The organism is Actinomadura physcomitrii, from assembly GCF_008923205.2.
Taxonomy (GTDB): domain Bacteria; phylum Actinomycetota; class Actinomycetes; order Streptosporangiales; family Streptosporangiaceae; genus Spirillospora; species Spirillospora physcomitrii.
In genome coordinates this window covers 1-40757 of the sequence record NZ_WBMS02000065.1, presented here as the reverse complement: position 1 = coordinate 40757, position 40757 = coordinate 1, and the positions used below count along the sequence as shown (strand labels likewise).

The 40757-nt window shown below is 72.9% G+C and carries 29 protein-coding genes and 1 pseudogene; 17 read left to right on the top strand and 13 right to left on the bottom strand.

All coding sequences use genetic code 11. From position 1 onward, the window contains the following. Window positions 1-164: 164 nt before the first annotated feature. The 4 genes from F8568_RS43975 to F8568_RS51370 form a co-directional block, all read right to left on the bottom strand. On the bottom strand, window positions 165-1112 hold the full coding sequence (locus F8568_RS43975; RefSeq protein WP_236010086.1) for a DUF6177 family protein: 948 nt from the start codon (window positions 1110-1112) through the stop codon (window positions 165-167). Then, entirely contained in the window at window positions 1109-1399 is a 291-nt protein-coding gene (locus F8568_RS43970) for a hypothetical protein (protein ID WP_151600092.1), read from the bottom strand. The genes F8568_RS43975 and F8568_RS43970 overlap by 4 nt, the downstream gene beginning before the upstream one ends. Window positions 1400-1407: 8 nt before the next feature. Beyond that, window positions 1408-2430: a MinD/ParA family ATP-binding protein gene (locus F8568_RS43965; protein ID WP_151600091.1), complete on the bottom strand. Its 1023-nt coding sequence runs from the start codon at window positions 2428-2430 to the stop codon at window positions 1408-1410. 1793 nt (window positions 2431-4223) lie between these two features. After that, window positions 4224-6659: an AAA family ATPase gene (locus tag F8568_RS51370; RefSeq protein ID WP_407924522.1), complete on the bottom strand. Its 2436-nt coding sequence runs from the start codon at window positions 6657-6659 to the stop codon at window positions 4224-4226. A gap of 1285 nt (window positions 6660-7944) precedes the next feature. Between F8568_RS51370 and F8568_RS43950 the strand changes: the two genes are divergently transcribed. Continuing rightward, window positions 7945-11316, top strand: coding sequence for a pyruvate carboxylase (locus F8568_RS43950; protein WP_151600090.1), 3372 nt, complete (start codon window positions 7945-7947; stop codon window positions 11314-11316). Here F8568_RS43950 and F8568_RS43945 read toward each other — a convergent pair. Next, window positions 11306-11929, bottom strand: a complete 624-nt coding sequence (locus tag F8568_RS43945; RefSeq protein WP_151600089.1) for a TetR/AcrR family transcriptional regulator — start codon at window positions 11927-11929, stop codon at window positions 11306-11308. The two genes, F8568_RS43950 and F8568_RS43945, sit on opposite strands and share 11 nt — an antisense overlap. Window positions 11930-12137: 208 nt before the next feature. On the opposite strand from F8568_RS43945, the pseudogene F8568_RS43940 reads away from it, so the two are divergent. Beyond that, window positions 12138-13088: pseudogene (locus tag F8568_RS43940) on the top strand (RNA polymerase sigma factor); the annotation flags it as partial. A gap of 118 nt (window positions 13089-13206) precedes the next feature. Here F8568_RS43940 and F8568_RS43935 read toward each other — a convergent pair. Beyond that, entirely contained in the window at window positions 13207-14163 is a 957-nt protein-coding gene (locus F8568_RS43935) for a threonine/serine dehydratase (protein WP_151600088.1), read from the bottom strand. A gap of 202 nt (window positions 14164-14365) precedes the next feature. Between F8568_RS43935 and F8568_RS43930 the strand changes: the two genes are divergently transcribed. Then, window positions 14366-14947 (top strand): TetR/AcrR family transcriptional regulator, encoded by a 582-nt coding sequence (locus tag F8568_RS43930; RefSeq protein ID WP_151600087.1) that lies wholly within the window; start codon window positions 14366-14368, stop codon window positions 14945-14947. Window positions 14948-14965: 18 nt separating this feature from the next. Here the strand turns inward: F8568_RS43930 and F8568_RS43925 are convergent, their stop codons facing one another. From F8568_RS43925 to F8568_RS43915, 3 genes are all read right to left on the bottom strand, one after another. After that, window positions 14966-16210, bottom strand: coding sequence for an RNA polymerase sigma factor (locus tag F8568_RS43925; protein WP_456236970.1), 1245 nt, complete (start codon window positions 16208-16210; stop codon window positions 14966-14968). Window positions 16211-16383: 173 nt separating this feature from the next. Next, window positions 16384-16737: a YciI family protein gene (locus F8568_RS43920; protein ID WP_151600086.1), complete on the bottom strand. Its 354-nt coding sequence runs from the start codon at window positions 16735-16737 to the stop codon at window positions 16384-16386. A gap of 42 nt (window positions 16738-16779) precedes the next feature. Further along, window positions 16780-16938: a hypothetical protein gene (locus F8568_RS43915; RefSeq protein WP_160573991.1), complete on the bottom strand. Its 159-nt coding sequence runs from the start codon at window positions 16936-16938 to the stop codon at window positions 16780-16782. A 173-nt stretch (window positions 16939-17111) separates the two neighbouring features. Here F8568_RS43915 and F8568_RS43910 point away from each other — a divergent pair, with 173 nt between their 5' ends. Next, on the top strand, window positions 17112-17936 hold the full coding sequence (locus F8568_RS43910) for a helix-turn-helix domain-containing protein (RefSeq protein WP_151600094.1): 825 nt from the start codon (window positions 17112-17114) through the stop codon (window positions 17934-17936). A gap of 50 nt (window positions 17937-17986) precedes the next feature. On the opposite strand, the gene F8568_RS43905 is transcribed toward F8568_RS43910, so the two are convergent. Beyond that, a complete protein-coding gene (locus F8568_RS43905; RefSeq protein ID WP_160573990.1) occupies window positions 17987-18247 on the bottom strand; it encodes a GntR family transcriptional regulator in 261 nt (86 codons plus the stop codon). Window positions 18248-18847: 600 nt separating this feature from the next. Between F8568_RS43905 and F8568_RS43900 the strand changes: the two genes are divergently transcribed. The 8 genes from F8568_RS43900 (at window position 18848) to F8568_RS43865 (ending at window position 30454) form a co-directional block, all read left to right on the top strand. Continuing rightward, on the top strand, window positions 18848-20113 hold the full coding sequence (locus F8568_RS43900; RefSeq protein ID WP_151600084.1) for an alpha/beta fold hydrolase: 1266 nt from the start codon (window positions 18848-18850) through the stop codon (window positions 20111-20113). 128 nt (window positions 20114-20241) lie between these two features. After that, entirely contained in the window at window positions 20242-23577 is a 3336-nt protein-coding gene (locus tag F8568_RS43895) for an ABC transporter permease (RefSeq protein WP_151600083.1), read from the top strand. After that, window positions 23574-26225 carry an FtsX-like permease family protein gene (locus F8568_RS43890; RefSeq protein ID WP_151600082.1) on the top strand — a complete coding sequence of 884 codons (2652 nt, stop codon included), beginning with the start codon at window positions 23574-23576 and terminating at the stop codon, window positions 26223-26225. The genes F8568_RS43895 and F8568_RS43890 overlap by 4 nt, the downstream gene beginning before the upstream one ends. 57 nt (window positions 26226-26282) lie before the next feature. After that, window positions 26283-27218, top strand: coding sequence for an ABC transporter ATP-binding protein (locus F8568_RS43885; RefSeq protein ID WP_151600081.1), 936 nt, complete (start codon window positions 26283-26285; stop codon window positions 27216-27218). Further along, window positions 27215-27913, top strand: coding sequence for an ABC transporter ATP-binding protein (locus tag F8568_RS43880; protein WP_328601308.1), 699 nt, complete (start codon window positions 27215-27217; stop codon window positions 27911-27913). The genes F8568_RS43885 and F8568_RS43880 overlap by 4 nt, the downstream gene beginning before the upstream one ends. 73 nt (window positions 27914-27986) lie before the next feature. Beyond that, the gene (locus F8568_RS43875; RefSeq protein ID WP_151600080.1) at window positions 27987-29204 is read left to right on the top strand and encodes a Tm-1-like ATP-binding domain-containing protein; all 1218 of its coding nucleotides are present in this window, start codon (window positions 27987-27989) and stop codon (window positions 29202-29204) included. Then, window positions 29201-30022 (top strand): phosphoenolpyruvate hydrolase family protein, encoded by an 822-nt coding sequence (locus tag F8568_RS43870; protein WP_151600079.1) that lies wholly within the window; start codon window positions 29201-29203, stop codon window positions 30020-30022. Before F8568_RS43875 ends, F8568_RS43870 begins: the two co-directional genes overlap by 4 nt. Continuing rightward, a complete protein-coding gene (locus F8568_RS43865; RefSeq protein WP_151600078.1) occupies window positions 30023-30454 on the top strand; it encodes a cupin domain-containing protein in 432 nt (143 codons plus the stop codon). Here F8568_RS43865 and F8568_RS43860 read toward each other — a convergent pair. Beyond that, a complete protein-coding gene (locus tag F8568_RS43860) occupies window positions 30430-30810 on the bottom strand; it encodes a YchJ family protein (protein WP_151600077.1) in 381 nt (126 codons plus the stop codon). The genes F8568_RS43865 and F8568_RS43860 overlap by 25 nt on opposite strands. Window positions 30811-30878: 68 nt before the next feature. Here F8568_RS43860 and F8568_RS43855 point away from each other — a divergent pair, with 68 nt between their 5' ends. Beyond that, window positions 30879-31094 carry a hypothetical protein gene (locus F8568_RS43855; RefSeq protein ID WP_151540583.1) on the top strand — a complete coding sequence of 72 codons (216 nt, stop codon included), beginning with the start codon at window positions 30879-30881 and terminating at the stop codon, window positions 31092-31094. Window positions 31095-31183: 89 nt separating this feature from the next. Here F8568_RS43855 and F8568_RS43850 read toward each other — a convergent pair whose 3' ends face one another. Continuing rightward, entirely contained in the window at window positions 31184-32704 is a 1521-nt protein-coding gene (locus tag F8568_RS43850; protein WP_151600076.1) for an alpha/beta hydrolase domain-containing protein, read from the bottom strand. Window positions 32705-32892: 188 nt separating this feature from the next. Between F8568_RS43850 and F8568_RS43845 the strand changes: the two genes are divergently transcribed. Both F8568_RS43845 and F8568_RS49190 read left to right on the top strand, forming a co-directional pair. Next, the gene (locus F8568_RS43845) at window positions 32893-33549 is read left to right on the top strand and encodes a cutinase family protein (protein ID WP_151600075.1); all 657 of its coding nucleotides are present in this window, start codon (window positions 32893-32895) and stop codon (window positions 33547-33549) included. Between the two features lie 107 nt (window positions 33550-33656). Continuing rightward, complete coding sequence (locus F8568_RS49190) at window positions 33657-34241, top strand: hypothetical protein (protein WP_236010084.1); 585 nt, start codon at window positions 33657-33659, stop codon at window positions 34239-34241. Window positions 34242-34306: 65 nt separating this feature from the next. Here F8568_RS49190 and F8568_RS43835 read toward each other — a convergent pair whose 3' ends face one another. Beyond that, window positions 34307-37294, bottom strand: a complete 2988-nt coding sequence (locus tag F8568_RS43835) for a protein kinase domain-containing protein (protein WP_160573989.1) — start codon at window positions 37292-37294, stop codon at window positions 34307-34309. 186 nt (window positions 37295-37480) lie between these two features. On the opposite strand from F8568_RS43835, the gene F8568_RS43830 reads away from it, so the two are divergent. Further along, window positions 37481-38308 (top strand): hypothetical protein, encoded by an 828-nt coding sequence (locus F8568_RS43830; RefSeq protein WP_151600072.1) that lies wholly within the window; start codon window positions 37481-37483, stop codon window positions 38306-38308. 890 nt (window positions 38309-39198) lie between these two features. Next, complete coding sequence (locus F8568_RS43825) at window positions 39199-40659, top strand: hypothetical protein (protein ID WP_151600071.1); 1461 nt, start codon at window positions 39199-39201, stop codon at window positions 40657-40659. Window positions 40660-40757 lie beyond the last annotated feature (98 nt).

Genomic DNA, 40757 nt, shown 5'->3' with positions numbered 1-40757 from the left:
GCAGAAATCCCGCGAATGGAAACTCGCCGCCCAGCGCATGGCCACCGCCGTCTCCGGCATGAGCAAGGTCATCGGCGAATCCCACGACATCCACCTCGGCGCCGAACGCCAGAACACCGCCATGTGGGGCGGCTGACCCCCGCCCGTACGGCCGCGGTCATCGCTCAGGCGGTGCGGCGGAGGTGGGCCAGGAGGTCCTGGTGGCGCTGCCAGTATTCGGGGGAATAGCCGTCGCCCAGTTGGAACCAGGTGATGGGCGCGTCCGAGGGGCCTAGGCGTTTGCGGGAGAAGCCCGGCGGCCCGGTGTAGGTGCCGGCGGAGGCGAGGCCGATGGGGGCCGAGGAGCCCGTCCAGCGGGGTTCGGTGGTGAGGTCGGCGCGGCCGGGGATCAGCTGCGCGAGCAGCGCGGTCAGGGGGTGGTCCGCCGACAGGAGGTCGATGAAGGACGGCAGCTGGGGGATCGGCGGATCTTCGTCGTCGGTGTAACCGATGGTGAGCGTCGTCATCTCGGCGATGCCGGAGGCCGGGGGAACGAGGGGGGTGAAGTCGGACGTCGCCATCGCCGGACGGCTGCTTGCCCCGATGACGATGATCCGGGACGAAGAAGCGCTCGCCGTGTGGAGTGTCAGCTCTTCGGGACTCCACGGATGCTGCAGGGGTTCGGCCAGGCCCCAGCCTTTCGGGGGTTCGCCGGTCAGGAGCCGCATCAGCTTCTCGGTGTGCAGACCGAGGACGGCGGCAGGGGCGTGCCGGGCCTGGAAGGTGAGGACGAGTTGGCTCCCGATGGGAGCGGTCGGGGCCGTCGTGTAGGCCGGAGCGTAGTCGCGGGCGTCGGGCAGAGGCACGAACGCGCTGCCGTTCCACTGCATCGGGCGGCCGGTGAGCCCCTCGTAGTAGCCGTCGTCGTGGACCAGCCACTGGGCTTTGGAGGCTCGGAGAGGAAGGGTCAGCCGACTGGTGGGGGACGTGACCAATTGGAGCGTGCGGTTCGTCCCCTCGCACTCGGCGAGGGCCTGGGAGACGGCCGGGGATAGAGCGACGACAGGGCGGTCGCTCAGCACGACCATGGCCTGGTCGGTGAGGACGTCGGCGCCGCCTGCGGTGGTCGTCATCGATCCGCCCACGTCGTGCCGTCCAGGGTTTCGGTGCAGCGTTGGGCCAGGTGGCGGGCCTCAGCGGAGGCCGCCGCGATGTGGATCTCCGTCCACCAGACGGGGGTGGCGGCATCGATTCCAAGGAGGCGTTCGGGTTCGCCCGGAACGGATATGAGGACGGGCTCCCGCACGCGCAGGAGGAGGCGGTCTTCGGCGTCGAACACGTCATTGCCCGCCGCATGGAGAGGTGGGGAGACCAGGGCTTGGAGATCCAAAGTCGGCTTCTCGGAGGTGAGGACGATCATTTCGCGGCTCATGAGGCGCTCAAGGAACGGGTGAAGACGTCCGCCGCGAGCCGGGTCGCGGCGGCCTGGGCGGGCATGCTGATGCGTTCGGGGGCGATGGCGATGCCGGCCGCCAGGTGCCGGTCGAAGGGGAGGAGCGTGACGGGGAGCGTGCCGCTGCCGAGGAGGCGGGCGGCGCGGTCCAGGTCGGCGTCCGGATTCGGCGTGTGCGAGACCAGGGCGATGACCGTGCGCTGGAGGAGCGGGCCGAGACCGTTCAGGGCCATCCAGTTGAGGGCGGCGCGCGCGCTGAGGGCGCCGTCGGGCGTGCCGGGGGTGACGAAGACCTGTGCGTGGGCGCCGTGCAGGATCCCGCGCTGCAGGTCGGAAACGAGTCCGCCGCCGCAGTCGATGACGGTGGTCGAGAAGTAGCGCCCGAGGCGGCCGGTACCGTGCTGGAAGGTCGCGTGGTCGAGATCGTCCGCGAGGGCGCCCTTGGGAGCGGCGGGCAGGACGAAGAGGCCTTCGGGGGTTCGGCCGAGATGGGCGGCGGTCTCCTCCCAGGTGTGCGGGCGCGCGGCGGCGAGGTCGCGGACCGAGCTCGGGGCGCTGACGCCGATGCGCAGCGCGAGGGAGCCGAGGCCCGGGTCCGCGTCGATCGCGAGGACGCGGTCCGGGCGGTACTGCCGGAGGACTCCCGCGATGAGCGCCGTGATCGTCGACTTTCCGGCGCCGCCGCGGATGCTCGTCACCGCGATCCGCCGGCTCGATGGGACCGGAACGCCGATCTGCGCCGTGAGCCGCGCCAGGTCGCGGACCTGCCCGGCGGCCGACGCGCCCATCGCGCGGCGGACGCCGCGTCCCAGGCGCCGGGCCATCGGGTCGCCATGCGGGTTGCGCCGAACGAGGTCCTGAGGGGCGGGGACGCCGCCGGGCGGGGTGGCGAACCGCTCCGGCCCGCCGTCGCGGCCGGACGGCCTGACCGGCGGCGGTTCCGGGACGCTCTGCGGCGCCATGCCGGAGATCGGCCCGGGCGCCAGCGCGCCGGGCACGTCGGGAAGGTTCTGCTCGGATGTCTGCGCGGGCAGCCCGGATGGTGGCGGGCCGGGCACGCGGGTGGACGGCCCCGATCGCGCTGTGCTGGGTGAATCGAGGAATGACCGGGACAGCGGTGCGTCGGAGGCGTCGGGGGACTTGCCGAACGGCTCCGGCGCAGAAGTGCCTTGAGAGTGCCCGAAGGGAGCCGGGCTGGAGGTAGGCAGGGAGGGCTCGGCCCGCAAGGCCGCGGGAGGTTCGGCAGCCGACGGTCCGGACGACTGTGCGGCCTGCCCGTGCGCGCGGAAGTCGGATGGCGGTGCCGCCTGCCCGTGCGAGCCCGGCTCGGACGGCGGTGCGGCCTGTCCATGCGGGCCCGGGTCGGATGGTGGCGCGGCGGAGTCGTGCGGAGGTGGTGCGGATGGCGGTGCGGCCTGTTCAGGCGGGCGCGGGTTGGATGGGGGTGCGGCCTGTTCAGGCGGGCGCGGGTTGGATGGGGGTGCGGCCTGTTCAGGCGGGCGCGGGTTGGATGGGGGTGCGGGTTGCTCAGGCGGGCGCGGGCCGGGCAGTGGCGCGGGAGACGACAGCTCGGGCACAGGGGGAATCGTCCATCCGAAGGTCACCGGAGGCGCCGAAGGGCCGATGTCTGCGGAGTCGGTCGTCTGGGCCGAAGGGTGATGGTCGGCGGGCGGTGTCGTCTTATTTGGAGGGGCCGGCCGCTCAGCGTTTGTGCGGGCGGCTGGCCAGGGTGAGTTAGGCGCGGGGAGGGATGCCTCGGCTAGTGGTTCGGGGGGCGTTGGGGAGGAGGACGCCGACGCCGGTTCGGACGGCGGGTCGGTGACCCAGCCTGCCGTCGTAGGTGGCGTCGGGGATTCGAGGTCTGTGGCGGTGTGCCGTGCTGGCCGCTCGGGAAATGGCGGTGGCTCAGAGGTCGGGGATGGCGTCGAGCCCGTGGGGGATGGCTCCGCCTCCGGTGAGGTGTCCGCTGTTTCGGGAGAAGGGGACGGGGCTGTCCGGCCGGCGGTGCAGGACGAGGAGGCGTCTGTTGGCGGGGCGGGCGCGTAGTGCGCTGGGTGCGAGTCCGCGGAGTCGACGGACGAGGGCTTGAGCTGCGCGTCCGCCCTGCTAGGGGGTGTGGTCAGTGCGGCGGGTCGGGAGGCCCGGCTGCTGGTGGTGGGGGTGGCGGATGTGGCCTGCGAGCCGGTGGAGGGCGAGGTCGGTGGAGACGTCGGGGCGGTCGGGGGTGAGGCGGAAGGTGCAGACGAGTCGGCGGGCGAGGGCGTGGCCGGCGCGTCCGCGCGGTGTTCCCGCGTTGCGAGGGGTGGTTCGGTTCGCGGGGACGGGGCGGACGGGAGCGTGGCCGTTCGGGGGGCGGAGACGGCGGTGCGGGCGAACGGGGCGGTGGGCGTACGGGTGCCGATCGGGGGAGTGGAGTGGCGGTCTGGAGGCGTGCCCGCGCTTGCGCTCCTCACCTCGCTCGCGCCTGCGCCTACGGCCTCCTTCGCAGCGGCGTCCTGCGCGGCGCCTTCCTGCGCGGCGGCCGTGGCCGTGCTCGTGGCCGCAGGCGCGGATGATGCGGACGCGTCCTGCTCGGGGGGCGTGGCAAGGGACGGCGGCGCCGCGCGTGGGTTCGGGGGGACCAGGCCGGTTTCCAGTGCGCCGAGGTCGCGCAGCACCGTGTGCTGCCAGTCTCGATCGGACACCGAGCCCCTTCCAGCTCCGCATTGATTGGGCGAGACGAGTCTAGACAGGCGCAGGCGGGAGATTCCGACCAATTGTGTGTTGCGGCGTCAGGCCGTGTGTGGACGGGTCACAGGTACAGGCCCGTGGCCTCGTCCCGGGTGGGGGCGGTGGCGCGGAGGTCGTCGGCGCGCAGGGTGATGATCTCGGTGTCGGACGGGGCGCCGGACGCGGTGAGGCGTTCGGACTGGGCGGCGACGGCGGCGTCGAGGAGGTTGCGCATGAGGCGCCCGTTGCCGAAGGACGGGCCGCGCGGGATGTCGCGGAGCACGGTCCGGAGCCGTCCGGGCACGTCCGGAGCGAGGGTGAGGCCCTCGGCGGCGGCGAGGTGCGCGAAGATCGCGGTGAGTTCGTCATCGGTGTAGTCGGGGAAGGCGATGCGCTTGGGGAAGCGGGACGCCAGGCCGGAGTTCGCGGTGAGGAAGGCGTCCATCTCGCGTTCGTAGCCGGCGGCGATGACGACGAGGTCGCCGCGGTACTCCTCCATGAGCTGGACGAGGGTGGCGACGGCCTCCTGGCCGTAGGCGTCGCCGGCGAGGGAGTAGGCCTCGTCGACGAACAGGACGCCGCCGAGGGCCTGCTCGACGGCGGCGCGGACGCGGGGTGCGGTCTGGCCGAGGTAGGGGCCGATGAGGTCGGCGCGGGACACCTCGACGAGGTGGCCGGACGACAGCAGCCCGAGGTGGGCGTAGCCGGAGGCGACGAGCCGGGCGACGGTGGTCTTGGCGGTGCCGGGGTTGCCGGTGAAGATCATGTGCCGGGTGGGGACGGTGACCTGCTTGCCGGCGGCGCGGCGCAGTTCGGCGCCGCGGGCCTCGGCGGCGAGGCGGTGCACCTCTTCCTTCACCGCGGACAGCCCGATGAGGGCGTCGAGTTCGGCGAGCGGGTCGGTGGCGGGGACGACGCGTCCGGCGCCGCTGAGGCTGTCGGGGATGTCGCCGGGCAGCAGCGCGGCGAGGTCGTCGGGGCCGGGGCGGCGGAGCGCGGTGACGCGGCGGGCCTGCAGGGCGGTGGCGCGCTCGCACAGGTTGCGCATGACGCGGGCGTTGCCGAAGGAGCGGCCGCGCGGGGCGCGGCGGAGCAGCTCGGTGATCTTGTCGAGGGCGGCGGGGGCGGGGGTGAGGCCGGCGGCGGCGGCCTGGCCGGTGAAGATCTCGACGAGTTCGGCGTCGGTGAAGCCGGGGAAGCGGACGGTGGTGGGGAAGCGGGACGCGAGGCCGGGGTCGGAGGCGATGAAGCGCTGCATCTCGCGCTCGTAGCCGGCGACGATGACGACGAGGTCGTCGCGGTGGTCCTCCATGACCTTGATGAGTTCGGCGATGGCCTCCTGGCCGTAGTCCTCGGCCATGCCGGTCTCGGTGAGGGCGTAGGCCTCGTCGATGAACAGGACGCCGCCGACGGCGCTCTGCGCGACGCCGCGGGTCTTGACGGCGGTCTCGCCGACGTAGCGTCCGACGAGCGTGGAGCGGGACGCCTCGACGAGGTGGCCGGACGACAGGACGCCGAGGTCCTTGAAGATGCGGGCGAGGAGGCGGGCGAGGGGAGCCCGGCCTCGCGGCGCAGCTTGGCGGCCTTGGCGCCGGCGACGAGCAGTTCGATCTCCGCCTTGACGGTGCGGAGGCCGGTGAGGGCGGCGAGTTCGGCCATGGGGTCCGACGGGGTGCCGGCGGTGTCGAAGGCGGCGGGGACGTCGGCGCGCTTGACGACGAGTTCCTCGCCGGGCGGGGTGTTCGCGCGGACGTTCTCGACGACGATGTCGGCGAGGCGCTGGGCGAGGCGGGCGTTGCGCAGGTTGCGGATCGGCGGGGTGCGGACGAGGAGCTGCCCGGCGGCGGTGAGGGCGCGCTTGTGGGCGCGGGCACCGCGCTGCTGGAGGGCACGGTTGAACAGTTCGGCGTATCCGTCGGCGTCGAACGGGTGGGTGCGGACGACCTGGAACCGCAGCGACAGGCCGGGGTTGACCTCGCGGATGCGTTCGTCGCCGCCGGGTTCGCAGAGGGCGACGACGTGGAGGTCGTCGTGGACGTCGAGGGCGCGGTGGAGTTCCTCGACGATGGCCTCGCCGCTGCGGCCGTCGCGGGACATGTCGTCGAGGCCGTCGATGACCATGAGGCGGGTGCCGGCGGCGTCGCGGGCCTCGGTGTAGAGCTGGGTGGTGGCGGAGGAGACCTCCTTGCCGGCGAAGAAGTCGTCGGCGAGCCAGAGCGGCGGGTCGACGATGCGGTGCTCGCGGAGCAGCCGGGCGATCTCCTGGGCGGCGTCGCGCTTGCCGGTGCCGTCGGGGCCGACGAGCATGAGCCGGACGGGCCCGCCGGTCTCGGCGATGGTCTCGAGGGCGGCGACGACGTCGGGCTGGCCGACGAGGCCGGAGCCGACCTCGGCGCGGCGGGTGCGGCGGGTGCGGGACGGGGCGGTGCCGACGCCGGCGGCGAGGGGGTTGACCATGCGGCGGCGCGGGGTGAACAGGCGGCGGACGTCGGCGCCGAACTCGCCGACGGGGATCCATTCGGGGTCGGGGATGCGGGGCTCGTTGGGCAGGCCCTGGACGCAGCCGGTGAAGCGCATCGCCATGTCGAGCCAGCCGCGGCAGGCGTCGATGGCGCCGGCCCCGAGGGCGCGGCCGAGCCAGGCCCACTCGTTGAGGTACCAGGGGTTCGGTTCGAATCTGTCGCGCGCGCGCTCGAAGTGTTCGAGGAGCTCGCCGTAGCGGTCCTCGGTCAGGACGGCGGACAGTTCGGCCGGGACCTGCTTGAGCCCGCCCTGAAGGAGGAGGTGGACGAGCAGGTCGTCGGCGGTCTCGTCGTGCGGGGCGACCTCGCGCAGGTGGTCGTGGACGGGCAGCAGCCCGGAGCAGACCCATTCGAGGTAGCCGATGGGGCCGGCGAGTTCGGGCAGGACGGTGACGATGTCGTCGTCGGCGTGGGCGAGCCACAGGGCGCGCTGTTCGGCGAGCGGCGTCTGGATGCGCAGCGCGGGCGGCGGGTCGTCGTACAGCTTGATGAGGGCCTGGCGGCGCTGCTCGATCGGCTCGAGCCCCTCGAAGACGTCGAGGGACTCGCGGGCGAGCGCGAGGGCGAGGTCCTGGTCGCCGCAGTCCTCGAGCCATTCGAGGGGCTGGAAGGAGCCGCGGCTGACGCCCCAGCCGCCGGCGTCGCGGAGCGGGTCGCGGGGCTCGTTGTGGTACCGGTTGAAGAACTGGTACTGCAGGCGGGAGTGGGTGCCGGCGTTGACGGCTCCGGCGCCGAGGAGGAAGTCGAGGGTGAGGAGCAGTTCCGCGACGACGAGCGGGGCGGGCGCGGTGAGCAGGGAGTGCTGGTCGGTGGTGGCGTCCTTGCAGCGCGGGTCGGCGGCGAGCGTGTCGATGCGGGCGCGGATCTCGTCGTAGAGGCCGTCTGGGACGCGCCAGGGCCCGTAGGAGTACACGTCGAGGACGGGCTCGTCGGAGACGAGAAGTTCGAGATGTTCCGGCAGCCGCACCTTGTTCCCCCTACAAGCACACGAAACCCGACCGAACAGCCTAGAGCGTCGCGCGCGCCCCCGGCCGCGAAAGTCGCCAGGCGGTGTACCGGGCCGAACGGAACAAACAGGCATTTTTCTCGCTGAACGCGATCTATCACTTTGTTCACAAGAGGGCGGGGTGTCCCGGGCGGCGCCCGGCCGGTCAACTGGGTAGGTATCCGAAGATTCGGTTCGCCCGCCGGACCGGCCCATGCTCCTCCGACGCTCAGCGCCGAGCCCGGGAGGCCGTCGGGTGCGGGCGGACGCGCCCGAGCCGTCTCCTGGGAGAACACGTGATCACAAAGCTGCTCGTCGCGAACCGCGGCGAGATCGCCGTACGCGCGTTCCGCGCCGCGTACGAACTCGGCATCGCCAGCGTCGCCGTCTACGCCCACGAGGACAGGCTGTCGCTGCACCGGCAGAAGGCCGACGAGGCGTACGAGATCGGCGAGCACGGCCACCCCGTCCGCGCCTACCTGGACGTGGACGGCATCGTGGAGACGGCGCTGCGGGTCGGCGCCGACGCGGTCTACCCCGGCTACGGGTTCCTGTCGGAGAGCCCGGAGCTGGCGGAGGCGTGCGAGCGGAACGGCATCACGTTCGTCGGCCCGCCGTCGCGGGTGCTGAGCCTGGCCGGCAACAAGATCGAGGCGGTCGCGGCGGCGCGGCGGGCGGGCCTGCCGGTGCTGCGGTCGGCGACGCCGGAGCCGGGCCGCGAGCTGGAGGCCGCCGATGAGGTCGGGTTCCCGCTGTTCGTGAAGGCCGCGGCGGGCGGCGGCGGGCGCGGGCTGCGCCGCGTCGACCACCGCGAGGAGCTGGAGGCCGCCGTCGACACGGCGCGCCGCGAGGCGCAGAGCGCGTTCGGCGACCCGACGGTCTTCCTGGAGCAGGCGGTGGACCGGCCCCGCCACATCGAGGTGCAGGTCCTCGCCGACGGCGCGGGCCACACCGTCCACCTGCGCGAACGCGACTGCTCGGTGCAGCGGCGGCACCAGAAGGTCGTGGAGATCGCGCCGGCGCCGCACCTGGACGCGGCCGTCGCCGAGCGGCTCTGCGAGGACGCGGTGAGGTTCGCCCGCGAGATCGGCTACGTCAACGCCGGCACGGTCGAGTTCCTCGTCAACGACCGCGGCGAGCACGTCTTCATCGAGATGAACCCGCGCATCCAGGTGGAGCACACCGTGACCGAGGAGGTCACGGGCGTCGACCTGGTGCAGAGCCAGCTGCGCGTCGCGGGCGGCGAGACCCTCGACGATCTCGGCATCTCCCAGCGGGACGTGGCGGTCGGCGGGTTCGCGGTGCAGTGCCGGATCACGACCGAGGACCCGGCGAACGGGTTCCGCCCCGACACCGGGAAGATCTCGGCGTACCGGTCGCCGGGCGGCGCCGGGGTCCGCCTCGACACCGGCACGGCGCACGGCGGCGCGATCGTGTCCCCGCACTTCGACTCGCTGCTGGTGAAGCTGACGTGCCGGGGGCGGACGTTCGAGGAGGCCGTGCGGCGCGCGCGCAGGGCGGTCGCCGAGTTCCGTATCCGCGGCGTCTCGACGAACATCCCGTTCCTGCAGGCGCTGCTGGACGAGCCGGACTTCCGCAGGGGCGGCGTCACCACGTCCTACATCGCCGACCATCCCGAGCTGTTGACGGCCCGGTCGAGCGGTGACCGTGCGACGCGGCTCGTCCGGTACCTGGCGGACGTCACCGTCAACAAGCCGCACGGTGACGCGCCCACGAGCTTGGACCCGGCGACCAAGCTCCCGCCGCTCCAGCTCGACGGTCCGTTCCCCGAGGGGTCGCGTGACCGCCTTCTGGCGCTCGGCGCGCGCGCGTTCGCCGAGCAGTTGCGCGCACAGAACGCGCTGGCCGTCACCGACACCACGTTCCGGGACGCGCACCAGTCGCTCCTGGCGACCCGGGTACGCACGCACGACCTCGTCGCCGCGGCGCCATACCTCGCGCGTATGACCCCGCAGCTCCTCTCTATAGAGGCGTGGGGCGGCGCCACGTACGACGTCGCGCTCCGCTTCCTGGGCGAGTCCCCTTGGGACAGGCTCGCGGCCATCAGGGAAGCCGCACCGAACCTGTGCATCCAGATGCTTCTGCGCGGGCGCAACACCGTCGGCTACACGCCGTACCCCGACTCGGTCGCGCGGGCGTTCGTCAAGGAGGCCGCCAGTACGGGCGTCGACATCTTCCGCGTGTTCGACGCGCTGAACGACGTGGAGCGCATGCGTCCTGCGATCGACGCGGCGCTCCAGACGCACGCGCTGGTGGAGGGCACCCTCTGCTACACCGGCGACCTGTCGTCCCCGGACGAGCGCCTCTACACGCTCGACTACTACCTGCGTCTCGCCGAGGAACTGGTGGAGGCGGGCGTCCACATCCTGTGCATCAAGGACATGGCCGGTCTCCTCCGCGCTCCCGCCGCGCGCACACTGGTGAGCGCTCTGCGCGAGCGTTTCGACCTGCCCGTCCACCTCCATACCCACGACACCGCAGGCGGGCAGATCGGCACCTACATCGCCGCCATCGAAGCCGGTGTCGACGCCGTGGACGGCGCCGCGGCGCCGCTGTCCGGCACGACCAGCCAGCCGCCCCTGCAGGCCATCGTCGCGGCGACCGACTTCACCGGCCGCGCCACCGGCATCGACCTCGACGCCCTCACCGTGATGGAGCCCTACTGGGAGGCGGTGCGCAGGCTGTACGCGCCGTTCGAGATGGGCCTTCCGTCCCCGACCGGACGCGTCTACCAGCACGAGATCCCCGGCGGGCAGCTGTCGAACCTGCGGCAGCAGGCCGTCGCGCTCGGCCTCGGCGACCGGTTCGAGGAGATCGAGCGCTGCTACGCCGCCGCCGACCGGATCCTCGGCCGCCTCGTCAAGGTCACCCCGTCCAGCAAGGTCGTCGGCGACCTCGCGCTGCACCTCGTCGCCGCCGGCGCCGACCCGGACGACTTCGCCGCGAACCCCGAGCGCTACGACATCCCCGACAGCGTCATCGGGTTCTTGAGCGGCGAGCTCGGCGACCCGCCCGGCGGCTGGCCCGAGCCGTTCCGCACCAAGGCGCTCGCCGGACGCCAGTACACCCCGGCCCGCGCCGAGCTGGACGGTGCCGAGGAGAAGGCGCTCGCCGGACCCGAGGTCCGCGACACCCTCGACCGCCTGCTGTTCCCCGGCCCCGCGAAGGACTACCGCGAAGCGCGCGCGGCGTACGGCGACCTGTCCGTCCTGCCGACCGGCGCCTTCCTCTACGGCATGCGCGCCGGCCAGGAGGTCGCGTTCGACCTCGAACCGGGCGTGCGCGTGCTGGCCGGGCTCGAAGCGGTCGGCGACATCGACGAGGCGGGCGTCCGGCAGGTCATCTGCACGGTGAACGGCCAGCTCCGCACGCTGTCGGTGCGCGACAAGTCCGTCGCGTCGGACGCGCCGCCGGTGGAGCGCGCCGACCCGGCCGAACCCGGCCACGTCGCCGCGCCGTTCGACGGCTCGGTCACGCTGCGCGTCGCGAAGGGCGACCAGGTGGCGGCGGGCGACACGGTCGCGACGATCGAGGCGATGAAGATGGAGGCCGCGATCACCGCCCCGGTGGCCGGCACCGTCACCCGGCTCGCCGTCCCGGCCGCGACCCCCGTCCAGGCCGGCGACCTGCTCCTCGTCATCGCCTGACGGCGTAGTCCTCCAGGGACGGCTCCAGCAGCCCGAACGCCTTCTCGGCGGAGCCGGTGAGGGCCGCGGCGATCGCGTCGTGGTCCTCACCGGCGATGGTGCGGCGCAGCGTCTCCTCGAACAGGACCCGGTGGACGCCGATGAGCTGCGCCGACGCCACGCGGACGACCACGTCGTCCGGGCCGGTGCCGGCCTCCTCGGCCAGGACTGCGGCGAGGGCGTGCTCGCGCTCCTCATGGAACTCGCGCAGGCGCGCGACCAGCGCCGGGCTTCCGGTGATCATGCGCGCGAAGTCGGCGCCGGAGAAGCCGATGACCGCGTCGCGCCGGTCGACGGCGTCGAGGAACGCGCGGCGCAGCGCGGCGAGCGCGGACTCGCCCGGCGCGCGCCCGGCGACCGTCCGGGCGGGCTGCGCGACGAACTCCTCGTGCAGGTCGAGGGCCAGGTCCTCCTTGCGCGGGAAGTAGTTGGTCACCGTCATCTTCGCGACCTGCGCGGCGGCGGCGACGTCGGCGATCGTCACCCGGTCGAACCCGTGCCGCAGGAACAGGCGCGTCGCCTGGTGCGAGATCGCCTGCCGCGTCTGCTGCTTCTTCATCTCCCGCAAACCCATGCCGCCACCCTGCCACAGGTCGACCTAAATTTATAGTGAACACACGTCTAGAGTCGACCTAAGTTTATGCCGCCGGGCTGCCGGGTACCGAGATCGGGTGACCCGTTCCCTCCCGGCCGGACGAGCAAAGGACACCGCCCTGAACGCCAGCACCTCCCGTGTCGCGTCCCCCGAGCCCGCTCGCGCCGCGTCCAGCCGCGGCGCGTCCGCCCGGGCCGCCTCCGCTCGCGGCGCGTCCGCGACCCGCGACCTCGTCGACCCGATGAAGGACTACCTCTCCCGCATCGGCCGGACCCCGCTGCTCACCGCCGAGCAGGAGGTCGAGCTGGCCAAGCGCATCGAGGCCGGGCTGTTCGCGCGCGAACGCCTGGAGACCCTCGGCGACGCCCTGTCCTCGCAGGACCGCGACGACCTCGCCTGGATCGCCGCCGACGGCCGCCGCGCCAAGGAGCACATGGTCGAGGCCAACCTGCGCCTGGTCGTGTCGCTGGCCAAGCGGTACATGGGCCACGGCCTGCCGCTCAACGACCTCGTCCAGGAGGGCAACCTCGGGCTGATCCGCGCCGTGGAGAAGTTCGAGTACCGGCGCGGGCTGAAGTTCTCCACCTACGCCGTCTGGTGGATCAAGCAGGCGATCAGCCGCGCGCTCGCCGACCAGTCCCGGACGATCCGCATCCCCGTGCACGTCGTCGAGGTGCTCAACCGGATGACCCGGATCCGCCGCCGGATGATGCAGGACCTCGGCCGCGAGCCCACCGCGCAGGAGCTGGCCGCCGAGCTGGACGTCACGCCGGAGAAGGTCGAGTGGCTGCGCCGCCAGGCCCGCGAGCCGCTGTCCCTGCAGACCCCGCTCGGCGAGGACGGCGACGGCGAGCTCGGCGACGTCATCGAGGACCCCGAGGGCGGCGACCCGGCCGACGTCGTCGCGTCGTCGATGCTGCGCGGCAAGCTCGACGCCGTGCTGGAGACGCTGACCGAGCGCGAGGCCGGCGTCATCTCGATGCGGTTCGGCCTCGCCGGCGGCGAGCCGAAGACGCTCGAGGAGGTCGGCAAGGTCTACGGCGTGACCCGCGAGCGCATCCGGCAGATCGAGTCCAAGGGGATGCACAAGCTGCGCCACCCCTCCCGCCGCGAGACCCTCGCCGACCTGCTGAGCTGACGTTCACCGCTCGCCCACCTGGCCGGGCTCGGCGTCGGCGCCGAGCCGTTCGACGAGCCCGTCCAGGAGCCGGCGCAAAGCGAGGCCTGCAATCGGCGCGTGGCCTGAGCGCCGCCGGCTAGTCGGTGGGGCCGCTCAGGAGGTCGGACGGGTCGGTGTTGGCGCCGCAGAGCACGACGACGACCCGCTCGCCCGGGGAGGGACGGTACGCGCCGGTGCGCAGGGCCGCGATCGCGGCGGCCGTGCCGTGCTCGACGACCTGCCGGTACTCCTCCCAGACGAACCGGCGCGCCTCGACGATCGCGTCGTCGGAGACCAGCGCGGACGCCACCCCGGTGCGGGCCGCGACGTCGTAGGCGATGTCGCCGAGGCGGGTGGCGCCGAGCGAGTCGGCGGCGATGCCGGAGACGGCGACGTCCACCGGGCGGCCGGCGTGCAGGGCGCGTTCGAGGGTCGGGATCGTCTCCGGCTCGGCGCCGACGACGCGGGCGCGGCCCTCGAGGGCGGCGGCGACGCCCGCCATCAGGCCGCCGCCGCCGACGGCGAGCAGCACCGTGTCGACCTCGCCGCCGGTCTGGTCGAGGATCTCCAGGCCGAGGGTGCCCTGGCCGGCGCAGACCTCCGGCTGGTCGTAGGCGTGGCAGTAGAGGGCGCCGGTGTCGGCGGCGTGCTTGGTGGCGGCGTCCGCGGCCTCGGCGTAGCGGGTGCCGACCTGGACGACGGTGGCGCCGAGCGCGCGGAGCCGCGCGACCTTCACCGCCGGGGCCGTCTCGGGGACGAACACCTCGGCGGGCGCGCCGGCCTCGGCGGCGGCGTAGGCGAACGCGAGGCCGGCGTTGCCGCCGGACGCGGCGACGACGCCGGCCGCGGGGAGCCGTCCGCCGTCCCGCGCGGCGAGGATGTGGTTGAACGCGCCGCGCGCCTTGAACGACCCGGTGTGCTGGGTCTGCTCGAGCTTCAGCCACATCCGCGCGGCGGGGGCGAGCGGGCCGGGATCCACCGCGAGCAGCGGCGTCTCGCGGATGCGGCCGGCGACGCGTCCCGCGGCGGCCTCGACGTCCGGAAGCGCGATCACAGGGGCTCCTTTCCGCGGACGCGGCGCCCGCATCCACTATCAGTACCATCCGGTTCGGTCGCTCCTGGCGGATGGCGCGTTCCGTGGGGTGCGCGGCGCCTCCGCCCGCCCGGGTCCGGTCGCTAGCCGGGCTAACTAGCCGGGCGTCAAGTAAGTTACCGCGATACGGTGGAGGGCAGGACGGCCGGAGGAGAGGCACACCGTGGGCAAGCCGCAGACGCGCCGCAAGGACACCAGGCAGCGCATCCTGGACGTCGCGCTGGAGCTGTTCCTCGAACGCGGTTACGACCAGACCTCCCTGCGGGAGATCGCCGAGCGGCTCGAGGTGACGAAGGCCGCGCTCTACTACCACTTCCGCACCAAGGAGGACATCGTCGACGCCCTCGTCGGCGGCATCGGCGAGCGGCTCGACGAGCTGATCGCCTGGGCCCGTGCCCAGCCCACGACGCTGGAGACCAGGCGGGAGCTGCTGCGCCGGCTCAACGAGGCGCTGGAGGAGTACTCCCCGGTCTTCCAGTTCCTCCAGGAGAACCAGGCGGCGCTGCGCGGCCGGGCCGGGCCCAAGACGGCCCGCGACCGCATGCAGGCGCTCGGCACCCTGCTCACCGATCCGCAGAGCCCCGTCCTGGACCGCGTCCGCTCGCTCAGCGCGCTGTTCACCGTCTACTTCGGCACCTTCGCGACCTCGGCCATGGAGGGGACGCCGGAGGAGAAGCGCGCCGCCCTGCTGCAGGTCGCATGGGAGCAGATCGACGCCGCCCACGCCGCCCACTCCGGCAAGTGACCGCCCGCCCGCGCGGGACTACCGGGCGCCGTCCAGGGCGGCGGCCCGGTCGAGCAGGACGCGGCGTTCGGGCGCGTTGCGGGTGAGCCCGGCGGCGCGCTCGAACTCCGCGCGGGCCTCCTCGGTCCGGCCGAGGCGGGCGAGCAGGTCGCCGCGGACGCCGGGCAGCAGCGGGTAGCCGCGCAGGGACGGCTCCCCGGTGATGGCGTCGACGAGCCGGAGGCCCGCCTCGGGGCCGTCCGCCATCCCGACGGCGACGGCCCGGTTGAGCTCGACGATCGGGGACGGCGCGACCCGCGCGAGGTGCCCGTACAGCGCGGCGATCTGCGCCCAGTCGGTGTCCTCGGCGGTGGCGGCCTGCGCGTGGGACGCGGCGATCGCGGCCTGCAGGACGTACGGGCCGGGCGGCGCGCCGATCTCGCGGGCGCGCAGCAGCGCGGCGAAGCCGCGGTGGATGAGCAGCCGGTCCCAGCGGGCGCGGTCCTGCTCGTGCAGGGGGACGGGCTCGCCGGACGGCCCGGTGCGGGCGCGGATGCGGGACGCCTGGATCTCCATCAGCGCGACGAGCCCGTGCACCTCCGGTTCCGCGGGCGCGAGGTGGGCGAGGATCCGGCCGAGGCGCAGCGCCTCCTGACACAGGTCGGTGCGGACCCAGTCGTCGCCGCCGCTCGCCGCGTACCCCTCGTTGAAGATCAGGTAGACGACCTCCAGCACCGACGACAGCCGGGCGGCCCGGTCGGGGCCCTCCGGCACCTCGAACGGGACGCCGGACTCCGACAGCGTCCGCTTGGCCCGGACGATCCGCTGCGCGACGGTCGGCTCGGACGTCAGGAACGCGCGGGCGATCTCCTCGGTGGTGAGGCCGCCGAGCATCCGCAGCGTCATCGCCACCCTGGCCTGCGTGGACAGCACGGGGTGGCAGGCGGTGAAGACGAGCCGCAGGACGTCGTCCTCGATGTGCTCGTCGTCGACGGCGAGGTCGAACTCGGGCGGCGCCTCCCGCGCCTCGGGTTCCAGACCGTGCCCGATCTCCTCGAGCTTGGTCTCGAGCCGCTGCTCGCGGCGGATCCGGTCGATGGCGCGGCGCTTGCCGACGGCCATGAGCCAGGCGCCCGGGTTGTCCGGGACGCCCGACTCGGGCCACTGCTCGAGCGCGGCGACGAGCGCGTCCTGCGCGAGTTCCTCGGCGAGGCCGACGTCGCGCACCAGCCGGGCCAGCCCGGCGATGATGCGGGCGGACTCCAGCCGCCACACCGCGTCGATGCTCGCGTGCACGCCGGACGGACGTGCCGCGCCGCCGGCGCGCGGGGCGGGGGCGCCGGAGGCGTCCGGGGCGGCGGATGGCGTCACGGTGCCGATGACAGCACCCGCGCCGCCCGCCGCGCAACCCGGACGCCGCCTCCCCGCAGGTCACCGGCCGTCCGCCGGGCTCGGGGTCAGGTGCCGGGGGCCGCGTCCTCCGGGCCGAAGACCTGCTGGATGACGCCCTCGCCGTCGCCGACGATCTGGAAGAAGCGCCTGGACAGCTCGATCGCCTCCTCCCGGCTGCGCACCTCGACCAGCGCGAAGCCGACCACGACCTCCTTGGCCTCGGCGAACGGGCCGTCGGTGAGGGTGACCTTGCCGCCGGACGCCTTGATGCGGGTGCCGCCGGGCTCGAGGCCGCCGGTCGCCAGCAGCACCCCGGACGCGGACATCTCGGCGATGAACGCGCCCATCTCCGCCATCATCGCCTCGTCCGGCTCGCCCTGCTGCGCGCCGTCGTCGGTGGTCATCATCATGAAGCGCATCGGTGCCTCCGTGGTCCTGCCGGGCCGGGTCCTTCCCGGCCCTCACTGACGCGTCGAGTGGAGGCGGGCCGGATCGACATCCGTCGCGACTTTTTTCGGGATTTCTTGCTCGCCCGCATCTTGCCAGGTCAGCGCCGGTCCGCCGGCCAGCGGCGGGACGAATCGCCTGAGAATTGCACGAAACAGTCCGTACTGGTGCATTGGGCAACGGGCTCGCGGGCGGGTAACTTCTTTGCGGAAGGCACGTCGACGTGCGCCGGAGGAGGCGTCCTGTGGGAGACCCCAAAGTCGGACCTGGGGCGTCGCCCCAGGTGTCCGGTATCGAGGTCACCGTCCCGTCCGGCACGGCGGCGTCGGGCCCGACCGTGCTCCGCATGGTCGTCGGCGCGCAGCTGCGCCGGCTCCGCGAGGCCGCCGAGATCTCCACCGAGGCCGCCGGCTACGAGATCCGCGGCTCGCACTCCAAGATCAGCCGGATGGAGCTCGGCCGCGTCGGGTTCAAGGAGCGCGACGTCGCCGACCTGCTCACCCTCTACGGGGTGGACGACCCGGTCCGCCGCGAGGCGCTGCTGGAGCTCGCCGAGCAGGCGAACCGGCCCGGCTGGTGGCAGCGGTACGCCGACGTGGTGCCCGGCTGGTTCGAGCCGTACCTCGGGCTGGAGCAGGGCGCCGTGCTGGTCCGGGTCTTCGAGATCCAGAACGTCCCGGACCTGCTGCAGACCCCCGGCTACGCCCGCGCGCTCATCGCCGCGCGGTACCCGGACGCGAGCGCCGAGGAGGTCGACCGCCGCGTCGAGCTGCGGATGCGCCGCCGCCTCGTGCTCGACCGGCCCGAGCCGGTGAAGCTGTGGGCCGTGCTGGACGAGGCCGCGCTGCGCCGCGTCGTCGGCGGCCCCGAGGTGATGCGCGAGCAGCTGCGGCACCTGATCGAGATCTCGCGGCGGCCGAACGTCACCGTGCAGGTGCTGCCGTTCGCCGCCGGCGGGCACGCCGCCGAGAGCGGCCCGGTGACCCTGCTCCGGTTCGCCGAGCCCGAACTGCCGGACGTCGTGTACCTGGAGCAGCTCACCGGCGCCCTGTACCCGGACCGCCCGTCCGACGTCATCCGCTACCGGGACGCCCTGAACCGCCTGGGCGTCCAGGCCGAGCCCCCCGCCCGCACCCCCGACTTCATCAAGGGCGTCCTCGCCCCCCTCTGACCCGCACCTGCCGCAACTCGACGACCATCGTGCCGGTGGGCGCCTCCGCGTCATTCCGCTTGTGCGTCGGCATCCTCGGCGACGAACGTCCCCAGCCCGTGCACGCTGACGGTCAGCCCGTCATCCCGCAACGTCCGTAGGACGGCGTCGGCTGTCCGCAGTGACACACCAACGTCGTTGGCGATGGTCCGGGCAGACGGGATGCGTTGCCCAGGGCGCAGCCTGCCCGCCCGTATCTCGTCCGCGATCGCAGCCGCGATGATCCGGTACGCGGGGCGCGGCTGGTCGAGATTGATCACGGTCAGGTCCACAAGAACACGCTTACATACACGTCGGTATGACTGGTGTTCTCGTGTGTTCACGGGTGTTCTCGTCTAGAGTCAAGGAGAGAGCAGACAGCAAGCGACCCCGGGCGGCGCGCCAACGCCGCCCGGGGTCTGGATCGATCCGCCTATCCAAGGAGGCGACCGACCGTGACTCCTGATGCTAGAGCGCGCCTGGAAGCGCTCGGAACCGTTCTGCGGGCGCACAAGCTCCGGGCGCGCATGACACCGGACGGGCTCTACGTGGCGAACCCGGACGCTCACGGGTGCCGCGTCGGACGTCCGGACGCGTGGCAGTGCGGGCGCGGCTTCGTTGAGTTGTGGGGGGGGGGGGGGGGGGTGGGGGGGGGGGGGGGGCCCCCACCCCCCCCACCCGCCAGGCGCCGGGGGGGGGGGGGCGCTTGGTGGGGGGGGGGGGGTGTGGGTTTGCGCCCCCCCCCCACCCCCCCCCCCCGCCACAAGTGAACGGGGTCATGGGAGAGGAGGAGGGCCCACCAGACGCGATGCCCGTTCCGGTCGACGATGACGTAGTGGGCGTGGCCTCCGCTCATCGCGTCACCATACGGCCGCGTCGGGGATAGTGGGGGCATGCCGACTTCGTTCACCCGGCCCGGGTACGCGTGCACCGACCACTTCCTGGACGTTCCGCTCGACCACGCCGACCCGGCCGGGCGGACGATCCGGATCTACGGGCGGGAGGTCGTCGCGCCCGGGAGGCGGGACGACGATCTGCCGTGGCTGCTCTTCCTACAGGGCGGGCCGGGCCACAAGGCGGTGCGGCCGGGGGCGATGCCCGCGGCGTGGCTCGCCCGCGCGCTCGAGGACTACCGGGTGCTGCTGCTCGACCAGCGCGGCACCGGGCGCAGCCACCCGTTGAACCGGCAGACGCTCCCCGCCGATCCGAAGGCCGCCGCCGGGCTGCTGCGGCACTTCCGCGCGGACTCGATCGTCCGGGACGCGGAGCTGCTGCGCCGCCACCTGGCCGGGGACCGCCCGTGGAGCGTGCTCGGGCAGAGCTTCGGCGGTTTCTGCGCGGTGACCTATCTGTCGATCGCGCCGGAGGGGCTGAGCGAGGCGTTCATCACCGGCGGGCTGCCGAGCCTGACGGCGACGCCCGACGACTGGTACCGCGCGGCGTACCGGCGGATCGCCGCGGCCAACGAGCGCTACTTCGCGCGCTACCCGGGGGACCAGGACATCGCGCGCCGCATCGCCGCGCACCTGGACCGGGCCGACGAGCGCCTGCCGGGCGGGGAGCGGCTGACGGCCCGCCGGTTCCAGTTCGCGGGCATCGGTCTCGGTAATTCCGTGCAGTTCGACAATCTGCATTACCTGCTGGAGGAGGCGTTGATCACCTCGGACCGGCTCTCGGACACGTTCTTGCACGGGGTGAACGCGATCGTGTCGTTCGCCGCGCAGCCGCTCTACGCGCTTATCCACGAGGCGTGCGTCAGCAGCGGGACGGCGTCGAACTGGTCGGCCGCGCGGGTCGCCGAGGAGTTCCCGGAGTTCGCGCCGCGCGCCGAGCCGTTCCGGTTCCTGGGCGAGACCATCTTCCCGTCGTTCTTCGAGGAGGACCCGGCGCTGGTCCCGCTGCGGGAGTGCGCCGACCTGGTCGCGGCGCACGAGTGGCCCGCGTTGTACGACCCGGAGCGGCTGGCGTCCACGACCGTGCCGGTGGCGGCGGCGGTCTACTACGACGACATGTACGTGGACCGGGAGATGTCGATGGCGACGGCCGCGGCCATTCCGGGGATCCGGACGTGGGTGACGAGCGAGTACGCGCACAACGGCCTGTCGGCGGACGCGAACGTGCTGGACCGCCTCATCGCCCTGCGCCGCGGCGAGGTGTGAGCGGCCGCGTTCCGGGTGGTACTGCCGATCTGCCCAGATCATGCCGATGTACCGGAAATATTGCGATAAGTACAAGAAACCCGCTCTGCTCTTGTTGTTCACATCACATCCCTTGATCATGTGCGGCTATGGGGCAACGGGGGCTCGTCGTCAGGCGCATGGCCGCGGACCGCACGCTGGTGCTGGCCGCCTGCGCCACCGCGCTGTTCGCCACGACCGTCCTCGCCGCCCTCGTCGGCTACGCCGGCTCGGTGACCCGCGAGGGCCTGCAGCGCACCCTCGCTGACGCGACGTTCGCGTCGGTCGGCACGACCCTCGGCACCAACGTTCCGCCCGGCGGGCTCGGCACCGCGCAGCGGCAGGTGGACGGCGCGCTCAAGCAGATCTACCGGGACGTCCCGCTGACGGTCTCGATGGGCGTCCGCAGCGACTCCTACACCCTGCCGGGGCAGGAGAAGAGCGACCACCCGCAGCTCACCGCGTTCGAGACCTACACCGGCATCGACCGGCACGCCCGCCTCGCCCAGGGCCGCTGGCCCGCGCAGGGCGCCGGGGCCGGCGAGGACGCCGAGATGGAGGCCGCCCTCCCGGTCGCCGCCGCCCGGTCCATGCACGCCTCGGTCGGCGACGTCCTCACCCTGCACGGCCGCGTCGACAAGAAGTCCGTGGTGCGCGCCCGGATCGTCGGGCTGTTCGAGGTGCCCCGGCCGGACGACTACTTCTGGCAGGGCGACCAGCTGGTCACCACCGGCGCCGAGCACGGCGACTACACCACCTACGGGCCGCTCGTCGTGCCGCAGGACGTGTTCGCGGCCCGCCTCACCGGCACCGGCGTGGACGTCCGGTGGACGGTCATGCCCGACCTGCGGCACATCGGCACCGGGGACATCGAGCCGCTCGGCGAGCGCGCCGCCCGCAGCGGCGCCATCGTGCAGAAGGCTTCCGGCGGCGCCCAGTACACCGTCGTGACGAGCCTGCCGACGCTCGCCTCCCAGCTCGCCGGCGCGGTCCGGGTCACCCGCTCCACCATGCTGATCCCGGTGCTCCAGCTGATCCTGCTGGCCGGATGCGCCTGGATGCTCGTCGCCCGGCTGCTCGCCGACCACCGCCGCGGTGAGGTCGCGCTGCTGCGCACCCGCGGCCTCGGCATGCGCCAGCTCGCGCGGCTCGGCGTCGCCGAGGGCGCGCTGATCGTGCTGCCCGCCGCGGTGTGCGGGCCGCTGCTCGCCGGGCCGCTGCTGCACCTGGCGGGATGGGCGCCCGCGATCCGCGCGTCCGGGTTGCGGCTGGACGCCGGGCCCCTCGCGCCGCTGTGGGGCGTGTCGGTCGCCACCGCCCTCGCCGGCGCCGTCGCGCTGACCGTCCCGACGCTGCGCGGCGCGAACCGCACCTTCGTCGAGGCGCAGGCCGGCATCGGCCGCAGCCGCCGCGGCGGGCTCGTCGGATCGGGCGCCGACCTGGCGCTGCTGCTCGTCGCCGCGCTCGCGATCTGGCAGCTCACCCGGTACGGGGTCAATGGGACGGGCGCGTCCGGCGGCGCGTCCGGAGTCGACCCGGTCATCGTGTCGGGGCCCGCGCTCGGGCTGCTCGCCGGCGCCGTCCTGCTGCTGCGCGTCGTGCCCGCCGCGTCCGGCGCCGCCGAACGCGTCGCCGCGCGCGGCCGCGGCCTCGCCCCGGCGCTCGGCACCCGCCAGGTCGGCCGCCGCCCGCTGCGCTACGCCGGGCCCGTCCTGCTGCTGGTGATGGCGATCGCCGTCGGGGTGCTGTCGGTCACCACCATGGCGACCTGGCGCCGCTCGCAGACCGACCAGGCCGACTTCCAGAGCGGCGCCGACCTGCGCGTCAGCGCGCCCGCCGGGGTCTTCGCCCCGACCCCGCTCGGCGCCGGCGGACGGGTCGCCGCGCTGCCCGGCGTCACCTCGGTGACCGGCGTGCTGCGCGTCGAGGGCACCATCGGCACCGCCTCCACCACCATGATCGCGGCCGACGCCGCGCGGCTCGGCACGATGCTGCGGATCCGTCCCGGCCTGCGGCACGGCCTCGCGCTCGGCGCGCTCACCGCGGCCCGCCCGCCGGCGCCGGGGCTCGCGGTCCCGGGCAGACCCGCGCGGCTGCTGTTCGACCTGCGGCTGACGCGGACCGGCCCCACCCCGCCGCTGCCGGACGGCACCGTCCCCTCGCCGCTCGGCGCGTACAAGGCCGAGGCGACCGTCGCCGACGCCCACGGCGTGACGGCCCGCGTCCCGCTCACCGGCATCCGGCCGGACGGACGGACCCACACCATCGCGGTCGACGCCGCCGCGCTCGCCGGGCCCGGCGGCGTGCTGAGCTACCCGCTGTCGGTCCGGGCGCTGCACTACTCCTACGACGACAACGGCTACAGCGGGCCCATCGACCTCACCCTGGAGCACGTCCGCGGCGAAGGGACCGGCGAGGCGACGCCGCCCGCCGGCGCCCGGTGGGACGTGTTCGCCGAGCCGGCGGACCCCGTCCACCCGACGCGCCCGAAACTGGCGAAGGGGCCCGCGCTCGCCGACATCGCGATCCCCGCGAGCCCGCCCGCCGAGGTCGTGTTCGGCAGCCTCCGGCTCGCCAGCGGGACCTCCGTCCACGCGGTGCTCGGCGCCGGCACCCCACCGCCCCACGGCGACCAGAACGTGCACCTCCAGCCGGTCGTGCCGGGCGTCATCACCGCCGCCGCCGCGTCCCGCGCGAAGGTCGGCGTCGGCGCCACCCTCACCCTGAGCACCGTCGACGGCGACCAGCCGGTCAAGGTCATCGGCGTCGTCGACGCCCTCCCCACCACCACGCCCGGCGCCCCCGGCGTCCTCGTCGACCTGCCCACCCTCGTGGAGAAGCGGCTCGCCACCGGACGCGCCGGACCCGACAGCACCCGGCCCGGCGAATGGTGGGCGTCCGTCCGCGGCGACCGCACCGGACCCGCCGTCAAGGCCGCCGACGCGCACCGCGAATGGGGCGAGGTCACCGGCGACCGCGCCGCGCTGCGCTCCCGGCTGCGCGACGCCCCGCTCGGCGCCGCGCTGCAGGGCGCGCTCGTCCTCGGCTTCGGCTCGGCGCTCGCCTTCGCCGTCATCGCGTTCGTGGTGAACGCCGCCGTCACCGCCGGGCAGCGGTCCCGCGAGTTCGCGGTGCTGCGCGCCCTCGGCGTCGCGCCCCGCCAGGTCGCCGGGATGCTGGCCGTCGAGCAGGCGTTCCTGGTCGTCCTCGGCCTCGCCGGCGGCACCGCGCTCGGCCTGCTCGTCGCCCGGCTCGTCGTCCCGCACCTGGTCGTCGGGGTGCAGGCCACCGAGCCGTACCCGCCGGCCGTCCTGATCGTCCAGTGGCCGCTGGTCGCGGCGATGCTCGCCGGGACGGCCGCCGTCCTCGGGCTCGTGCTGCCGCCGGTCATCCGGGTCCTGCGCCGCCGCAACGTCGGCGCCGGACTGCGCGCGGGGGAGGAATGATGCGCCGAGCCCTGCACACCGGCCCCTGGCTCAGGCTGGCCCGCACGCAGTGGGCGCCGCTCGCCGCGCTGGCCGTGCTGACGCTGGTGACCGCGCTGCTCGCGGTCGCCGTCCCGGCCGCCACCACCGCCGGATACGACCGCGACGCCGCCACCACCGTCGGCACCGACGCCGACCTGCAGGTCGTCGGCAAGGCGAAGGGCACCGGCGCCTCCAGCGCCATCCCGAACGTAGGCGCGCTGACCGCCAACGCGTTCACCTGGCAGCAGCTCCTCCCGGGCTCGCTGCGGACCGTCACGGGCCCGCCCGAGGCGTCCGTGGCGCTGGACACCCCGCAGGGGATCTCCGGCGAGTTCACCGAACCGCGGGAACTGGACCTCGGCTGGGACCCCGACACCGGCCGGCGGATCCTGATCACCGCTGGGCACCCGCCGGTGAACGAGGTCCCGCTGAACCCGGGCCGCACCACGCCGGAGATCCAGGTGATGGTCGCCGAACGGTACGCGCAGGCCATGGGCTACAAGGTCGGCGCCCGGCTCACCCTCGTCGACAAGGAGATCCCCGAGCCGCTGCACGTCCGCATCACCGGGCTCTACGCGCCGCAGAACCCCCGCGACGCCTACTGGGCGCCGCGCGTCTCCCTGCTCCAGGTCACCCAGCGGATCCTCGGCCGCGACGGCACCAAGGTCGCGCACGGCACCGCGCTGACGGACGCCGGCGGCTACACCATGATCGCCGCCGATGCCCGCCGGGGCTTCACCTTCACCTGGCGGTTCCCCGTGCGCACCGGTGCGGTCGACACCGGCCGCGCGCGCACCATCGCCGCCGAACTGGACTCCTACCGCGCGGCCGTGCAGGGCCGCACCGGGCTGTTCGCCTGCACGGTCGAGACCCCGCTGGAAGGACGGCTGGACGCCTTCCTCGGCCGGCTGCGCACCGCCCGGTCCGTCCTCGGGATGGCGCAGGCCGGGCTCCTCGCCGTCGCCGCCGGGGTGCTGCTGCTCGCGGCCGGGCTGCTCGGCGAGCGGCTCCGGCCCGTCCTCGGCACGATGCGGGCCCGCGGCGCGTCGCTCCGCCAGCTCACGCGGTACGCCGGCGGCCTCACCGCCCTCGGCGTGCTGCCCGCCGCGGCGGCCGGCTACGCCGCCGGTCTCCTCCTGGACGCCGGGCCACCGCAGCGAAGCTCGCTGTACGCGGTCGCCGCGCTGGTCGCGGTCGTGCTCGCGCTGTCCGGCGCGATGGTGCTGCGCGAGCGCGGGGGCGGCCTCGGCTCGGCCGGCGGCGCGGGCCGCGACGACTTCACCGCCGCGCGCCCGTCGCCGCGCCGCCTCGTCCTGGACCTGCTGCTCATCGTCGTCGCGGTCGCCGGGGTGGTGGTGCTGCGGCAGCGCGGCGGCGCGTCCGGCGACGACCCGCTCGTCGCGGCCGTCCCCGTCCTGCTCGGCGCCGCCCTCGGCACGCTCGTCCTGCGCGCCTACCCCTACCTGCTGCGCGCCGGCGCCCCGCTGCTGCGCCGGGGCCGCGGCGCCGTCTGGTTCGTCGGCCTCGCGCGCGCGTCCCGGCAGCGCATGATCGGCGCGCTGCCGCTGGTGATCCTGCTGCTCGCCGCCGCCGTCGCCGGGTTCAGCGCGACCGTCGACACGGCGCTGCGGCACGGGCAGGTCCGCGCCTCCTACAGCACCGTCGGCGGCGACGTCCGCATCGGCTCCACCGGCCTCGACCCGAGCGCCGCCGCCAAGGCGCGCGCGGTCCGAGGCGTCACCGCGGTGGTGCCCGCCCGGGTCGTCCAGCAGGTCACGGGGCCGGGCGAGCCGGCGCCGATCACCGTCGTCGGCATCGACCTCGACGCCTACCGCGCGGCGTTCCCCGGCGTCCCCGGCATCCCGGACGCGCCGAACGGGCAGCTCGTCTCGCCCGGCGCCGCCGGCATCCTCGACGCGGGGTCCAAGCCCGTCACCCTCAGCAGCCACTACATCGACCCGTTCCAATTCAAGCCGGCCGCGACGATCGACCGCTTCCCCTCCATGGACACCGGATCGGCGTTCGCCGTCGTCCCGTACACGACGTTCGGCTCCGGCAACTACCCGACGGAGCTGTTCGTCCGCGGCGACCACGTCGACGTCGCCGCGCTGCGCAAGGTCCTCGACGCCGCCGCCCCCAAGGGCGCGCCCCGCGACGTGCAGGTCCGCGCGGACGTCCTGCACGGCATGACCGGCGTCCCGATGGTCGACCTCGTGCACCGCACGTTCCGGAACGCGGCGCTGATCGGCGGCGGGTACGGGCTGCTCGCCGTCCTCCTCGTGCTGGTCGTCGGCGCCCGCGCCCGCGGCCGGACCGTCGCCCACCTGCGCGTCCTCGGCCTCAAGCGGGGGCAGAGCCGCGCCCTCGCGCTCGTCGAGATCGCCCCGGTGCTGCTGTGCGCGGTCGCCGCCGGCTGGGTCCTCGGGCTGCTGCTGCCGGAGATCACCGGCCCGGTCGTCGACCTGCGCCCCTACACGTCCGGGTTCACCGCGACCGGCCACACGCCCGGCGCCGCCGCGCTGCTCGGGCTGCTGGCCGCGCTGCTGCTCGCCGCCGCGGCGGCCCTCGCCGTCGACCGCGCCTTCGACCGCCCGAAGCCGGGCGACGTCCTGAGAACGGGGGACTGAGATGAGCGAAGCGGACCAGGGGGCGCGCGGGCCGTCCCCCCGCAGGGAGGGGGAGCCTTGGTAGACGCACCGGACCTGGCCGAACTCGAGCGCCGCGCCCTCGAACGCGGCCCCGCCTACGGCGAGGGCGCGCACATCGTCTGCGACAACCTCGTCCGCATCTACAAGAGCGAGGGCATCGAGGTCGTCGCGCTGCAGGGCCTGGACCTGCTCGTCGACCCCGGCGAGCTGATCGCCGTCGTCGGCGCGTCCGGGTCGGGCAAGTCGACGCTGCTGAACATCCTGTCCGGGCTGGACGTGCCGACCGCCGGCGTCGCCCGCGTCGCCGGCTCCGACCTGCTCACCATGTCGGCCAAGGAGCGGCTCGCGTTCCGCCGCGAGCAGGTCGGGTTCATCTGGCAGCAGACCGCCCGCAACCTGCTGCCCTACCTGACCGCCGCGCAGAACGTCGAGCTGCCGATGCGGTTCGCCGGCCGGTCCCGGCGCGAGCGCGCCACCCGCGCCGCCGACCTGCTCGGCATGCTCGGCGTCGGCGACTGCGCGGGCCGCCGCCCCGCCGAGCTGTCCGGCGGCCAGCAGCAGCGCGTCGCGATCGCCGTCGCGGTCGCCAACGAGCCGCACGTCGTGCTCGCCGACGAGCCGACCGGCGAGCTCGACACCGCCACCGCCACCGAGGTGTTCGCCGCGTTCCGCCGCGTCAACCAGGAGTTCGGCACCACCATGGTGATCGTCACGCACGACGCCGGCGTCTCCGAGCGCGTCGACCGCACGGTCGGCATCCGCGACGGCCGCACCAGCAGCGAGGTCCGCCGCCGCGACGCCGACGACGGCACCCGCACCGCCGAGGAGTACGCCGTCCTCGACCGGGCCGGCCGCGTCCAGCTGCCGCGCGGCTTCACCGAGGCTCTCGACATGCGCGAGCGGGTGCGGCTGGCGCTGGAGGACGACCACGTCGGGGTCTGGCCCGACCGGCCCCGCGAGGAGGACGCGTGAGCGAGCCGATGGTGGAGGTCGACGACCTCGTCCGCACCTACCGGACCGGGAAGGTCGAGGCGCCCGCGCTGCGCGGCGCGTCGTTCCGGGTCGAGCCCGGCGAGCTCGTCGCGATCCAGGGCCGGTCCGGGTCCGGCAAGACGACCCTGCTGAACCTGATCGGCGGCCTGGACACCGCGGACGGCGGCACCGTCCGCGTCGACGGCCGCGACATCGGCGCCCTGCCCGAGGACGACCTGCTCGCGCTGCGCCGCGACCACATCGGCTTCGTGTTCCAGTCGCACGGCCTGATCCCGGTGCTGTCGGCCGCCGAGAACGTCGAGGTCCCGCTGCGGCTGACCCGGACCGCGCCGGCCGAGCGCGACGAGCGCGTCCAGGTGCTGCTCGCGCTCGTCGGGCTCGCCGACCACGCCGCGCAGCGCCCCTACGAGCTGTCCGGCGGGCAGCGGCAGCGGGTCGCGATCGCCCGCGCGCTCGCCAACCGGCCGCGGCTGCTGCTCGCCGACGAGCCGACCGGTCAGCTCGACTCCGAGACGGCCGCCGCGATCATGCCGCTGCTGCGCGCGATCGTCGCCGGCGAGGGCGTCACGGTGCTGGTCGCGACGCACGACCAGGCGCTGCTGTCGGAGGCCGACCGCGTGCTCAGGCTGGAGGACGGCACCATCACCGAAGCGCCGGTGCCCGCGGCGGGATGAGCCGCGAACGGCCGGTTGCCGGGAACGGGCCAGGGGCATGATGCCGGGGAGCGAGGGACGGGAGGTGCGCGGCGTGGCGACCGTGGTGCTGGTGGGGACGCTCGATACCAAGGGCGCGGAGTACGGGTGGCTGCGCGACCGGCTCCGCGAGCTGGGCTGCGAGGTCGTCCTCGTGGACGCGGGCGTCGGCGAGCCGGCGCCGGGCGTGCCGGCCGACGTGCCGGCGGAGCGGGTCGCGGAAGCCGGCGGCGCGGCGCTCGGCGCGCTGCGCGACGCGGCGGACCGGGGCGCGGCCGTCACGGCGATGGGCGAGGGCGCGGCGGTCGTCCTCGCCGAGCTGGTCGCGCGGGGACGGGCCGACGCGGTCCTCGCGGTCGGCGGGAGCGGCGGGTCGTCGATCGCGGCGCGCGCCGTCCGGGACCTGCCGATCGGGCTGCCGAAGCTGATCGTGTCGACGATGGCGTCCGGGGACGTTTCGCCGTACGTCGGCGCGAAGGACGTCACGATGACCTACAGCGTCGTCGACATCGCGGGCGTGAACCGGGTGTCGCGGCTGATCCTCGGGAACGCGGCGGCAGCGGCGGCGGGAATGGCGAAGGCCCGCGCGGACGCGCCGCCGGAGCCCGCGGACGAGCGGCCCCTCGTGGCCGCGTCGATGTTCGGCGTGACGACCCCCGCCGTGGACGCGGCGCGCGAGCGGCTCGGCGACCTCGGCTACGAGGTGCTGGTGTTCCACGCGACCGGCGCCGGAGGGCGCGCCCTGGAGAGCCTCGTCGACGCCGGCCTCCTCGCCGGCGTCCTCGACCTGACCACGACGGAACTGGCGGACGACCTGGTCGGCGGCGTCCTGTCGGCCGGCCCGGACCGGCTCACCGCGGCGGGACGGCACGGAATCCCGCAGGTCGTGGCGCCCGGCGCGCTCGACATGGTGAACTTCGGCCCGCGCGGCACCGTCCCGGAGCGGTTCGCCGGCCGCAACCTCTACGTCCACAACCCGACCGTCACGCTGATGCGGACGACGCGCGACGAGATGGCGGAACTCGGGCGCCGGGTCGCGGCCAAGCTCGCCGCCGCCACCGGCCCGACGGTGCTGTTCGTCCCGCTCGGCGGCGTGTCGGCGCTGGACGCGCCGGGCATGCCGTTCCACGACCCGGACGCCGACGCCGCCTGCTTCGCCGCGATGGACGGCGCCGTCCCGACCGAGAAACTGGACGTGAACGTCAACGACCCGTCGTTCGGCCGCGCGATGGCCGACCGCCTGCACGAACTCATCACGGAAGGAGCGCGGTGAACCGCCGGACCGTCCTCGAACGCCTGCGCGCGTCGGTCGCGCAGGGCAAGCCGGTGATCGGCGCGGGCGCGGGCACCGGCCTGTCCGCGAAATGCGCGGAGGCCGGCGGCGTCGACCTGATCATCATCTACAACTCGGGCCGCTACCGGATGGCGGGCCGCGGTTCCCTCGCCGGGCTGCTGCCGTACGGGGACGCCAACCAGATCGTCGTCGAGATGGCGTCGGAGGTGCTGCCGGTCGTGCGCGACACCCCCGTCCTCGCGGGCGTGTGCGGCACCGACCCGTTCCGGGTGATGCCCGTCTTCCTCGACCAGCTGAAGGCGATGGGGTTCGCCGGAGTGCAGAACTTCCCGACCGTCGGCCTCTACGACGGCGTGTTCCGGCAGAACCTCGAAGAGACCGGCATGGGCTACGACCTCGAAGTGGAGATGGTCCGGCTCGCCCGCGAACGCGACCTCGTCACCGCCCCGTACGTCTTCGACGAGGACTCGGCGCGGGCGATGGCGGAGGCCGGCGCGGACGTCCTCGTCCCGCACGTCGGGCTCACCACCAAGGGCAGCATCGGCGCCGGCACCGCCCTGACCCTCGACGAAGCGGTCGCGAAGGTGCAGGCCATGCGGGACGCGGCCGCCGAGGTCCGCGACGACGTGCTCGTCCTGTGCCACGGCGGCCCCATCGCCGAACCGGACGACGCCGCCTACGTCCTGTCCCGCACGACCGGCGTCGTGGGCTTCTTCGGCGCCTCCTCCGTCGAGCGGCTGCCGACCGAGCGGGCCATCACCGCGCAGGTGGCCGCCTTCAAGAACCTGGAGATCTGAATGCACGTGACGCCCGGCGACGTGCCCACCATGACCTTCGACTGGGGCTCGATCAAGTGGTTCGTCACCCCGTCCGCGGTCGAGGGCGCGGGCAGCACCCTCGGCGAGGTGATCGTCAACCCGGGCAAGGGGCACGCCCGGCACAACCACCCGAACGCCGAAGAGGTCATCTACGTCGTCTCCGGCGAGGCGGAGCAGATGGTGGACGACGGCGAACCCTTCACGATCCGCGAGGGCGACGCCGTCCACATCCCGAAGGGCGCCTGGCACTCCACCTACAACGCGACGTGGCGCCCGCTCCGGCTGATCGTCACGTACACGCCGGGCGGCGAGGAGAAGGCCCTCGAAGGCGCGCCCGACTTCTGCCTCCACGAGGCCGGGACCGTCCCGCAATGGCGCCAGGCAGGTCAGGAGACCTTGCCGCGGACGTAGACCCACGCGCCGTCGTGCCGGACGAACCGGCTGACCTCGTGCATCACCCCGTCCCGTCCGCCCGAGGTGTAGTGGGCGCGGAACTCCACGACGCCCTTGCCGTCGTCCGGACCGCCGTCCTCGGTGCGGACGATCTCCAGCCGCGTCCACCGCGTCCCGGGCTCGGCCTCGACGCGCTCGGGCCGCGTCGCCGGATGCCAGCTCGCCAGCAGGTACGCCTCGTCCCGGACGGCGAACGCGCTGAACCGCGACCGCATCAGCTCCTCCGCCGTCCGCGCGGCGGCCTCGCCCCGGTGCAGCCGCCCGCAGCACTCCCCGTACGCGGTCCCGGTCCCGCAGGGGCACTTCTTCGCCATGCGGCGATTCTCCCGCAGCGGCGCGGGGCCCTCAGTTATTCCGGTTCCTTCTGGGTAAAGGGACGAACATGCACAAAGAGCATGAGGACGACCTCGTCGAGTCGCAGGGGGTGAACGCGGGCGGTCCCGTGGACGCCCCGCCGTCCGGCGCGAAGCCGGACGGCCCCGCCCCCGAGCCGCCGGACCTGCCGCTCACCGCCGGGACGCTCGACGACGAGATGGTCGGGCTGCCCTACCAGAAGCCCGGCTACCCGGGCCAGCAGCGCTCGGTCGACACCAGCTGACCCTCTGCTCCGCCCGCGCCCGGACGTGCACCGGCCGGCGCGGGACGTGGATCGCCGAGAGCCCGCGCCGGCCGGCGTCGCCCACCGGGTCAGCCGCCGATGGACGAGTCCTGCGCGGCCTTCACGATGGCCGCCGCGTCCTCCGGCAGCAGGTACCCGCCCGCGACGGACTGCTGCGCCGCCGCCCGCACCTTGCCCACGTACCCGGCGTGCGTCGGGTACAGCCGGCTGAGCACCGGCTCGGCGGTCGGCGGGAACGACGGGTCGGACGGGTCGCCCGCGTCGTGCCCGTCCCACGCGTCCGCGTCGCCGTTCCACGGGTCGCGGGCACCGTAGAGACCGCAGAAGACGCCGTCGCCGAGGCCCAGGTTCCGCAGCCCGGTGAGCGTGCGCGTCGGCACTGTGACGTCCGGCAGCCGGACGCCGCCCGTCGCGAGCCCGGTACGCGGATCGCGCAGCGCCGTGTTCAGCGGCGCGCCGCTCGGCGGCCGCGCCCCGCCCCGCGCCCACGACGCCAGATGGCGCAGCGCCGCGTTCATCGAGTAGTGGCCCGGCCCGTCGTTGAACGGTGGCGTCCCCGCGGCGCAGTCCGCCTGCGGCGCCGCCGACCCCGCCGACTTCTTCAACGTCGGATCACCCAGGTCGTAGGCCCACTGGTCGCCGTGCGACGTGCCCGCCAGCTCCCAGTGCACGACGCCGCCGGTGTCCGGCTGCCGTGCCGCCGACGCCAGCGGCACGTCGGTCTCGGTGAGCACCACGAACGTCGGCACCGGCAGGTCGGTCCGGATCCGGGACGGGTTCGGCATCGTCAGCGTGTCCGCGAGCGCGCCGCTGATCGGCGCGCCCACCGCGCTGTTGCTGTGGATCATGAGGCCGTCGTAGACCTTCGCGACCGGCTGCACCGCGTCCGCGTACGTCGTCATGAACCCGGCCGACTGCGACTCGCCGTCCGCCAGCAGCGTCCGCACCTTCAGCCCGCCGAGCGGGTCCGGGCCGTGCGGCGCCCGCAGCGCCCGCCCGGCCTGCGAGAAGATGTCATAGGAGTACGCGTCGCCCGGATGGACGAGCGTCCCGTACCGCGCGGGATCCCAGCCCTTCAGGCCGTGGATCTCGCCGAGCCCGCCGTTGACGCCGACCGACTGCGCCGAGACGCCCACCCACGCGTAGCCCTCGCGCAGCAGCTCGTCCCGCTCGAACCAGTAGTCCGGCGACAGCTCCAGCTGCCCGCTGACGTTCAGCCATTCGACGACGACCGTCCCGTTGAACTTCGCCGGGTCCGTCGGCCGCCGGACGAGCAGCCGGGTCTTGTACGCGGCACTGCCGGACTCGCGCACGCTCCACCGCCCGTCCGAGCCCCACGACCCCGCCTTCGCGTACGAGTGCGCGGTGCCGGAGATGAAGTACTCGTCCTCGGTGTAGCCGAACGAACCGAGATCCTCCGCGGCGGCGAGGAACGGGAAGCCGTGGGCGCCCGCCGGCGGCACGCTCACGGCCGGGTCGTCCGCGTCCGCGCGGGCGGACGGCGCCGCGCCGATGAACGCGCCGAAGAGCACCGCTCCCAAGGCCGCGGCGGTGGCCCGCCGTCTCGGGGAGCGCAAGGGGATTCGCACGGTTGCCTCCTTGAAGCACTGGTCGGGGGGAAGCACAGTGTCGGCCGTGGCCCCTTTCCCGGCATCGGGAAAATCGCCGGTTCGCCGCGCCGGCTGGTGATTTCGCCGATGCCGGAGCACCCGCCGGGCCCCTACGTTCCAAGGCTGTCCGGCCCCGAACCGATCGGGGCCCGCAGAAAGAGGCCCGCATGTCCCTCTCCCCGTCCCTGCGGCGGCTCACCGCCGTCGCGTTCGCCGGTGCCGTCGGCGCCGCCGGACTGGCCACCCTGTCCGCCGGCTCCGCGTCCGCCGCGGCCTGCTCCGACGTCGAGGTCGTCTTCGCGCGCGGCAGCGGCGAACTGCCCGGCCTCGGCATCGTCGGCACGCCGTTCGTCAGCGCACTGAGACAGGACCTGCCCGGCAAGTCGGTCAGCTCCTACGCGGTGAACTACGCCGCCGACATCTCGCAGACCAGCGCCGGCCCCGGCGCCACCGACATGAGCAACCACGTCAAGTCCGTCGCCGCGTCCTGCCCGGGCACCTCGTTCGTCCTCGGCGGCTACTCGCAGGGCGCGAGCGTCACCGACATCGCGATCGGCATCAGGACCCTGCTCGGCACCGGCGGCACCATCCCGACGAACCTCGCTCCCCGCGTGAAGGCCGTCGTCGTCTACGGCAACCCGCTGCGCCTGTACGGCCAGACCATCAACTCCGCCAGCTCCCTGTACGGCCCGAAGGCCAAGGAGTTCTGCAACACCGGCGACCCCGTCTGCGCGAACGGCACCAACATCGCCGCCCACCTCGCCTACCCCACGAACGGCACCGTCCCGCAGGGCGCCCAGTTCGCCGCCGCCAAGATCGGCTGATCGCTCCCCTGGCCGGGGCTCCCGGCGGCAGAGCCCGCCCGCGATCCCGGCGACCACACGGAGCCCGCACCCTCCCCGGTGCGGGCTCCGTGCCTTCCACCCGCCAGATGATCTGGGAAACCGCCGGGCTCGGCGCGCAGCAGAGGCTGGTCGACACCGAACGCGCCGGGCTCAAGGCTCACGCCGACACCTACCTGCGCCTGGGCGGGAACAACGACTCCATCGGATCCGAACGGCTGTTGAAGGACTTCCGCGCCGACGCCCGGTGCGACCGGACCGGCGCCGGGCCGCAGGCCGCCCGCGTCCGCGCCTGGTGCGACGCCTACACCAAGGAGATCAACGCGAGTTTGGAGGCCGGGCAGTATCAGGCCGCGGTGACCGCCACACTCAGCGGAGGGGCGGTGGACAAGGCCTTCCAGGCGGTCGACGCGGATCGGACGGCCGCGATCAAGCGTGAGAACGAGGAGATCGCGTCGATGACGACGACCTGCTCGCGCGCGGGAGGTGGCGTTCAGCACCGACTACCTCGACTCGGGCCAGGCGGTGCTGGTTCGCGGCGACTCTCCGTACAAGAGCCTCGAAGACCTGTCCGGCAAGCGGGTGTGCGCGGCGGCGGACACCACGTTCGGATCCCAGGTGTCACTGCTCGAGCTGCGGGCGCGGGCGGCTCGTTGGACGGCTGGCGTCGCTGAAGGGTCGACACCGATAAGCAAGCGCCCATGTGCGACAGCTTGATCGGGGAGGCGCTTGGTCGCGCTTAGTGCGTACCCGGCCGATCAGCCTCGGCGTCCGGCATGGCTTCCTGGTCATCCTGTTGAGGAGGTTCAGACGGGGAGTTCGTGTGTGGAGGAGTCTCTTTTCCGTCCTTCTCGGCCGCCATCTCGTCATGGCGCGTCATGTCCAGTGCGGCCAGCACATCTTCCAATGAGAACCGGTAGCCCGCCTTGGTGCGCTCGGCGGGGATGCGGCCGGTCGTGACCATCCGCCGCACGGCCCTCGGCGACTTGCCCAGCCGGGTCGCCAGGGCCCGCGTGGTCAGCGACTTCTTTCCGCTGGAGCGGTCGCCGTTCTCCGCTGCCCCGGATCCGTCCTCCACAGCGGCGGACGGATCGTCTCCATTGCCGGACGGCCCGCCGTCGTCCGGAAGGCGCCCGAAATTCTCGGTCCACTTCTCCAGGGCGTCATCCCACCGCGGGCCGAACTCGTCGGCCGGGGTCTCGCGGGTGTAGCGCGGCGGCCACGAACGCGAGCCGTCCGAGTCGTACGAGCCGGCGTCGGCCACCGCGGCGTCGCCCAGATCGTAGGTTCGGACGCGCCCGTCCCACTCCGGGGTCGCGAGCAACGCGTCCAGCATGGCCTGCGGGTGCTGGAAGCGCTGGTCGCGGTCGCGAGCGACCGCACGGGCGATGACCGTTCGCAGCGCTTTCGATACGGGCAGGACCGAGACGTCAAGATCCTCGTTCAGGATCCGTTGAAGGACCTGGGGCAGCGGACTCCCCGAGTAGGGGTTGCGGCCGTTGATGCAGGTGTAGAGGGTCAGCCCAAGGGCGAAGATGTCGGCGCGGATGTCGGGCGCTTCGCCGTTGATCTGCTCGGGGGCCATGTAGGCGGGCGTCCCGATCATTCCGGCACCGGGGCTGGTCATGAAGGCACCTATGGACGGCTGCACGCGCCGCGCGATCCCGAGATCGATGATGACGGGGCCGCGCTCTGGATTGATCATGATGTTGGCCGGCTTGATGTCGATGCGCGCCAGTCCCTTCTGCTCCAGGTAGGTCAGCGCGGTCGTCATCGTCACCGCGGTCTGGATCATCTCCAGCAGGGGGAGCCGCTGTCCGTCGGTGATCAGGCCGCTGAGCAGCTCGCCCTCGACCAGTTCCATGACGATGGCCAGGTTCGGCCCGTGCGTCACCACTTCGTAGACGCTGACGATGTTCGGATGGCGCAGGCCGGCGGTGAGCTGGGCCTCGCGGAGAAAACGCTGCAGCGCCACGTCGTCCTTGCCGCCCCGGACCTCGCGCAGGACCTTGACGGCGACGCGGCGTTGCAAGACCAGGTCGATTCCCTCGTACACGGTGCTCGACCCGCCCTGGCCGATGAAGCCGCGCAGCTCATACCGCTCGTCCAGTTGCGCGTACCGGGCCTCGGGCCGGTCGTTGCCCGCCGGTCGGGGCGCCATCGGCAGCTGAAGGTTCGCACGCTCCGCCTCGTTGCTCACGGCGATACCGAGGAGCCGCTTCTTGGCCGACTCGGCGAGCCGGTAGACGGGTAACTGCGACTCGGAGACGTCGGCCATCATCGTGGAGGTGGCGCCGGCGCTGCGTACCAGGTCGAGGACATCCTCGGCCTTCAGATGCTCCAGCAGGGCCCCCACGGCGTCATCGGCGATGCGCAGCAGCGGGTCCAGTTCGTTGTCGTCGATCGCCCGCCTGACGTCGGCCGTGGTGAACGGCCGGCGCCCTTCCCCGCGCAGGATCCAGTCCACGACGTAGTAGGCGCCGAGCATCCAGCGGTCCCGGTCGATCGGCACGGGCAGGAGTTTGTGCTGCGTGGTCGCGGTGAAGAATCGGTCGAGGACGTCCTCGAGCCAGGCGTAGAAGGCGATCCGGTCCCAGTCTCCTGGGTCCACCTGCAGCCATGGCTTGTCCGCCCGCCAGATCACGAACGAGTTGAATTCGTGGAGCAGTCGGCGAGGCACGCCCCGCGCCTTGAACCGCAGGTAGCGCTCGAACTGACCCAGCCGGGACCGGCTCCCGCGGTCACCGGGGTCTGGGACGAGGCTCTTCAGCAGACGCGTCGGTGCGGCCCAGTTGCAAGGGACGTACAGCCGCCAGGCAAAGATGCTTTCGTACAGGCCGTTGCCGCGTCCCGCGTCCACAAGGACGTGGTCTTGCAACTCCGGGCCGGCGACGAGCACGTAATGCGCGCCGCCCATCGTTATGACGTTCTTCATTCCCGCAAGGAGGGCCTGGACTTCGGCGATGCCCTCCTGGGTGGCGGTGAGTTTGTCAACCTCGTCCAGCACCACCACGAGGTGGACCACCGGGCAGCGGCGACGGCGCAGGCGGCGCGGCAGGAACGGCTTCAGCCACGAAGGAGGGCTGCGCCTTGCGCCATGGATGTGCCGCTCTTCCGACAAGAGCCGCACTATGCGGATCATGTCGTGCTCGACATCGGTCTCGGAGTAGGCGAGGAACGCCGCCTCCGTCGCGAGGGACCGGGTGCGCTTGTTCGACAGGCTCGACTTGGGGAGCTGAAGGCCCACCGTGCCCAGCAGTTTCTGGCCGACATTGAGATCAACTGTCGTCGCCCGCTCCGAGGCGTCCGAGCGCGTCTCCTTGAACGACAGCGAGGTGCGCATGTACGCGAGAAGCAGCGATCTCCTGGTGTCGTTGGGGAGCAGGCGGAGGACCCCGGCGTCGTCCAGCGTCTCGAAGATCCGCCGCACCACCGCGAACAGCAGTTGCTCGGTCGACATCGGGCGAGCGACGCTCAGCACGACCGGGAGTATCAGCTCACCCTCGGGACGGTCCTGGGCGATCTCCTCTAAGGCGCGTACGACCAGCGTCGTCTTGCCCACGCCGCGGAATCCCGCTACCAGGAAGGTGCCCCCGCGTGAGTGGACGATCCGTTCCTTGAGCGCGTCCGCGAGGCTCCCGTTGTCGAGCAGCGGGACGGCGCCCTCCAGCGTGCGGAGCGGCTCGTGGATGAAACGAAATGACTCGTCCAGGGGAACGCTTAGCATCTTCGGTTGCCCTAGCATCGCTCGGCCAAGGTGACGCGACTCCTTCCTGAGACGCGCATCCCCGCCCATGAGTTTCCTCGGACCCGCAGTGGCTTCCCCATGGCAGGCATGGAGCGGACATTTGGAGTGTTTCGCACGGCAACACCGTGCGCAGCCAGCTGGCCCCTGCCTCTAATGATCGTTTCAGTGGCGGATGAGCCCCCGTCTCCCCATGAGGCGACGGATGTGCTGGGCTCGCCGGACGAGGTCGAGTGGAAGGGGCGCCTGACCCTTGTTCCCGGGGCCGTTCTGGTTCTCGATGCGGTCCTCCAGGGCAGCGAGCAAATCGGCCCCGAGGCCCATCCGTACGACGAACGCATCCGCGTGAGCGTCGGTATGCCGCTTCGCCAGTCGAGCGGCCGCCGAGCCGCTGAGCGCGATCAAGGTCGGAAACGCCGTGATCAGGGTGACGGCGGCTGCGGAGAGGATGAGAAGAAAAACGAGGAGGAAGCCGATGGGGCGGTGCCCATGCGACAGCCCTTTTCCACATCGGTTTCAGGGGGGACCACAGCGCACGCAACACCCACAACAGCGCTCGGCTCGGCAGAAGCAGGTGTCCTCGAAGACGGCGATGGTGACTTGATACGCGACATCCGTCATCGTTCGACGGCGCTCTCGGCCGAGCGGAACACGAAGCTCGACGAGCTGGCGGCGCACGAGAGGGAGCGTCCGGTCCGCTCCTGCCCCGAACTGCTCGACCTGATCCCCGTGGGCGAGGTGGACCTGGCCAGCGCGCCCGAGCCGGTGCTCCGGCGGCTCTTCGAGGCCTTCCGGTTGGAGATCAGCTACGACAGGCGGAGCGGTATCGCCGACTGCAAGGTGACGCTCACCGGTGCCGCGATCGACCAGCAGGGCGGGATCGCCACGGATGTTATGGCGGAAGCCAGGGGCGGCGGGGCCGCCCCTGGCTTCCCGTCTGCGTGGCGCCTCCGGGGGGACCCCACACACAGGGGAAACCCCCGCCGTGCCCGGTGACGGTCAGCTGACCATCACCGGCTCGTTCGCCGTAGGAGGCCGATGACGGTCACCGGCGGGGCCGGGCCACTGAACAGAGTAGTTGTGCCGGGCGGCCCTGCACGCTGCCTGGCAGGTGGGGTCGTGCGGGAACCGGCGGTGACACTCGCCGCCGAGCCAGTTCGGCTCCCAATGCCGCGGTTTCCGCACCTGTCCGCCTCGGGAGCGGCGGACGACGCCTTGGTGCCAGCGCTTCGGTTCATTCAGAACGGATCCCGAATGGCCGTCGTTCGCTGTCTCGGCCTTCGTGGGGAGAACGGCCGAGCCAAATCTTTCCTGCCGGGGATGGTCTCCGCTCGCCCGCTGGTGCACAGGGGCCTTGGTGTGGTGTGCGCGCGGTGAGGCGATGAGTGCCGATCTCGGAAACGAGCCCAGGGTCGTCCACATTTTCGCGACTCGAACCTGCGGACGCTCGGACGCCTCGTCCAGCGGCCGAACGCGAACGCTGTGACGCTGCCCGAAACGAGGACAGCGGCGAGCATCCGGGCGTTTGTGATGTGGAACGACCGGTCCGCAGCCGATGCAGGCGCCGTCGCCCAGAACTGTGACCCCTGGCAGTATTGTTCCAGCTCTGAGCGGCGCCGGGCCTGGGCGTCGGCGGTGCTGCCGGGCACCGGACGGGCCGCAGCCACCACCAGCCGCGTATCGGCGTCCACCACGACCTGCATGTTTCGCTGAGAACCGGCAATTGCGGCTGGAGGTGGCCACCTGCCGGTCGCGAACCGGGATCAAGGTGCCGTCGACGATCCACAGCGGTTTGGATGGCATCGCTGGGACGGGGGCTGGTTGGACCGCCGAAAAGATGCCGAGTCCCAGTCGAATTGACATACTTTGCCCATTTTAGTGGTGAAATGCACCTGGTGACAACCGGCCATATCGAAACGGTTACTTGCAATGCTCACGCAAAAGGAATCTTGTGTACTGCAGTCATGCAGCGGTGGGCAGCGTTGAACGCCAGGCAACTGTCGGTGTTGCGGCGGATAGAGAATGATGCGGACGAGGTGAGCGCCAAGCGCTCTGAGTTGGGAACGACGGTGCAGGCTCTGCGAAACCGGGGTCTTGTGAAGACTTCCTGGCGCAACGGTGTTTGGCGTGTCGAGATCACCGACGCCGGCCTGTTCTATCTCCAGCACGGGCACCATCCTGACCGCCCAGAGCCAGGCGATTCGATCAACGTATTGCCGAAGCGCGGCCCCGTGGAGTCTGCAGCAGCAGACCTCATCTCAGCACTGCGCCACGCAGAGGGTGAGACAATCCGCATCGAGGAACCGGACGATGCAACGCGAGCGCGTTACCGTAAGGCGATCAACGCCGCGAAGCGGCGTGGACTGGTGCCGGAAGGCAGACAGCTCCTGCATACGGGCAGAGACACCGGCCCGCTGATCATCAAGCTCGGCGAAGACGGACCGGCAGCCAAGACCGATTGGAACCGCATCAGGCTCCGCGTCCGCGACGAGGTCACTGGTGGCGACCTGCTGGAACTGCTGGGACGGGACCAACAACTCCTCAAGGTCAGTGACGGAACACGGAAACGTGCGGTCGATCTCGTACAAGTGCTCGTTCGTAGGGCGGATCGTCGCGGACACGCCGTAGCTGCCTCGCGCAAGAGCCGGTACCTGCTCCTTCGCGTGCGCGACCACGCGTTCACGATCACGATTTCCGAGGAAGTGGACGAGGTGCCACGGCTCCTGCCGGCCAACGATCCGCGTGTACGCCATGCCTACGACTGGCAGCGGATCAAGCCCCCCGAGTACGACTCGGTGCCGTCCGGACGCTTGCGCATCGAGTTGTCACCGCGCACTCCTGAAGCTAAAGAGTGGGCGGACCGCGGCAGGTCGAAGATCGAGACGAAGCTCACCGAGGTGATCGATGAGGCTGAGCGACAGGCCGAACAGGCCGAGGAACAGGCACGCGCACGGCAGCGCGCCCACCAGGCATGGCTGGTCGAGTACGAGAAGCAGCAGGCAGAGGAGGAGCGCAAGCAGGCAGTGACCCGAGCCGAGTGGAAATCGGCGATGGATACCGCACGGGGGCGTGCTATCGAGGAACTACGCGACAAGACCTTCGGGGACGCGCTGCTCAAGTGGTTGATCGCCAGGCAGATCCGAGAGTTCTGCACTGAACTTGAACGCGCCGCCGCTGCTGTGGGTACGCCGGAAGCAGCTGCGGAGTGGGTGGCCTGGGCAAGATCCCGCGCCGATCAGCTTGACCCCGTCCTCGACCTGCGGGGTCTGGCTGAACATTTCCACCCAGAGGTGGGTCCAGACGACCTACGTGCGCACCTAGTACGGCAGCCGCATTTCGTTAGGTGAGCTGCGGGTATGCGTGTTCGAGTGGTCGGCGGAGGCGGGTTCGTTGGTGGTGCCAGCGGGCTCGTGCTCGGTGCCGGTCTCGCCAGTTCTGCCAGTGG

Excerpts from the sequence above, each read along its gene's own strand:
- F8568_RS43975 (WP_236010086.1), bottom strand. The coding sequence starts at position 1,112 with ATGACGACCACCGCAGGCGGCGCCGACGTCCTCACCGACCAGGCCATG.
- F8568_RS43970 (WP_151600092.1), bottom strand. The coding sequence starts at position 1,399 with ATGATCGTCCTCACCTCCGAGAAGCCGACTTTGGATCTCCAAGCCCTG.
- F8568_RS51370 (WP_407924522.1), bottom strand. The coding sequence starts at position 6,659 with ATGGATCCCCGTCGGCGAGTTCGGCGCCGACGTCCGCCGCCTGTTCAC.
- F8568_RS43945 (WP_151600089.1), bottom strand. The coding sequence starts at position 11,929 with ATGGGTTTGCGGGAGATGAAGAAGCAGCAGACGCGGCAGGCGATCTCG.
- F8568_RS43920 (WP_151600086.1), bottom strand. The coding sequence starts at position 16,737 with ATGCGCTTCATGATGATGACCACCGACGACGGCGCGCAGCAGGGCGAG.
- F8568_RS43915 (WP_160573991.1), bottom strand. The coding sequence starts at position 16,938 with ATGCACCAGTACGGACTGTTTCGTGCAATTCTCAGGCGATTCGTCCCG.
- F8568_RS43910 (WP_151600094.1), top strand. The coding sequence starts at position 17,112 with ATGGTCGTCGGCGCGCAGCTGCGCCGGCTCCGCGAGGCCGCCGAGATC.
- F8568_RS43900 (WP_151600084.1), top strand. The coding sequence starts at position 18,848 with ATGCCGACTTCGTTCACCCGGCCCGGGTACGCGTGCACCGACCACTTC.
- F8568_RS43895 (WP_151600083.1), top strand. The coding sequence starts at position 20,242 with ATGGGGCAACGGGGGCTCGTCGTCAGGCGCATGGCCGCGGACCGCACG.
- F8568_RS43890 (WP_151600082.1), top strand. The coding sequence starts at position 23,574 with ATGATGCGCCGAGCCCTGCACACCGGCCCCTGGCTCAGGCTGGCCCGC.
- F8568_RS43865 (WP_151600078.1), top strand. The coding sequence starts at position 30,023 with ATGCACGTGACGCCCGGCGACGTGCCCACCATGACCTTCGACTGGGGC.
- F8568_RS43860 (WP_151600077.1), bottom strand. The coding sequence starts at position 30,810 with ATGGCGAAGAAGTGCCCCTGCGGGACCGGGACCGCGTACGGGGAGTGC.
- F8568_RS43855 (WP_151540583.1), top strand. The coding sequence starts at position 30,879 with ATGCACAAAGAGCATGAGGACGACCTCGTCGAGTCGCAGGGGGTGAAC.
- F8568_RS43845 (WP_151600075.1), top strand. The coding sequence starts at position 32,893 with ATGTCCCTCTCCCCGTCCCTGCGGCGGCTCACCGCCGTCGCGTTCGCC.
- F8568_RS49190 (WP_236010084.1), top strand. The coding sequence starts at position 33,657 with ATGATCTGGGAAACCGCCGGGCTCGGCGCGCAGCAGAGGCTGGTCGAC.
- F8568_RS43835 (WP_160573989.1), bottom strand. The coding sequence starts at position 37,294 with ATGCTAAGCGTTCCCCTGGACGAGTCATTTCGTTTCATCCACGAGCCG.
- F8568_RS43825 (WP_151600071.1), top strand. The coding sequence starts at position 39,199 with ATGCACCTGGTGACAACCGGCCATATCGAAACGGTTACTTGCAATGCT.